Source organism: Sphingomonas sp. ID1715 (assembly GCF_013044515.1).
Lineage (GTDB): Bacteria > Pseudomonadota > Alphaproteobacteria > Sphingomonadales > Sphingomonadaceae > Sphingomonas_B.
Genome location: NZ_JABEPR010000002.1, coordinates 722,784 through 779,810, shown reverse-complemented (window position 1 = coordinate 779,810; position 57,027 = coordinate 722,784). Strand labels below are relative to the sequence as shown.

General features: G+C 66.4%; 51 protein-coding genes (1 of these 51 cut by a window edge). 24 read left to right on the top strand and 27 right to left on the bottom strand.

Annotated elements, in window-relative coordinates:
- Positions 1 to 26 precede the first annotated feature (26 nt).
- From HJG53_RS08775 to HJG53_RS08760, 4 genes are all read right to left on the bottom strand, one after another.
- Entirely contained in the window at positions 27 to 1,775 is a 1,749-nt protein-coding gene (locus HJG53_RS08775) for a DUF885 family protein (protein WP_171129729.1), read from the bottom strand.
- A gap of 62 nt (positions 1,776 to 1,837) precedes the next feature.
- A complete protein-coding gene (locus HJG53_RS08770; RefSeq protein ID WP_171129550.1) occupies positions 1,838 to 2,749 on the bottom strand; it encodes an NAD(P)-dependent oxidoreductase in 912 nt (303 codons plus the stop codon).
- Positions 2,750 to 2,752: 3 nt separating this feature from the next.
- Positions 2,753 to 3,856, bottom strand: a complete 1,104-nt coding sequence (gene proB / locus HJG53_RS08765; protein WP_171129549.1) for a glutamate 5-kinase — start codon at positions 3,854 to 3,856, stop codon at positions 2,753 to 2,755.
- Positions 3,857 to 3,891: 35 nt separating this feature from the next.
- The gene (locus HJG53_RS08760) at positions 3,892 to 4,671 is read right to left on the bottom strand and encodes an SDR family oxidoreductase (RefSeq protein WP_171129547.1); all 780 of its coding nucleotides are present in this window, start codon (positions 4,669 to 4,671) and stop codon (positions 3,892 to 3,894) included.
- A 74-nt stretch (positions 4,672 to 4,745) separates the two neighbouring features.
- Here HJG53_RS08760 and HJG53_RS08755 point away from each other — a divergent pair, with 74 nt between their 5' ends.
- The 6 genes from HJG53_RS08755 (at position 4,746) to rpoC (ending at position 19,950) form a co-directional block, all read left to right on the top strand.
- The gene (locus HJG53_RS08755) at positions 4,746 to 5,024 is read left to right on the top strand and encodes a hypothetical protein (RefSeq protein WP_171129544.1); all 279 of its coding nucleotides are present in this window, start codon (positions 4,746 to 4,748) and stop codon (positions 5,022 to 5,024) included.
- Between the two features lie 53 nt (positions 5,025 to 5,077).
- Positions 5,078 to 5,947 (top strand): glycine--tRNA ligase subunit alpha, encoded by an 870-nt coding sequence (locus tag HJG53_RS08750; RefSeq protein ID WP_368039541.1) that lies wholly within the window; start codon positions 5,078 to 5,080, stop codon positions 5,945 to 5,947.
- A gap of 87 nt (positions 5,948 to 6,034) precedes the next feature.
- A complete protein-coding gene (gene glyS / locus HJG53_RS08745; RefSeq protein ID WP_171129542.1) occupies positions 6,035 to 8,470 on the top strand; it encodes a glycine--tRNA ligase subunit beta in 2,436 nt (811 codons plus the stop codon).
- Positions 8,471 to 8,526: 56 nt separating this feature from the next.
- Positions 8,527 to 11,187, top strand: coding sequence for a pyruvate, phosphate dikinase (ppdK, locus tag HJG53_RS08740; protein WP_171129540.1), 2,661 nt, complete (start codon positions 8,527 to 8,529; stop codon positions 11,185 to 11,187).
- A 197-nt stretch (positions 11,188 to 11,384) separates the two neighbouring features.
- On the top strand, positions 11,385 to 15,548 hold the full coding sequence (gene rpoB, locus HJG53_RS08735) for a DNA-directed RNA polymerase subunit beta (RefSeq protein ID WP_171129538.1): 4,164 nt from the start codon (positions 11,385 to 11,387) through the stop codon (positions 15,546 to 15,548).
- A gap of 133 nt (positions 15,549 to 15,681) precedes the next feature.
- Positions 15,682 to 19,950 carry a DNA-directed RNA polymerase subunit beta' gene (rpoC, locus tag HJG53_RS08730; protein WP_171129536.1) on the top strand — a complete coding sequence of 1,423 codons (4,269 nt, stop codon included), beginning with the start codon at positions 15,682 to 15,684 and terminating at the stop codon, positions 19,948 to 19,950.
- An 81-nt stretch (positions 19,951 to 20,031) separates the two neighbouring features.
- Here rpoC and HJG53_RS08725 read toward each other — a convergent pair whose 3' ends face one another.
- The 3 genes from HJG53_RS08725 to HJG53_RS08715 all read right to left on the bottom strand — a co-directional run bounded on the left by HJG53_RS08725 (position 20,032) and on the right by HJG53_RS08715 (position 22,560).
- On the bottom strand, positions 20,032 to 20,706 hold the full coding sequence (locus HJG53_RS08725) for a type I restriction enzyme HsdR N-terminal domain-containing protein (protein ID WP_171129534.1): 675 nt from the start codon (positions 20,704 to 20,706) through the stop codon (positions 20,032 to 20,034).
- 170 nt (positions 20,707 to 20,876) lie between these two features.
- The gene (locus HJG53_RS08720; protein WP_171129532.1) at positions 20,877 to 22,199 is read right to left on the bottom strand and encodes a DUF418 domain-containing protein; all 1,323 of its coding nucleotides are present in this window, start codon (positions 22,197 to 22,199) and stop codon (positions 20,877 to 20,879) included.
- An 82-nt stretch (positions 22,200 to 22,281) separates the two neighbouring features.
- Complete coding sequence (locus HJG53_RS08715; protein WP_217352692.1) at positions 22,282 to 22,560, bottom strand: hypothetical protein; 279 nt, start codon at positions 22,558 to 22,560, stop codon at positions 22,282 to 22,284.
- 124 nt (positions 22,561 to 22,684) lie between these two features.
- Between HJG53_RS08715 and HJG53_RS08710 the strand changes: the two genes are divergently transcribed.
- The gene (locus HJG53_RS08710; RefSeq protein ID WP_171129527.1) at positions 22,685 to 22,924 is read left to right on the top strand and encodes a hypothetical protein; all 240 of its coding nucleotides are present in this window, start codon (positions 22,685 to 22,687) and stop codon (positions 22,922 to 22,924) included.
- Here HJG53_RS08710 and HJG53_RS08705 read toward each other — a convergent pair.
- Positions 22,921 to 23,856 (bottom strand): ribose-phosphate pyrophosphokinase, encoded by a 936-nt coding sequence (locus HJG53_RS08705; RefSeq protein WP_171129525.1) that lies wholly within the window; start codon positions 23,854 to 23,856, stop codon positions 22,921 to 22,923. The genes HJG53_RS08710 and HJG53_RS08705 overlap by 4 nt on opposite strands.
- A gap of 98 nt (positions 23,857 to 23,954) precedes the next feature.
- Here HJG53_RS08705 and HJG53_RS08700 point away from each other — a divergent pair, with 98 nt between their 5' ends.
- From HJG53_RS08700 to typA, 5 genes are all read left to right on the top strand, one after another.
- A complete protein-coding gene (locus HJG53_RS08700) occupies positions 23,955 to 25,610 on the top strand; it encodes an NAD+ synthase (protein WP_171129523.1) in 1,656 nt (551 codons plus the stop codon).
- Entirely contained in the window at positions 25,610 to 26,944 is a 1,335-nt protein-coding gene (gltX, locus tag HJG53_RS08695) for a glutamate--tRNA ligase (protein WP_171129521.1), read from the top strand. Before HJG53_RS08700 ends, gltX begins: the two co-directional genes overlap by 1 nt.
- Positions 26,937 to 27,533 carry a thymidine kinase gene (locus tag HJG53_RS08690; protein ID WP_171129519.1) on the top strand — a complete coding sequence of 199 codons (597 nt, stop codon included), beginning with the start codon at positions 26,937 to 26,939 and terminating at the stop codon, positions 27,531 to 27,533. Before gltX ends, HJG53_RS08690 begins: the two co-directional genes overlap by 8 nt.
- Before the next feature lie 90 nt (positions 27,534 to 27,623).
- Complete coding sequence (locus HJG53_RS08685; protein ID WP_217352691.1) at positions 27,624 to 28,181, top strand: hypothetical protein; 558 nt, start codon at positions 27,624 to 27,626, stop codon at positions 28,179 to 28,181.
- Positions 28,182 to 28,264: 83 nt separating this feature from the next.
- Entirely contained in the window at positions 28,265 to 30,082 is a 1,818-nt protein-coding gene (gene typA, locus HJG53_RS08680; RefSeq protein WP_171129515.1) for a translational GTPase TypA, read from the top strand.
- A 38-nt stretch (positions 30,083 to 30,120) separates the two neighbouring features.
- On the opposite strand, the gene HJG53_RS08675 is transcribed toward typA, so the two are convergent.
- The 5 genes from HJG53_RS08675 to ykgO all read right to left on the bottom strand — a co-directional run bounded on the left by HJG53_RS08675 (position 30,121) and on the right by ykgO (position 33,672).
- Positions 30,121 to 30,744, bottom strand: a complete 624-nt coding sequence (locus HJG53_RS08675; protein ID WP_171129514.1) for a hypothetical protein — start codon at positions 30,742 to 30,744, stop codon at positions 30,121 to 30,123.
- A 311-nt stretch (positions 30,745 to 31,055) separates the two neighbouring features.
- On the bottom strand, positions 31,056 to 31,466 hold the full coding sequence (locus HJG53_RS08670) for an EVE domain-containing protein (RefSeq protein WP_171129512.1): 411 nt from the start codon (positions 31,464 to 31,466) through the stop codon (positions 31,056 to 31,058).
- Between the two features lie 2 nt (positions 31,467 to 31,468).
- Positions 31,469 to 32,833 (bottom strand): serine hydrolase, encoded by a 1,365-nt coding sequence (locus HJG53_RS08665; protein WP_171129510.1) that lies wholly within the window; start codon positions 32,831 to 32,833, stop codon positions 31,469 to 31,471.
- A gap of 101 nt (positions 32,834 to 32,934) precedes the next feature.
- A complete protein-coding gene (locus HJG53_RS08660) occupies positions 32,935 to 33,540 on the bottom strand; it encodes an HAD family phosphatase (protein ID WP_171129508.1) in 606 nt (201 codons plus the stop codon).
- Between the two features lie 6 nt (positions 33,541 to 33,546).
- Positions 33,547 to 33,672 carry a type B 50S ribosomal protein L36 gene (gene ykgO, locus HJG53_RS08655; RefSeq protein WP_055755695.1) on the bottom strand — a complete coding sequence of 42 codons (126 nt, stop codon included), beginning with the start codon at positions 33,670 to 33,672 and terminating at the stop codon, positions 33,547 to 33,549.
- Positions 33,673 to 33,797: 125 nt separating this feature from the next.
- Here ykgO and HJG53_RS08650 point away from each other — a divergent pair, with 125 nt between their 5' ends.
- Genes HJG53_RS08650 through gpmA form a run of 3 tightly spaced genes read left to right on the top strand, consistent with a single transcriptional unit; the run spans position 33,798 to position 36,206 of the window.
- A complete protein-coding gene (locus tag HJG53_RS08650) occupies positions 33,798 to 34,376 on the top strand; it encodes a DUF4136 domain-containing protein (RefSeq protein WP_171129506.1) in 579 nt (192 codons plus the stop codon).
- A complete protein-coding gene (locus HJG53_RS08645) occupies positions 34,373 to 35,491 on the top strand; it encodes a carboxypeptidase family protein (protein ID WP_171129504.1) in 1,119 nt (372 codons plus the stop codon). The genes HJG53_RS08650 and HJG53_RS08645 overlap by 4 nt, the downstream gene beginning before the upstream one ends.
- 22 nt (positions 35,492 to 35,513) lie before the next feature.
- Positions 35,514 to 36,206, top strand: a complete 693-nt coding sequence (gene gpmA, locus HJG53_RS08640; RefSeq protein WP_171129502.1) for a 2,3-diphosphoglycerate-dependent phosphoglycerate mutase — start codon at positions 35,514 to 35,516, stop codon at positions 36,204 to 36,206.
- Here gpmA and HJG53_RS08635 read toward each other — a convergent pair.
- The 4 genes from HJG53_RS08635 to HJG53_RS08620 are packed head-to-tail and all read right to left on the bottom strand — an operon-like array spanning position 36,203 to position 40,107.
- Positions 36,203 to 36,592, bottom strand: coding sequence for a thioesterase family protein (locus HJG53_RS08635; RefSeq protein WP_171129500.1), 390 nt, complete (start codon positions 36,590 to 36,592; stop codon positions 36,203 to 36,205). The genes gpmA and HJG53_RS08635 overlap by 4 nt on opposite strands.
- A 28-nt stretch (positions 36,593 to 36,620) precedes the next feature.
- Positions 36,621 to 38,675 carry a S9 family peptidase gene (locus HJG53_RS08630; RefSeq protein WP_171129498.1) on the bottom strand — a complete coding sequence of 685 codons (2,055 nt, stop codon included), beginning with the start codon at positions 38,673 to 38,675 and terminating at the stop codon, positions 36,621 to 36,623.
- Positions 38,676 to 38,725: 50 nt separating this feature from the next.
- Positions 38,726 to 39,517, bottom strand: coding sequence for an SDR family oxidoreductase (locus HJG53_RS08625; protein ID WP_368039540.1), 792 nt, complete (start codon positions 39,515 to 39,517; stop codon positions 38,726 to 38,728).
- Positions 39,475 to 40,107, bottom strand: coding sequence for a glutathione S-transferase family protein (locus HJG53_RS08620; protein ID WP_171129496.1), 633 nt, complete (start codon positions 40,105 to 40,107; stop codon positions 39,475 to 39,477). Before HJG53_RS08620 ends, HJG53_RS08625 begins: the two co-directional genes overlap by 43 nt.
- Positions 40,108 to 40,204: 97 nt before the next feature.
- On the opposite strand from HJG53_RS08620, the gene HJG53_RS08615 reads away from it, so the two are divergent.
- Genes HJG53_RS08615 through HJG53_RS08600 form a run of 4 tightly spaced genes read left to right on the top strand, consistent with a single transcriptional unit; the run spans position 40,205 to position 43,145 of the window.
- A complete protein-coding gene (locus tag HJG53_RS08615) occupies positions 40,205 to 40,741 on the top strand; it encodes a GNAT family N-acetyltransferase (protein WP_254447603.1) in 537 nt (178 codons plus the stop codon).
- Positions 40,742 to 40,793: 52 nt separating this feature from the next.
- Positions 40,794 to 41,357 (top strand): DUF1285 domain-containing protein, encoded by a 564-nt coding sequence (locus tag HJG53_RS08610; protein WP_171129494.1) that lies wholly within the window; start codon positions 40,794 to 40,796, stop codon positions 41,355 to 41,357.
- 53 nt (positions 41,358 to 41,410) lie between these two features.
- A complete protein-coding gene (locus HJG53_RS08605) occupies positions 41,411 to 41,950 on the top strand; it encodes a CoA pyrophosphatase (protein WP_368039547.1) in 540 nt (179 codons plus the stop codon).
- Positions 41,943 to 43,145 (top strand): CCA tRNA nucleotidyltransferase, encoded by a 1,203-nt coding sequence (locus tag HJG53_RS08600; RefSeq protein ID WP_171129493.1) that lies wholly within the window; start codon positions 41,943 to 41,945, stop codon positions 43,143 to 43,145. Before HJG53_RS08605 ends, HJG53_RS08600 begins: the two co-directional genes overlap by 8 nt.
- Here the strand turns inward: HJG53_RS08600 and HJG53_RS08595 are convergent.
- The 9 genes from HJG53_RS08595 to HJG53_RS08555 form a co-directional block, all read right to left on the bottom strand.
- The gene (locus HJG53_RS08595; protein ID WP_171129491.1) at positions 43,103 to 44,827 is read right to left on the bottom strand and encodes a bifunctional diguanylate cyclase/phosphodiesterase; all 1,725 of its coding nucleotides are present in this window, start codon (positions 44,825 to 44,827) and stop codon (positions 43,103 to 43,105) included. The two genes, HJG53_RS08600 and HJG53_RS08595, sit on opposite strands and share 43 nt — an antisense overlap.
- 56 nt (positions 44,828 to 44,883) lie before the next feature.
- On the bottom strand, positions 44,884 to 47,127 hold the full coding sequence (parC, locus tag HJG53_RS08590; RefSeq protein WP_171129489.1) for a DNA topoisomerase IV subunit A: 2,244 nt from the start codon (positions 47,125 to 47,127) through the stop codon (positions 44,884 to 44,886).
- A 63-nt stretch (positions 47,128 to 47,190) separates the two neighbouring features.
- Positions 47,191 to 47,871, bottom strand: coding sequence for an ATP12 family protein (locus tag HJG53_RS08585; RefSeq protein ID WP_171129487.1), 681 nt, complete (start codon positions 47,869 to 47,871; stop codon positions 47,191 to 47,193).
- A complete protein-coding gene (locus HJG53_RS18685; protein WP_171129485.1) occupies positions 47,868 to 48,074 on the bottom strand; it encodes a hypothetical protein in 207 nt (68 codons plus the stop codon). Before HJG53_RS18685 ends, HJG53_RS08585 begins: the two co-directional genes overlap by 4 nt.
- Entirely contained in the window at positions 48,067 to 48,747 is a 681-nt protein-coding gene (locus HJG53_RS08575; RefSeq protein WP_171129484.1) for an HAD-IA family hydrolase, read from the bottom strand. The genes HJG53_RS18685 and HJG53_RS08575 overlap by 8 nt, the downstream gene beginning before the upstream one ends.
- Complete coding sequence (locus HJG53_RS08570; RefSeq protein WP_171129482.1) at positions 48,744 to 49,340, bottom strand: FMN-binding negative transcriptional regulator; 597 nt, start codon at positions 49,338 to 49,340, stop codon at positions 48,744 to 48,746. The genes HJG53_RS08575 and HJG53_RS08570 overlap by 4 nt, the downstream gene beginning before the upstream one ends.
- A complete protein-coding gene (locus tag HJG53_RS08565) occupies positions 49,340 to 50,425 on the bottom strand; it encodes an RluA family pseudouridine synthase (protein ID WP_171129480.1) in 1,086 nt (361 codons plus the stop codon). The genes HJG53_RS08570 and HJG53_RS08565 overlap by 1 nt, the downstream gene beginning before the upstream one ends.
- Positions 50,422 to 50,772 (bottom strand): CrcB family protein, encoded by a 351-nt coding sequence (locus HJG53_RS08560; protein ID WP_171129478.1) that lies wholly within the window; start codon positions 50,770 to 50,772, stop codon positions 50,422 to 50,424. Before HJG53_RS08560 ends, HJG53_RS08565 begins: the two co-directional genes overlap by 4 nt.
- 136 nt (positions 50,773 to 50,908) lie before the next feature.
- The gene (locus tag HJG53_RS08555; RefSeq protein ID WP_171129476.1) at positions 50,909 to 51,361 is read right to left on the bottom strand and encodes a peptidylprolyl isomerase; all 453 of its coding nucleotides are present in this window, start codon (positions 51,359 to 51,361) and stop codon (positions 50,909 to 50,911) included.
- Between the two features lie 117 nt (positions 51,362 to 51,478).
- Between HJG53_RS08555 and mgtE the strand changes: the two genes are divergently transcribed.
- Both mgtE and HJG53_RS08545 read left to right on the top strand, forming a co-directional pair.
- Positions 51,479 to 52,882: a magnesium transporter gene (gene mgtE, locus HJG53_RS08550; protein WP_171129474.1), complete on the top strand. Its 1,404-nt coding sequence runs from the start codon at positions 51,479 to 51,481 to the stop codon at positions 52,880 to 52,882.
- Between the two features lie 19 nt (positions 52,883 to 52,901).
- Positions 52,902 to 53,288 carry a DUF1489 family protein gene (locus HJG53_RS08545; RefSeq protein WP_368039539.1) on the top strand — a complete coding sequence of 129 codons (387 nt, stop codon included), beginning with the start codon at positions 52,902 to 52,904 and terminating at the stop codon, positions 53,286 to 53,288.
- Between the two features lie 11 nt (positions 53,289 to 53,299).
- Here HJG53_RS08545 and HJG53_RS08540 read toward each other — a convergent pair whose 3' ends face one another.
- Positions 53,300 to 53,476 carry a hypothetical protein gene (locus HJG53_RS08540; protein WP_171129470.1) on the bottom strand — a complete coding sequence of 59 codons (177 nt, stop codon included), beginning with the start codon at positions 53,474 to 53,476 and terminating at the stop codon, positions 53,300 to 53,302.
- 76 nt (positions 53,477 to 53,552) lie between these two features.
- Between HJG53_RS08540 and glnE the strand changes: the two genes are divergently transcribed.
- The 3 genes in view from glnE to HJG53_RS08525 are tightly spaced (each overlapping or abutting the next) and all read left to right on the top strand, a layout consistent with a single transcriptional unit that may run on beyond the window.
- Entirely contained in the window at positions 53,553 to 56,234 is a 2,682-nt protein-coding gene (gene glnE / locus HJG53_RS08535) for a bifunctional [glutamate--ammonia ligase]-adenylyl-L-tyrosine phosphorylase/[glutamate--ammonia-ligase] adenylyltransferase (RefSeq protein ID WP_171129468.1), read from the top strand.
- Positions 56,234 to 56,695, top strand: a complete 462-nt coding sequence (locus HJG53_RS08530) for a peroxiredoxin (protein ID WP_171129466.1) — start codon at positions 56,234 to 56,236, stop codon at positions 56,693 to 56,695. Before glnE ends, HJG53_RS08530 begins: the two co-directional genes overlap by 1 nt.
- Positions 56,695 to 57,027: the 5' portion of a ferritin-like domain-containing protein gene (locus HJG53_RS08525; protein WP_171129464.1), read on the top strand. Its footprint extends 456 nt past the window's final position; only the first 333 of its 789 coding nucleotides appear in the window; it begins with the start codon at positions 56,695 to 56,697; its stop codon lies beyond the right edge, outside the window. The genes HJG53_RS08530 and HJG53_RS08525 overlap by 1 nt, the downstream gene beginning before the upstream one ends.

The window sequence follows — 57,027 nt, the reverse complement described above, 5'->3', positions numbered from 1 at the left end:
CCTCCCCTGAAGGGGAGGGGCTTGCATCAACCCCGCGCCTTCTCCCCCGCAATCCACGCGTCGATCTGCGCCTCCAGCACATCGAGCGGGACCGCGCCCTTGGCGAGCACCGCGTCGTGGAACCGCCTGAGGTCGAACTTCGGGCCCAGCGCCGCTTCCGCCCGCGTGCGTAGCTCGCGGATCTTGAGCTCGCCCATCTTGTAGCCGAGCGCCTGGCCCGGCCACGAGATGTAGCGGTTGACCTCGGCGTCGATATTGGCGGCGGACAGCGCGGTGTTGTCGGTCATGAAGGCGACCGCCTGCGCCTTGGTCCAGCCCTTGGCATGGATGCCCGTATCGACGACCAGCCGGCTCGCCCGCCACATTTCGTAGCTCAGGCGGCCCATCTGCTTCTCGGGCGTGTCGTACAGCCCCATCTCGATGCCGAGCCGCTCGGTATAGAGCGCCCAGCCTTCGACATAGGCGGTGAACCCGGCCTGGTGCTTGCGGAAGTTCGGCAGGTCCAGTTCCTGCTGCAGCCCCAGCTGGAACAGATGCCCTGGCGCCGCTTCGTGCGGGGTCAGCGCCGCCAGCTCCCAGAGCGGGCGCTGGTCGAGCTTCGACGTGTTCACATAATATTGGCTGGCGATACCCGAGATCAGCGAGCCGGGCGAGGCATAGGCGGTGGTCGTGCCTTCCGCCGTCTCGGCCGGGATCGCCTTCACGCCATAGGGCAGCCGCGGCAGCCGGCCGAAATATTGTGGCAGCATGCCGTCGATGCGCTTCGCCTGGAGGGCGGCGGCGGCGAGCAGTTCTTCCGGGCTCTTCGCATAATATTTCGGGTTGGTGCGCAGCTCCTGGATGAACGCCTCGCGCGAGGAAAAGCCGGCCTGCTTGGCGACCGTCTCCATCTCGGCGCGAATCCGCGCCACTTCCTTCAGGCCCAGCTGATGGATCTGCTCGGGTGTCAGGTCGGTCGTCGTGTTGATCCGCGCCTGCAGCGCATACCACTCCGCGCCCTTCGGCATGGCCGACGCGCCGACCGTCTTGCGGCACTTGGGCGCATAGTCCTTCACATAATAATCGTGGAATCGCCGATATTCGGGATTGAGCGTGCCGGTAATCAGCGTCTTGGCGCGGGTCTGCAGCTCGGCCCATTCGGCATCGCTCGCGTCCGCCGGCTTTGCGCCCAAAAACGGCGCATAGAAGCGCGACTTGGCCGGATCCTCGGCGACTACGCCGATGATGGTCTTCTCAAACCCCTTCATCGCATCGCAGGGCTGGACGAACCCCTGCGCCACGGCCTGCCGGGTGATCCTGATCGCTTCCTGGTTATAGGCGGGATACTGGGCCAGCCGCTTCAAATAATTGTCGTAATCCGCCTTGGTGCGGAAGGGCAGGTTCTCGCCCATGCCGGCAAAGCCCTGGTGCCAGCCATAATAGGTGGTGAAGAGCATTTGCCGCTCGCCATAGCGATTGCCCTCGACCTGCTCGGACAGCAGCCGGCTCAGGATCGCCTTGTTGGTGCGCTCTTCGGCTGAAAGCTGTGCGTCGGGAAGGGCCTTCAACCGGTCGACGAACGCCTGCGCCTGCTGCGCCTGGCGATCCGCCTCGGCAAGGCTGATATCGCCGATCCGGTCGTCATAATCATGGGTGCCGAGCGTGGTTGCGTAGGTCGGGTTGGTGCGCAGGAACCAGGCCCATTGCTCGTCCATGACGCGCTTCAGATCGTCGGAGGCGCTGGCGAGCGCAGGCGCCGACGTGGCGAGCAACAGGGCGGCGGCAAGCTTCTTCAGCATCATCTTCTCCGGTCAGGTGCGAGCACTTGTCCGCAGCCGCACGGAAAAGTCGAGAGTGCTCAGAGCCAGCCGGCCGCGCGATAGGCGACCGCCGTCGCCTTCAATCCGGCATTGGTCTCGATATGCGGACGCCACAGCTCCGCCGGCGGGCGGCGCTTCGCCACCCAGTCGGGGTGGCTGAAATAGCTCGCGCGGTCGAGCGTCAGCTTGGCGCCTTTGCCGCGGAACAGCCGGTCGATCCGCGCGCCCAGCCGCATCATGGGCCGCGGCACGCTTAAAGCGGTGACCCGCTTGCGCCCGACCGCGACCCCGATCGACTCGGCGAACTGGCGGTGCGTCCAACCCTTCTCATAGCCGTCATCCGGCTCATAGGTTTCGCTGTAGGTCTCTTCATGGCCGATCAGCGTCAGCAGGAAGCGCGACAGGTCGCTCACTTCGATGACGGAGATGCGGCCGGCGGGCGGCAGGAAAACGAGGCCGCGCCTGGCCATCTTGAACAGCTCGAGCGTTTCGCGGTCGCCTGGACCATAGACCGCGGGCGGACGCACGATCGTCCAGTCGAGACCGCTCGCCCCGACCACCTGCTCGGACCGCGCCTTGGACCAGCCATAGTCGGAGAGTTCCGGCTCGCGCGCCGCCATCGAGCTGACATGGATGAAGCGCTTCACGCCGGCCGCCTTGGCCGCCTCCACCATGTTCAGCGTGCCGAACACGTTCGCGTCCTGAAAGCCGGCGCGGTCGGGAGCGTTGATCGCCCCGGCGACATGGATGACGGCATCGGCGCCGACCGCGAGCCGCACCAGCGCCTCGGGCCGGTCGAGCGCGCCTTCGACCCACTCGATCTTGCTGTTCGACGGCTGCGGACGCCGGGTGAGCGCGCGCACCTTATGGCCGCGCATCGCCGCGTGACGGACGAGCGTCGCACCGACAAAGCCGGTGCCTCCAGTAATGGCGAGAGTGGGTTGGGTCATGGATCAGATCAGGACGAGATGGTCGCGGTGGACGAGGGCGGAGCGGGGCGCATAGCCGAGGATTTCGGCCTGCGCATCGCTCTTGGTGCGGAGAATGCGCGCTGCATCGGCGGAGTCATATTCGGATAGCCCCCGTGCGACGGGCTGCCCTTCATGCAGGATATCCACCACGTCACCGCGCTCGAAGCGTCCGTCGATCGCCACCGCGCCCGCGGCGAGCAGGCTGGATCCGGCCTTGAGGGCGCGGGCGGCGCCGGCATCGACCGCGATCCGCCCGCGTGCCGTCAACCGTCCGGCCAGCCACGCCTTGCGCGGCGAAGCTCCGGGTCGCGCAACGAACAAGGTGCCGCGATCCGAACCAAGCGGCCGTTCGGTGCGGCCATTGGCGATCGTGAGGGCAATGCCGGCGGAGGTCGCGATCCGCGCCGCCTCCAGCTTCGACCGCATCCCTCCCGATCCCATGCCTGAGCCCGAACCCGAGCCGGCGAATGACAGGATATGATCGTCGATCGCCTCGACCCGCTCGATCAGCCTGGCGTCGGGCCGGCTGTTCGGGTCGGCGTCGAAAAGCCCGTCCACGTCCGACAGCAGCAGCACTCCGGCCGCGCCCGCAGCCTGGCCGACCCGTGCGGCCAGCCGGTCATTGTCGCCGAAGCGGATTTCGGCCGTGGCGACGCTGTCATTCTCGTTGATCACCGGCACCACGCCCAGGCTCAGCAGCCGGTCGAGCGTCGCCGATGCATTGAGATAGCGCCTTCGGTCTTCCAGATCGTCCAGCGTCACCAGCATCTGCGCCGCGGTCAGCCCCTGCGCGCCGAGCACGTCGGCCCAGACCTGGCTCAACGCGATCTGCCCCGTCGCTGCCGCCGCCTGCGCATCCTCCAATGAAGCGCGGCCGCCCTTTGCCAGCCCCAGCCGCCGCGCGCCCAGGGCAATCGCGCCGGAAGACACCACCGCCACCTGCTGTCCGGCCCGGCACCGCTCCGCGATGTCCGCCGCGATCCCCGCCAGCCACGCGCGCCGCACACCGCCATCGGACGCGACCAGCAGCGCCGATCCGATCTTGACGATCAGGCGCGGGCAGTTGGAGGACGGGAAATGCGGCATCGCGGCTTCGCGTTAACGAACGCCGGCGCGCGTGCCTAGCTTTGCCGCGTCTTCTGCAAGCCGCCGGCGATCCGCCGGGCGAGCAGCCGCGGCGTGAAGCGAATGGATTCGGCCATGATGGCGTTCATCACGCCCGAGACCTTCACCGCCGCATTGCTCTCCAGCGCGGCGAGGCCGTCGCGCACCACCGCGTCCGACGAACTGGCGAAGCGCTTGAACAGCTCGCTATCGCCCATGCCGGCGACATCGGCGAATTCGGTGCGCGTCGGGCCGGGGCAGAGCGCCGCCACCTTGATGCCGGCTCCGCGCACTTCCTCATGCAGCGCCTCGGAGAAGCTCAGCACAAACGCCTTGGTGGCATAATAAACGGCCATCCACGGCCCGGGCTGGAAGGAAGCGGTGGAGGCCACGTTCAGGATGCCGCCCCGTTTCCGCTCGATCATGCCGGGCAGCACGCGGTGGCACAGCTCCATCAGCGCGGTGCAGTTGAGTGCGATCATGCGCTTCTGCTCGTCGAGCCCGATCTCGGCAAAGGCGCCCCGGGCGCCGAAGCCGGCATTGTTGATCAGCTGGTCGATGACGAGGCCACGCTCGCCCGCCTCCCGCATCAGCGTCATGCCGGCATCATCGGCTGCAAGATCGAGCGCCAGCGTCTCGACCGCCACGCCATGCCGCTCAGCCAGCTCGATCGCGAGGGCAGCGAGCCGGTCCTCGCGGCGTGCGACCAGCAGCAGGTTGCGCTTCTGCGCCGCCAATGCCCGCGCAAAGCCTTCGCCCAGTCCCGCCGAAGCGCCGGTGATCACCGTCACGTCCATGCCACCCCTCCCGTTCATGGACTGTGAAGGTGGACCCGCCTAGCGTGCTCGGCAAATCATTTCAGGGGTCGTCCGTGCGTGCTTTGCTTCTTCTCCTGCCGCTGACGCTCGGCGGCTGCCTCGCCAAGACGGCGCTCGACGTCGCCACCATGCCGGTCAAGGCGGTCGGCTGGACGGCCGACAAGCTCACCACCAGCCAGTCCGAAGCCGATGAAAAGCGCGGCCGCGAAATCCGCCGCCAGGAAGAGCAACTCGCCAAGGAAGAACGCGCCCGGCAAAAGGCCGAGGAACGCCGCCGCAAGGAAGTCGAACGCCAACGCCGCGCCATGCAGCGCGAAAGCTGGGATTATTAACCTCACAGGGAAGTGTTGACCGGCCCTGCGCCATATTGCACGTGCGAAGCCCCGTGCCCGAGACCGCCCCCAGCTTCCAGGACCTGATCCTCGCGCTCCACCGCTATTGGGCGGATCAGGGCTGCGTGATCCTGCAGCCCTATGACATGGAAATGGGCGCCGGCACCTTCCACACCGCGACGACCCTGCGCGCGCTCGGGCCGGAGCCGTGGAACGCCGCCTTCGTCCAGCCCTGCCGTAGGCCGACCGACGGCCGCTATGGCGAGAACCCGAACCGGCTGCAGCATTATTACCAATATCAGGTGATCCTGAAGCCGAGCCCGCCCGACTTGCAGGATCTCTATCTTGGCAGCCTGAAGGCGATCGGCCTCGATCTGCTCAAGCACGATATCCGCTTCGTCGAGGATGACTGGGAATCGCCGACGCTCGGCGCCTGGGGCCTGGGCTGGGAAGTCTGGTGCGACGGCATGGAGGTGACCCAGTTCACCTATTTCCAGCAGATGGGCGGCTTCGACTGCAAGCCCGTGGCCGGCGAGCTCACCTACGGGCTCGAACGGCTCGCCATGTACATCCAGAATGTCGACCGGGTGTACGACCTCGATTTCAACGGCCGCGGCACGACCTATGGCGACGTGTTCCTCGAGAACGAAAAGCAGATGTCGACCTGGAATTTCGAGGTCGCGAACACCGACAGCCTGTTCGACGGCTTCCGGAAGGCCGCCGCCGAGTGCGAGAACTGCCTCGACAAGAAGCTGCCCATCCCGGCCTATGAACAGGCGATCAAGGCAAGCCATATCTTCAACCTGCTCCAGGCCCGCGGCGTGATCTCGGTCGCCGAGCGGCAAGCCTATATCGGCCGCGTCCGCGACCTCGCCAAAGGCGCCTGCGCCGCCTGGATGGAAAAGAACGGGTGGGCGGCGTGAGGCGGGCAATGGACTGTGCCCCTGCAACAGCAGGGGCCCAGGAGTCCTCTGCTCAGGGCTGGACCCCTGCTTTCGCAGGGGAACGAAGTGACTGATTTCCTCCTCGAACTCCTGTCGGAAGAAATCCCCGCTCGCATGCAGGCTCGCGCGCGCGACGATCTGGCGCGGCTGTTCGCAGCCGAGATCGCCAAGGCCGGTCTCAAGGCAGCGGCAATCGAGACCTTCTCGACCCCCCGCCGGCTCGCTCTGATCGCCCGCGACCTGCCCGCCGAGACCGAAGCCGTACGCGAGGAGCTGAAAGGCCCGCGCACCTCCGCGCCCCCGCAGGCGCTCGAAGGCTTCCTCCGCAAGACTGGCCTCACCCAGGACCAGCTCACCGATCGCGACGGCGTGTACTTCGCCGTGATCGATAAGCCCGGCCGCGCCACGGCCGCGGTGCTGGCCGAGGCCATTCCGGCCATCGTCCGCGCCTTTCCCTGGCCCAAGTCGATGCGCTGGGGCGCGGCCTCGCAATCGACCGAGAGCCTGCGCTGGGTCCGCCCGCTGCAGGGCATCATCGCCCTCCTGGGTGAAGAGATCGTGCCGTTCGAGATCGACGGCATCGCCTCCGGCGCCGCGACCGTCGGCCACCGCTTCCACCACCCCGGCCGCATCACCATCGGCTCGGCCGAGGATTACGCCGCCAAGCTGCGCGCCTGCCACGTCATCGTCGATCACGAGGAGCGCGAGAGCATTATCGCGGAAGGCGCGACCACCGTCGCCGCCCAGGCCGGCCTCACCCTCGTCCGCGACGAGGCGCTGCTCGCCGAAAATGCCGGGCTGACCGAATGGCCGGTGCCCTTGCTCGGCAGCTTCGACGCCAGCTTCCTGGAGGTCCCGCCCGAGGTGATCCAGCTCACCATGGCGACCAACCAGAAATATTTCGCCTGCCTGGATGCTGGCGGCAAGCTCGTTCCCAACTTCATCTGCACCGCGAATGTGGAGCCGCGCGACCGCGGCGTCGCCATTGTTGCCGGCAACCAGAAGGTGCTCGCCGCCCGCCTGTCGGACGCCAAATTCTTCTGGGAACAGGACCTGAAGGTCCCGCTCCAGGACCAGCTGCCCAAGCTCGAAAAGATCGTCTTCCACGAAAAGCTCGGCACTGTCGCCGACAAGGTCGAGCGCGTCGCCAAGCTCGCCCGCTGGCTGGTGGAAGAGGGGATCGTCAAATCCTCCCCTGAGCAACGCTCAGGGGAGGGGGACCATGCGCAGCATGGTGGAGGGGCCCGAAGCGAAGCGGAGGGTGCGGCTTCCGCCCGCTCCGCGGCCGGCCCCTCCACCGGCTCCGCCGGTCCCCCTCCCCTGCGTGTCGCAGGGGAGGATCAAGAACTCGCAGACCTCGCCGAACAGGCCGCCCGCCTCTGCAAGGCCGACCTCGTCACCGGCATGGTCGGCGAGTTCCCCGAGCTGCAAGGCGTGATGGGCGGCTATTACGCCCGCGCCCAGGGCCTGCCGCCGCAAGTCGCGGACGCCATCCGCGATCACTACAAACCTGTCGGCCAAGGCGACGAAGTGCCGACCGCGCCGGTGACCGTCGCGGTGAGTTTGGCGGACAAGCTGGATACTATCATTGGCTTCTTTGGGATCAAGGAGCGGCCTACCGGGTCGCGTGATCCGTTCGCACTGCGTCGAGCTGCCTTGAGTTCTATTCAGCTTATTTTGGATAATCGCGTTAGGGTGAGCTTGGAGCGGCTCGTTGCAAGCGCATTGAGAGGTTTCGTCCGCGAACGCTTCCACTACGACATGCCAGATGTTGAATATGAGGAAGCATCGACATGGTTGAAGAACCTGGATGTCGGCGAACTCATCGTGGACGCTATTCCCGACTTCTTCGCGGACCGCCTCAAGGTCCAGCAGCGCGAAGCGGGCGTCCGCCACGACCTGATCGACGCGGTGTTCGCGCTCGGCGGGGAGGACGACCTCGTCCGCCTGCTCGCGCGGGTGAAGGCGCTGCAATCCTTCATCGAGACGGCGGAGGGCCGCGACCTGCTCGCCGGCTACAAGCGCGCGGCGAACATCCTGAAGAAGGAGGCGTGGCCGCCCAGTTCCCCTGCGCAAGCAGGGGCCCAGGGAGAAGCGGTACGGGGCAACCCTGGGCTCCTGCTTTCGCAGGAGAACGGCGGAGGAGATGTACAAGGCATCCCCCAGACCGGCGAGGAAGACCCCTTCGTCATGGCCGAGGATCTGCGCGACGCGATCTCGGCGCATGAGAAAATCCTGTCCTACACCCCCGAGCCTGAGGAAAGCTCGCTGATCGCCGCGCTCGATTCGGCCGAGCCGCGCGCGCGGGCGGCGGTCGCGGCGGAGGATTTCGAGGGGGCGATGGCGGCGCTGGCGAGCTTGCGCGCTCCGGTGGACGCGTTCTTTGACAAGGTGACGGTGAACGACGCCGATCCCGCCAGGCGCGCGGCGCGGCTGAACCTGCTCGCGCGCATGCGCGACGCGGTGCACCAGGTCGCCGATTTCTCCAGGATCGAGGGCTGAGCCGCCCATGGCCACCGCGACCTTTTGTGAACATTCGCCACGCTGAAGGGGAATCGATGACGCAGTACGTGTACCGCTTCGGCGGTGGAGTGTCGGACGGGCGGGGGCTCGGCAAGGAACTGCTCGGCGGCAAGGGGGCGAACCTCGATGGCATGGCGTCGATCGGCCTGCCGGTGCCGCCGGGCTTCACGATCAGCACCGAAATGTGCACCCGCTATTATGCCGAGGGCCAGACGTTCCCCGACAGCGTGAAGGCGGAAGTCGCGCAGGGCCTCGCCCATATCGAGGGCGTCACCGGCAAAAGCTTCGGCAACCCCGCCGACCCGCTGCTCGTCTCGGTCCGCTCCGGCGCGCGCGTGTCGATGCCGGGCATGATGGACACGGTGCTGAACCTCGGCCTCAATGACGAGACGGTGCAGGGCCTGGCCGCTACCAGCGGCGACGAGCGCTTTGCCTGGGACAGCTATCGCCGCTTCATCCAGATGTATGCGGACGTCGTGCTCGGCCTGGATCACGGCGCGTTCGAGGAAGCGCTGGAGATCGCCAAGGAAGACCAGGGTCACTTCCTCGATACCGACATGTCGGCCGAGGATTGGCGCAAGCTCGTCGGCGAGTACAAGCGGCTGGTCCAGGAGCAATGGGGCAAGCCCTTCCCGCAGGACGTGCACGACCAGCTCTGGGGCGCGATCGGCGCGGTGTTCGGGTCGTGGGAATCGGACCGCGCCAAGGTCTATCGCCGGCTGAACGACATTCCCGGCGACTGGGGTACGGCCGTCAACGTCCAGGCGATGGTGTTCGGCAATATGGGCGAGACGAGCGCCACCGGCGTCGCCTTTACCCGCAACCCGTCGACCGGCGAGCGCGCTTATTATGGCGAGTTCCTGATCAACGCGCAGGGTGAAGACGTGGTCGCCGGCATCCGCACGCCGCAATATCTCACCCGCACCGCGCGCGAGCAGGCCGGCGCCAAGCCGCTCAGCATGGAAGAGGCGATGCCGGAGACCTATGCCGAGCTCGCCCGGGTCTTCGACCTACTCGAGACTCACTATCGCGACATGCAGGACATCGAGTTCACCGTCGAACGCGGCAAGCTGTGGATGCTGCAGACGCGGAGCGGCAAGCGCACCGCCAAGGCGGCGCTAAAGATTGCCGTCGACATGGCCGAGGAAGGGTTGATCACGAAGAGCGAGGCGGTCGGTCGCGTCGACCCACAGGCGCTCGACCAATTGCTCCACCCGACGCTCGACCCCGAGGCCGAGCGCGACGTGCTGACCAAGGGCCTGCCCGCTTCTCCGGGCGCCGCGTCGGGCGAAGTGGTGTTCGACGCCGACACGGCCGAAACGCGCGCGCAGCTCGGCGCGGCCGTCATTCTCGTCCGCATCGAGACCAGCCCGGAAGACATTCACGGCATGCACGCGGCCAAGGGCATCCTGACCGCGCGCGGCGGCATGACCAGCCACGCGGCCGTGGTGGCGCGCGGCATGGGCCGCCCTTGCGTCTCCGGCGCCGGCACGCTCGCGATCGACGCCAAGGCGAAGCTGTTCCGCATCGGCGACCGCACGATCAAGGAAGGCGATGTCATCACCATCGACGGCGCGACGGGCGAAGTGATGGCGGGTGCCGTGCCGACGGTGCAGCCGGAACTGGCCGGCGATTTCGGCACGTTGATGGAATGGGCCGATGGCGTGCGGCGGCTGAAGGTTCGCACCAATGCCGAAACCCCGCTCGACTGCCGCACCGCGCGCGGCTTCGGCGCGGAGGGCATTGGCCTGTGTCGCACCGAGCACATGTTCTTCGATGCGGCGCGGATTACCGCCGTCCGCCAGATGATTCTGGCCGACAGCGAAAAGGGCCGCCGCGCCGCACTTGCCAAATTGCTCCCCGAACAGCGCAGCGACTTTGCCGAGATTTTCGAGATCATGGCCGGCTTGCCGGTCACCATCCGCCTGCTCGACCCGCCGCTGCACGAATTCCTACCCCACGAGGAAGAAGAGTTCGCCGAAGTCGCCGAAGCCGCAGGCATCGGCGTCGAGGCGCTCAAACGCCGCGCGGCGGAACTGCACGAGTTCAACCCGATGCTCGGTCATCGCGGCTGCCGGCTGGGCGTCACCTATCCCGAAATCTACGAAATGCAGGCGCGCGCGATCTTCGAGGCAGCGGTCGAGGTGGCGGAGAAATCCGGTGCCGCGCCTATTCCCGAAGTGATGGTGCCGCTCGTCGCGACGAAGCGCGAGCTCGAGCTGATGAAGGAGGTGATCGACCGCACCGCCGAGGCGGTGTTCGCCGAGAAGGGGCGGCGCATCGAATATCTGGTCGGCACAATGATCGAACTGCCGCGCGCGGCCTTGAAGGCGGGCGAGATCGCCGAGGTCGGCCAGTTCTTCAGCTTCGGCACCAACGACCTGACCCAGACCACCTTGGGCGTCAGCCGCGACGATGCCGGGCGCTTCCTGACGACTTATGTCGACAAGGGCATTTTCGCCCGCGATCCGTTCGTCAGCCTCGATATCGAAGGCGTCGGCGAGCTGATCTCGCTCGCCGCCGAACGCGGCCGCCAGACGCGTTCCGACATCAAGCTCGGCATCTGCGGCGAACATGGTGGCGATCCCGCCTCCATCGCCTTTTGCGAAAGCGTCGGCCTCGATTACGTCAGCGCTTCTCCCTACCGCGTGCCCATCGCCCGGCTTGCGGCGGCGCAAGCCGCGTTGAGGGCCTAGACAGGGGCGGGCGCGAGTCCTATATCGCCCCTCTCACCACAGTTTTCGGGACATGGCACGCAGGTGGCGCGGCGGGCCGAACGAATGGAAGACTGGTGGTTGCCCGAACGCCTGGAGCTGCGGTTCTCTCCTTGAGAACACGCGGCTTTTTGCGTCGGGTCTGCGTCCGGATTTCAACGGCGAGGCACTAAACCCCCATGGCGACTCAGGCAGTTCCGGCTTCGGCTGGCCGCGCGTCCAAGCGTATCCGCAAGGTTTTCGGCAACATCCACGAAGTGGTGCAGATGCCGAACCTGATTGAGGTCCAGCGCGAAAGCTACGAACAGTTCCTGCGCTCCGATCCGGCGACCGGCTATGTGTCGGGCCTGGAAAAGACGCTGCGCAGCGTGTTCCCGATCCGCGACTTTGCCGGCACCGCCGAGCTCGACTTCGTCCATTACGAACTCGAGCCGCCGAAATATGACGTCGAGGAATGCCGTCAGCGCGGCATCACCTATGCGGCGCCGATGCGCGTTACGCTGCGCCTGATCGTGTTCGAGGTGGACGCCGACACCGAAAGCCGCTCCGTGCTCGATATCAAGGAGCAGGACGTCTACATGGGCGACATGCCGCTCATGACCGAGAACGGCACCTTCTTCATCAACGGCACCGAGCGCGTCATCGTCTCGCAGATGCACCGCTCGCCGGGCGTGCTGTTCGACCATGACCGCGGCAAGACGCACGCCTCGGGCAAGTATCTCTTCGCCGCGCGGGTCATCCCGTATCGCGGTTCGTGGCTCGACTTCGAGTTCGATGCCAAGGACATCGTCAACGTCCGCATCGACCGCAAGCGCAAGCTGCCGGTCACTTCGCTGCTGCTCGCCCTCGGCCTGAACGGCGAGGAGATCTTGCATCACTTCTACAACACCGTGACGTGGGAACGCGGCACGGGCGGCTGGAAGGTGCCGTTCGTCGTCGAGAATTGGCGCGGCCAGAAGCCGCAGTTCGACGTCGTCAATGGCGAGACCGGCGAAGTCGTGTTCGCGGCCGGCCAGAAGGTCACGCCGCGCGCCGCGAACAAGGCGGCCAAGGACGGCCTCACCACGCTGCTGATCCCGACCGAAGAGATTTTCGGCCGCTATTCGGCGCTCGACCTGATCAACGAGGCGACCGGCGAGATCTATATCGAAGCCGGCGACGAGGTCTCGCCCGAGAATCTGGAAAAGCTCGACAAGGCCGGGCTGGACCGGGTCGAACTGCTCGACATCGATCACGTCAACACCGGTCCCTGGATCCGCAACACGCTCAAGGTCGACAAGGCCGAGGACCGCGACCAGGCGCTTTCCGACATCTACCGCGTCATGCGTCCCGGCGAGCCGCCGACGAAGGAAACCGCCGAAGCGCTGTTCGCCGGCCTGTTCTTCGATCCGGAGCGCTACGACCTGTCGGCCGTCGGCCGCGTCAAGCTCAACATGCGCCTGGGCCTTGATGCCGAGGACACCATCACGACGCTGCGCACCGAGGACATCCTCGCCGTCGTCAAGGAGCTGGTGAACCTGAAGGACGGCAAGGGCGAGATCGACGATATCGACAATCTCGGCAACCGCCGCGTCCGTTCGGTCGGCGAGCTGCTCGAGAACCAGTATCGCGTCGGCCTGCTCCGCATGGAGCGCGCGGTGAAGGAGCGCATGTCGTCGGTCGACGTGTCGACCGTCATGCCGAACGACCTGATCAACGCGAAGCCCGCGGTCGCCGCGGTGCGCGAGTTCTTCGGCTCGTCGCAGCTGTCGCAGTTCATGGACCAGACCAATCCGCTCTCCGAAGTCACGCACAAGCGTCGCGTCTCGGCGCTCGGGCCGGGTGGTCTCACGCGTGAGCGCGCGGGCTTCGAAGTCCGCGACGTCCACCCGACGCACTATGGCCGCATCTGCCCGATCGAGACGCCGGAAGGCCCGAACATCGGCCTGATCAACTCGCTGGCGTCGTTCAGCCGGGTCAACAAATATGGCTTCATCGAGACGCCGTACCGCCGCATCGTCGACGGCAAGGTTACGAACGACGTCGTCTATCTGTCGGCGATGGAAGAGGCCAAGCACACCATCGCGCAGGCGAACGCCGAGTTGGACGCTGAAGGCCGCTTCACCGAGGAACTGGTCTCGGCGCGTCAGGCCGGCGAGTTCCTGATGGCGTTGCCCGAGCAGATCACCCTGATGGACGTGAGCCCCAAGCAGCTCGTGTCGGTTGCCGCCTCGCTCATTCCGTTCCTCGAGAATGACGACGCCAACCGCGCGCTGATGGGCTCGAACATGCAGCGCCAGGCGGTGCCGCTGGTTCGTGCCGAAGCGCCGTTCGTCGGCACCGGCATGGAAGAGACGGTGGCGCGCGACTCCGGTGCGGCGATTGCTGCCAAGCGCGCCGGCATCGTCGACCAGGTCGACGCGACCCGCATCGTCGTCCGTGCGACCGGCGAGGTCGAGGCCGGCAAGTCGGGCGTCGACATCTACCGCCTGATGAAGTTCGAGCGTTCGAACCAGTCGACCTGCATCAACCAGCGTCCGCTGGTGAAGGTGGGCGACGTGGTCAGCGCCGGCGACATCATCGCCGACGGCCCTTCGACCGAGTTCGGTGAGCTGGCGCTGGGCCGCAACGCCCTCGTCGCGTTCATGCCCTGGAACGGCTACAATTACGAAGACTCGATCCTGATCTCCGAGCGCATCGTGAAGGACGACGTGTTCACGTCGATCCACATCGACGAGTTCGAGGTCATGGCCCGCGACACCAAGCTCGGGCCGGAGGACATCACCCGCGACATCCCGAACGTCGGCGAGGAAGCGCTGCGCAACCTCGACGAGGCGGGCATCGTCTATATTGGCGCCGAGGTCGAGCCGGGCGACATCCTGGTCGGCAAGATCACGCCGAAGGGCGAAAGTCCGATGACGCCGGAGGAAAAGCTGCTCCGTGCCATCTTCGGTGAAAAGGCGTCGGACGTGCGCGACACGTCGCTGCGCCTGCCGCCCGGCGTCACCGGCACGGTGGTCGACGTGCGCGTCTTCAACCGCCACGGCATCGACAAGGACGAACGTGCTTTGGCGATCGAGCGCGAGGAAATCGAGCGGCTCCGCAAGGACGCCGACGACGAACGCGCGATCCTCAACCGCGCCACCTGGTCGCGCCTGCGCGAAATGCTGCTCGGCCAGGTCGCGACCGCGGCGCCGAAGGGCGTCAAGAAGGGCTCCAGCATCGACGACGCGCTCCTCAATGAGGTCGAGCGTCACGAATGGTGGAAGTTCGCGGTGCAGGACGACCGCGTCCAGGCCGATATCGAAGCGGTCAAGGCGCAGTATGACGAGGCCGTGAAGTCGATCAACGAAAAGTTCGAGGATCGGCGCGAGAAGCTGGAGCGGGGCGACGAGCTGCCGCCGGGCGTCTTGAAGATGGTCAAGGTCTTCGTCGCGGTGAAGCGCAAGCTGCAGCCAGGCGACAAGATGGCCGGCCGTCACGGCAACAAGGGCGTGATCAGCCGCATCCTGCCGATCGAGGACATGCCGTTCCTGGAAGACGGGACGCATGTGGACATCGTGCTGAACCCGCTGGGCGTGCCGAGCCGCATGAACGTCGGCCAGATCTTCGAGACGCATCTGGGCTGGGCCGCGCGCGGTCTCGGCCGCCAGATCACCGAGGCACTGGAAGGCTGGCGTGAGGCCAATCCCGACGCGCAGGGCGGGGCTGCCCCGCAGGCGGTCCGGGACCGACTGAAGACGGTCTATGGCGACGATTATGCCGCCGAGATCGACGGCCGTCCCGACGAGGATATCGTCGAGATGGCGGGCCTGCTGAAGAATGGCGTGCCGATGGCGACGCCGGTGTTCGACGGCGCGCGCGAGGCGGACGTGTCGCGGATGCTGGAGCTGGCCGGTCTCGACACGTCGGGCCAGTCGACGCTCTATGACGGCCGCACCGGCGAGGCGTTCGACCGTAAGGTGACCGTGGGCTACATCTACATGCTGAAGCTCCACCACCTGGTCGACGACAAGATCCACGCGCGTTCGATCGGGCCGTACAGCCTGGTCACCCAGCAGCCGCTGGGCGGCAAGGCGCAGTTCGGCGGCCAGCGCTTCGGCGAAATGGAGGTCTGGGCCTTGCAGGCTTACGGCGCCGCCTACACCTTGCAGGAAATGCTGACGGTGAAGTCCGACGACGTGGTCGGCCGCACCAAGGTCTATGAAGCGATCGTCAAGGGCGACGACACCTTCGAGGCCGGCATTCCCGAGAGCTTCAACGTGCTCGTCAAGGAAATGCGCTCGCTGGGCCTGAACGTCGAGCTGAACACGATGGATGCGATCGACGAGGACGGCGACGAACTCGCCCAGGCCGCGGAGTAAAAGCCGAAAAGCCCCTCTCCTTCAGGGGAGGGGTTGGGGTGGGGAAGTCTGAGCCAGGCTCTTCACTCCGAAAACAAGTTACTGCCCCACCCCAACCCCTCCCCTGAAGGGGAGGGGCTAGTGAGGACCGAAAATGAACGAGATGACCCCCTTCGCCAATCCGCTGACCAAGCCGGAGACGTTCGACCAGATCCAGATCGGCATCGCGTCGCCGGAGCGGATCCGTTCCTGGTCGTTCGGCGAGATCAAGAAGCCGGAGACGATCAACTACCGCACGTTCAAGCCCGAGCGTGACGGCTTGTTCTGCGCGCGTATCTTCGGCCCGATCAAGGACTACGAATGCTTGTGCGGCAAGTACAAGCGCATGAAGTACAAGGGAATCGTCTGCGAAAAGTGCGGCGTCGAGGTCACCGTCTCGAAGGTCCGGCGCGAGCGGATGGGCCATATCGAGCTGGCCGCCCCGGTCGCGCACATCTGGTTCCTGAAGTCGCTGCCCAGCCGCATCGGCCTGCTGCTCGACATGCAGCTGAAGCAGCTTGAGCGGATCCTCTATTTCGAAGCCTATGTGGTGATCGAGCCGGGCCTGACCCCGCTTGAGCGCTATCAGCTGCTGACCGAGGACGAACTGCTCTCGGCGCAGGACGAATATGGCGAGGACGCCTTCTCCGCCGGCATCGGCGCGGAAGCGGTCCGCATCATGCTCGAAAGCCTCGATCTCGAAGGTGAGCGCACCCAGCTGCTCGAAGAGCTCGCGACCACCAAGTCGGAGCTGAAGCCCAAGAAGATCATCAAGCGGCTGAAGGTCGTCGAAAGCTTCATCGACTCCGGGAATCGCCCGGAATGGATGATCCTGAACGTCGTGCCGGTCATCCCGCCCGAGCTGCGCCCGCTGGTGCCGCTCGACGGCGGCCGCTTCGCGACGTCGGACCTGAACGACCTTTATCGCCGCGTGATCAACCGCAACAACCGCCTGAAGCGGCTGATGGAGCTGCGCGCGCCGGACATCATCGTCCGCAACGAAAAGCGCATGCTGCAGGAAGCGGTGGACGCGCTGTTCGACAATGGCCGCCGCGGCCGCACCATCACCGGTGCGAACAAGCGTCCGCTGAAGTCGCTCAGCGACATGCTGAAGGGCAAGCAGGGCCGGTTCCGGCAGAACCTGCTCGGCAAACGCGTCGACTATTCGGGTCGCTCGGTCATCGTGACCGGTCCGGAGCTGAAGCTGCACCAGTGCGGCCTGCCGAAGAAGATGGCCTTGGAGCTGTTCAAGCCGTTCATCTACGCCCGGCTCGACGCCAAGGGTCTGTCCATGACGCTCAAGCAGGCCAAGAAGTGGGTCGAGAAGGAGCGCAAGGAAGTCTGGGACATCCTGGACGAAGTGATCCGCGAGCACCCCGTGCTGCTGAACCGCGCGCCGACGCTCCACCGCCTCGGCATCCAGGCGTTCGAGCCGGTGCTTATCGAGGGCAAGGCGATCCAGCTTCATCCGCTGGTCTGCTCGGCCTTCAACGCCGACTTCGACGGCGACCAGATGGCCGTGCACGTGCCGCTGAGCCTCGAGGCACAGCTGGAAGCGCGCGTGCTGATGATGTCGACCAACAACATCCTCAGCCCCGCGAACGGCAAGCCGATCATCGTGCCGTCGCAGGACATGGTGCTGGGCCTCTATTACCTCTCTATGGAGCGCGAAGGCGAGCCGGGCGAGGGCATGATGATTTCCGACATGTCGGAAGTGCACCAGGCGCTCGATGCGAAGGCGGTGACGCTCCACACCAAGATCGTCAGCCGCGTTCCGCAGACCGACGAGAACGGCGTCACCTATATGAAGCGGGTCGAGACGACGCCGGGCCGCATGCTGCTCGGCGAGACCCTGCCCAAGTCGCACAAGGTGCCGTTCGAGACCGTCAACCGCCTGCTGACCAAGAAGGAGATCGGCGACGTCATCGACACCGTCTATCGCCACACCGGTCAGAAGGAGACGGTGCTGTTCGCCGACGCGATCATGGCGCTGGGCTTCCGTCATGCGTTCAAGGCGGGCATCTCGTTCGGCAAGGACGACATGATCATTCCGGCTTCGAAGGAAGCGACCGTCGAAGAGACCCGCGCGCTCGTGAAGGATTACGAGCAGCAGTATCAGGACGGCCTGATCACCCAGCAGGAAAAGTACAACAAGGTGATCGACGCCTGGAGCCGCTGCGGCGACCAGGTGGCGAATGCGATGATGGAAGAGATCAAGGCGACGCCGAAGCTGGCCGATGGCCGGCTCGCCCCGATCAACTCCATCTATATGATGGCGCACTCCGGCGCCCGTGGTTCGCAGGCGCAGATGAAGCAGCTTGCCGGCATGCGCGGCCTCATGGCCAAGCCGTCGGGCGAGATCATCGAAACGCCGATCATCTCGAACTTCAAGGAAGGCCTGACCGTCCTTGAGTACTTCAACTCCACCCACGGCGCCCGCAAGGGCCTCGCGGACACGGCGCTCAAGACGGCGAACTCGGGTTACCTGACCCGCCGTCTCGTCGACGTGTCGCAGGACTGCGTCGTTGTCGAAGAGGATTGCGGCACCGAACGGGCGCTGGAGATGAAGGCGATCGTCCAGGGCGGCGCCACCATCGCTTCGCTCGGCGAGCGTGTGCTGGGCCGCACCACGGCCGAGGACATCGTGGATTCCAAGACCGGCGAGACGCTGGTTTCGGAAGGCACGCTTCTCGACGAGGCCATGGTCGCTCGCCTTGAAGAGATGAGCATCCAGTCGGTGCGCATCCGTTCGCCGCTGATCTGCGAGTCGAAGGGCGGCGTCTGCGGCGCCTGCTATGGTCGCGACCTCGCGCGCGGCACGCCGGTGAATATCGGCGAAGCCGTCGGCGTCATCGCGGCGCAGTCGATCGGCGAGCCGGGTACCCAGCTGACGATGCGGACCTTCCACATCGGTGGTGCGGCGCAGCTCAATGAGCAGTCGAACCTCGAAGCGGTCAGCGACGGCCGGATCGAGTTCCGCGACCTGCCGACGATTACGGACAGCCGCGGCCGGCGCATTGCGCTTGCCCGCAACGGCGAGATCGCGATCCTCGACATGGACGGCCGTGAGCGGGCGACCCATCGTCTGCCCTATGGTGCGCACCTGCTCGTGAACGACGGCCACATCGTCCAGAAGGGCGAGCGGATCGCCGAATGGGATCCGTTCACCATGCCGATCATCACCGAAAAGGCCGGTGTGGTGAAGTTCCAGGACCTGATCGAGGGCAAGACGCTCGTCGAGCAGACGGACGAAGCCACCGGCATCGCGCAGCGTGTCGTGATCGAATATCGTGCGACCACCAAGTCGAAGGAGGATCTGCGTCCGCGCATCACCCTGCTCGACGAGACGTCGGGCGAAGCGGGTCGCTACATGCTGGCGCCGGGGGCGATGCTCTCGGTCGAGGACGGCCAGACCGTCCAGGCCGGCGACGTGCTCGCCCGTGTCTCGCGCGAAGCGGCCAAGACTCGCGACATCACCGGCGGTCTGCCGCGGGTGGCCGAGCTGTTCGAGGCGCGCAAGCCGAAGGAAAATGCGATCATCGCCAAGGTCTCGGGCCGGGTCGTGTTCGGCAAGGACTATAAGGCGAAGCGCAAGATCGGCATCCAGCCGGATGATGGCGGCGAGGTCGTCGAATATCTGGTGCCGAAGTCGAAGGTGATCGACGTCCAGGAAGGCGACTATGTCAAGCGTGGCGACAACCTGATCGGCGGCAGCCCGGATCCGCACGATATTCTCGAAGTGCTCGGCATCGAGCCCTTGGCCGAATATCTCGTGTCGGAAATCCAGGAAGTCTATCGACTGCAGGGCGTGAAGATCAACGACAAGCACATCGAGACGATCGTTCGTCAGATGCTGCAGAAGGTCGAGATCACCGAGTCGGGCGACACCACTCTCCTGGTCGGCGAACAGCTCGACCGGGAGGAAATGGACGAGGTCAATGCCAAGCTGAACCCGGGCCAGCGCCCGGCGGAAGGCAAGCCGGTCCTCTTGGGCATCACCAAGGCGTCGCTCCAGACCCGCAGCTTCATCTCGGCCGCCTCCTTCCAGGAAACGACCCGGGTGCTCACCGAAGCGGCGGTCCAGGGCAAGAAGGACACGCTGATGGGCCTGAAGGAGAACGTCATCGTCGGCCGGCTGATCCCGGCGGGCACGGGCGCCGGCATGAACCGGCTCCGGGTGGCGGCGTCCTCGCGCGACGCGGCTCTCCGCGCTGCGCAGCGCAACTGGCAGGCTTCGCTCGTGGCGCCGAACAGCGCCGCGGAAGAGCACGCCGCCGAGCTGCGCCGCCCGGTCGAGGACGATAGCGGCGACGATCCGCTGGCAGTCGCCGTGGTCAGCGGCGACGGCTCGGACGAAGCCGCCGGCGACTATCTGCAGGATTGATCCTCGGGACGCGAAAGAAAGGGCCTCGGCGGAACCGCCGGGGCCTTTTTTCATGTGATCTGAGCGGCGCGGGGTGCCGAGCTACTCGGCGGCAACCGGTAGCGGAGAGGCCGCCTTTGCTGCTTTCTTGGCCAACGCGTTGGTTGCCTTCTTCACGGCCGACTTCGCCTGCTTGGCAGGATCGCCGTCCTGGGTCTCACGCTTGATCACTTCGGTGGTCAGAAGCAGGCGCAATTCCTCGTCGGTGCTCTTGAGATCGAAGAGGCGGCGCATCTCCTTGCGAAGCGCGCTCACCAGCGCATCCGATTGCAGGATCTCCGCGAGCACATAGCGATTCATGATCTGCGCTTGCCGATGATATTCCTGCAAGGCGTCTGAACTGATGCTCTCGCGGCACAGCATGAACAGCTTTCCGAGATCGTCGGCGGATCGGGACGAGATCGTTCCCATGTCGAAGCAGTAGACTTCATCCCAATCGAGCGGCTGGCCGAACTTGATCCGATAGACCTTCCAGACGATCGCGTTGGTCAGCAAGACCCACTCGATGCCCTCGTGAGCGCCGTAGTTAACTGCCTGCCTGAGATGGTTCTGATTGAGCGACGTTCCCGCCGACTTGATCTCGGCGAGGTAGTGGACCTTGCCCTCGATCTTCACAGCAAGGTCGCAGAACGTGCCGCGAATCTGCTGTTCGCTCGTCAGTTCCGTATATTTGTCATAACCGAATATGTCCGTGAGCATGTCCTTGCAGACCGTCACCGTGTCGGCTTCGGAGATGTCCCGCTCCGCGAGCTTCCGGACAATCGGCTGGTACCTGCGCAGCCCGGCGATCAGTCGATCCTGAACCTTCTTCGGGATTTTCACATTGGTCATTGCGCCCCCCCTCTCGACCGAAAGGAGCGCGTGAACTGCCGTTCGTCAAGCGCAACCTACTCCGCTGGAACAGCCGCGCCCGCGACCGGCACCTCGCGCCGGAATGGCGGCGCCTTGCCATAGGTGAGGGCGCGCCAGAGCCATTCGACGGGTCCGAAGCGGAAGTGGCGGAGCCAGATCGGGCTCAGGATCAGCTGGAACGCCCAGATCGAGAAGACGACATAATAGAGCTCGTGGCGGGCCAAGTGGCCGAACTGCTTGAGGAACACGAACAGGATCAGCGCGACGAGCGAGTGGGTCAGATAGTTGGTCAGCGCCATCCGTCCGACTGCCGCCATCGACCGCCGCAGCCAGCCGAACGCGCCCGACCGGCAGAAGAGCAGCATCGCACCCAGGTGACCCACCGCGACGGCAAGCCGTCCGAGATCGTAGCTGATCAGCGCTTCCGAAAAGGCGACCGGTGTGAAGCCGTGATCGATGATCCAGCGGGTTTCGAGGATATTGGTGGTGAAGCCGACGGCATAACCGCCGAGCATCATCGTCCAATAAAGCCGCGACGGCGCCTGCAGCGTCAGCACGCCGCTCTTCAGGAGCGCCACGCCGATGATCATCATCGAGAAGATGTCGAAGAAGAGCCGATAAAGCAGCCAGCTCTGGAAGAAGACGACGATCTTGGACACGCGCGCCCAGGCGCTCGCATAGCCGCCGCGCATCGCCGCATTGCTCTTTGCGACTTCTTGCGGAGAGGCGACAAAGCGCGAGCTCATGCCCTGCCATGCGGCCACCGCTTCCTTCTGTTCGCCGTTCAGCTTGCCCCCAGCCTTCTCTACGGCGATCGCCTGTGCGGCGACCGGTTGCACGGCACGCATTGCCCGAAGTTCGACAATCCCGATCGCGGCGTTGAACAGAAAGCCGGCAATGCCGATCGCCAGTAGCGCCCGCACCGACAGCTTTCTAAAGGCGACAACGAACAGCCCGGTGATGCCGTAGAAATAGAGGATGTCGCCCTCCCACAGCAGCACCCAGGCATTCACCATGCCGAAGGCGATCAGCCAGAGCGTGCGGCGCAGGAACAGGTCCACGGCGTCCGGCCGTCCCGCCTGCTCCGCGCGGGAGGTGAAGAGTAGTACGCCGGCGCCGAACAGCATCGAGAAGATCGCCCGCTGGGTGCCCTCGAAGCCTACTTCGGTGACAATCCAGGTCCAGAGGTCCGCAGGACCTTCGAACCCGGCGTTCATCGGGTTGGTATAGGCGTCGGCCAGGCCCATCGACGTGATGTTCATCAGCAATATGCCGAACAGCACGCAGCCGCGAATGAAGTCGAGCGTCTCGATTCGATCGCTATTCGGCCCTGCGGCCGGCACAACTCCCTCGCTCATCCGAGCCCCCTTTGCTGGAGTCGGAGTAGAGGATTCACCGCTTTTCGCGCCACGGCAAGCATGGTCCGTTAAGTGGTTGATCTCACCCGAGCAGATCAATCAGGCCGAGGCTTGCCGGAATCGCCAGCACGACGCCGAGCGCCAGGTCGAACGCTCGCGCCGGCCGCGCGTGCCGGCTGCGGCGGATGGTCAGCAGGTCGGAAACCGTCACCGCGAGAATGACCAGGCCGCTGAGCGCGGTGAGCGTCAGCGCCACGGCGAAGGGCCAGCGCAGCCAGCTCTGGCGGATCGAGAAGATGGGCCAGAGCACGCAGGCCGCGAGGGCGGCACTGAGGCCAACGCGGGTCGCATGCCGCTTCACTGTCTCCCCGATCCGCATCCGCCCCTCTGATCCACTGAACGCGCCGTGCCGCTCAGGCTGGCGCTATCCGAGGAACCAGCACGGGCCGCAACAGTTTAGCGAGCGCCTAACCTAGGAGGCAAACATGCGTAAGTTGCTTGGTTCAGTTCTCGTATCCGCCAGCCTTGTCTCGGCGCCCGTAATGGCCGCACCTTCGGCTTCGGCCCTGTCGCTTTCGCACGCCCGCGCGGGTGCCGCGACCAGCGGCGATAGTGAACTCGCGGAAGGCAGCGGCGGGATCATTGCGATCGCATTGGTCGCCGGCATCGTCGCCATCGGCGTGCTCGCCGCGACGACGGACGACGATAACTCCATCAGCGCCTAGTCGAACAGGCTGGAGACCGAGCTTTCGTCGGCGATCCGCTTGATCGCTTCGGCGAGGAGCGGCGCGATGGTGAGCGTGCGAATACGCTTGCTGTCGCGCACCGCTTCCGTCGGAGCGATCGAGTCGGTGATGACCAGCTCGGTCAGCGCTGAGCCGTCAACCCGCGCGACCGCGCCGCCCGACAGGACGCCGTGCGTCACATAGGCGACGACGTCTTCCGCGCCCGCTTCGCGCAGCGCCGCGGCCGCGTTGCACAGCGTGCCCGCTGAATCGACGATATCGTCAACCAGCACGCAGAAGCGCCCGTCCACATCGCCGATGATGTTCATGACCTCAGACTCGCCGGGCCGCTCACGCCTTTTGTCGACGATCGCCAGCGGTGCGTTGTTCAGGCGCTTAGCCAACGCGCGGGCGCGGACGACGCCGCCCACGTCGGGTGAGACCACCGTTAGCCTGTCGGCCGAGAAGCGCGCGAGAATGTCGCCCGACATCACCGGTGCGGCGTAGAGATTGTCGGTCGGAATATCGAAAAAGCCCTGGATCTGGCCGGCGTGCAGGTCGACCGACAGGACCCGGTTGGCGCCCGCGACGGTGATCAGGTTGGCGACCAGCTTGGCCGAGATCGGCGTGCGCGGGCCGGGCTTCCGGTCCTGCCGCGCATAGCCGAAATAGGGCACCACCGCCGTGATACGCTTGGCCGATGCGCGCTTCAGCGCATCGACGCAGATCAGCAGCTCCATCAGATTGTCATTGGCCGGAAAGCCGGTCGGCTGAATGACGAACACGTCTTCGCCGCGGACATTCTCGTTGATCTCGACGAACACTTCCTCGTCGGCGAAGCGCCGCACGCTCGCTTCGGTGAGCGGCAGTTCGAGATATTGGGCGATCGCCTGCGCGAGCGGCAGGTTCGCATTGCCGGAAAGTAGCTTCATCGATTGCGTCCCGCCGCTGTCACGATTCTGTCGCGGTCATTAGAGCCGCAGGCGGAGCGCGCCTAGACCCGTCGCGACGCGGGGCCTAGATGGCCCGAATGACCGAACGGCTCCGCATCGCCCTCGCCCAGATCAGCCAGCGCGTCGGCGACATCGCCGGCAATGCCGACGCGATGCTGAGCTGGCGTGCAAAGGCGGCGGATGCGGACCTCATCGTCTTTCCCGAGCTGCAGCTGGTCGGCTATCCGCCCGAAGATCTGGTGCTGAAGCCGGCCCTTCACCGTCGCGTCGCCCAGCAGCTGCAGCGGCTGGTGGAAGCCAGCGCCGATGGCGGACCGGCGATGATCGTGGGTGCCGTGCTGGTTGAGAACGAACGACTCTTCAATGTCCTGCACCTCATCGATCGGGGCGCGATCGTCGCCACGACGCGCAAGCATGAGCTGCCCAATTACGGCACGTTCGACGAGAAGCGCTGGTTCACGCCCGGTCCCTTGCCGCAGCCGATCGAGTGGCGCGGCATCAGGCTCGGCCTGCCGATCTGCGAGGATATCTGGTTTCCGGCGGTGTGCGGGCAGCTGAAGGCGCAGGGCGCCGAGCTGTTCATCTCCCCGCACGGCAGCCCCTACGAGATCGAGAAGGACGATCTGCGCACCGGTCAGATCGGCGCAAAGCGCGTCGCCGAGACGGGCGTGCCGCTCATATTCCTCAACCGCGTCGGCGGGCAGGACGAAGTGGTGTTCGACGGCGCGAGCTTCGTGCTGAACGGGGACGGCACGCTCGCGCACCAGCTCCCGGACTGGGAAGAAGCGCTGGTGATGACGGAATGGGAGCGCGGCGCCGGCGGCTGGCGCTGTGCCGAAGGCGAAATCCACCCGCTCGATCCGTATCCGGCCGACGTCTACCATGCGATGATCGTCGGCCTGCGCGACTATGTGAACGCCAACCGCTTTCCGGGTGTGGTGCTCGGCCTCTCCGGCGGCATCGACAGCGCACTGTCGGCGGCGGTGGCGGTCGATGCGCTCGGGCCCGAGCGGGTGTGGTGCGTCATGCTGCCGTCGCGCTTCACCAGCCAGGAGTCGCTCGACGACGCGGCGGAATGCGCGCGCCTGCTCGGCACCCGGCTCGACACCATCCCGATCGCGCCCGCCGTGGATGCGTTCGAAACCATGCTGGCGCCCGCCTTTGCCGATCGTCAGCCGGACCTCACCGAAGAGAATATCCAGTCGCGCATCCGCGGCGTGACGCTGATGGCGCTCTCCAACAAATTCGGGCCGATGCTGCTGACCACGGGAAACAAGAGCGAGATGTCGGTCGGCTATGCGACCATCTATGGCGACATGGCAGGCGGCTATTCGGTGTTGAAGGACGCATACAAGACGACCGTCTTCGAGCTCTGCCGCTGGCGCAACGCCAACAAGCCGGCGCTGGCACTGGGCGGCGACGGGCCAGTCATGCCGCAGCGGGTGATCGACAAGCCACCCTCGGCGGAGCTGCGCGCGGATCAGAAGGATTCGGACTCACTGCCCGAATATGACGTGCTCGATCCGATCCTGCAGGGGCTGGTCGAAGAGGAGCTGTCCGTGGCCGAGCTGGTGCAACGGGGCTTCGACCACGACACGGTCGCCCGCATCGAACGCCTGCTCCACGTGGCAGAGTATAAGCGCCGTCAGGCCCCGCCGGGCGTCAAGCTCGGCAAACGCAACTTCGGCCGCGACCGCCGCTACCCGATCACGCACTCATTCCGGACGGCGTGATGAGCGTCACCACCCGCTTCGCGCCCTCGCCGACCGGACGCATTCATGTCGGCAACATTCGCACGGCGCTGCACAATTGGCTGTTCGCGCGGCAGCAGGGTGGGCGCTTCCTGCTGCGGATCGACGATACCGACCGCGAGCGATCGGAAGAGCGGTTCGTCGAGGCCATTCGTAACGACCTCACTTGGCTGGGGCTCGACTGGGACGGCGAGGAGCGGCAGTCGGCGCGCTTCGCTGCCTATGAGGCGCGCTTCGACGCTCTCAGACAGTCGGGCCGGCTCTATCCCTGCTACGAGACGCCGCAGGAACTGGACCTGAAGCGCAAGATCCAGCTCGGTCGTGGACTGCCGCCGGTCTATGATCGTTCGGCGCTCCAGCTCACCGACGCCGAGCGCGCGCGGCTCGAGAGCGAAGGCGTCCGCCCGCACTGGCGCTTCAGGCTCGATCACGATGCGCCGATCGCCTGGCATGACCTGATCCGCGGCGATCAGCGCTTCGACCCGAAACTGATGAGCGATCCCGTCGTGCGCCGGGCGGACGGCTCCTGGCTTTACCTGCTGCCGTCGGTGATCGACGACATCGATCTCGGCATCACCCATGTCGTGCGCGGCGAGGACCATGTGTCCAACACCGCCGCGCAGGTGCAGATGTTCGAGGCGCTGGGCGCAACGCCTCCCGGTTTCGCGCATGAGGCGCTGTTGACCGGCGCCGAGGGCAAGCTCTCCAAACGGCTCGGCGCAACCGATGTCGATCATTGGCGCGAGACCGGAATCGAGCCGCTGGCGCTGGCGGCGAAGCTGGCGCGGATCGGCACCAGCCTCGCAGTCGAGCCGGTCGCGGCGATGGAGAAGCTGATCGACAGCTTCGACTTCGCCACCTTCGGCCGCGCCCCAGCTCGCTTCGACGAGGCGGAGCTCGCCAGGCTGAACGCCCAGACGGTGCATCTGCTCCGGTTCGACCAGGTGCGGGACCGGCTCCCCGCCGGCATGAACGCGCGCGCCTGGGAAGCGGTGCGACCCAATCTCGAGAGGGTCGCGGATGCGGCCGATTGGTGGGCGGTCGTGGAAGGTCCGGTGTCGGCAACGATCGACGATCAGGACCGCGGCTATCTCCAGCAAGCCGCGGATGCTGCCGGCGAGATCGACTGGGGCGGCGATCCCTGGCACGCGCTCACCGGGCTGCTGAAGGAGCGCACGGGCCGCAAGGGCAAGCCGCTCTTCCTGCCGCTTCGCCGCGCGCTCACCGGCCGGGATCACGGACCCGACATGGCTGCGCTGCTGCCCTTGATCGGCAGGGAACGGGCGCTGGAGCGCCTGGCCGCCGCCCATGGCTAAGCTTTATTTCTATTATGCATCGATGAACGCGGGCAAATCGACGACGCTGCTGCAGGCGGACTTCAATTATCGCGAGCGCGGCATGCACACGATGCTGTTCACCGCCGCGATCGACGATCGCTATGACGCCGGCGTGATCACTTCCCGGATCGGAATCGACGCGCCGGCGAACAGCTTCGATCCGCAGACGGACATGCACGCTGCGATCGCCGCGGAACACGCGGCGCGACCGCTCGCCTGCGTGCTGATCGACGAAGCCCAGTTTCTGACCCGCGATCAGGTGCTGCAGCTTGCCAGCGTCGCTGACGAGATCGGCATCCCGGTCCTCGCCTATGGCTTGCGCACCGATTTCCGTGCCGAGCTGTTCGAGGGGAGCAAATGCCTGTTGGCGCTCGCCGACGTGCTGGTCGAGCTGAAGGCCGTGTGCGGGTGCGGGCGCAAGGCGACGATGAACCTGCGGGTCGATGCCGAAGGCCGCGCCGTGCGCCATGGCGAACAGACCGAGATAGGCGGCAACGACCGCTATGTTGCCCTCTGCCGCAAGCACTTCATGGAGCAGTGGCGGGGCCAGGAAGCACCGGGCGGCTGAAGCCTTTCCTGCGGTCTGCGCGTAGTTGCATGAGATCGCGTGGAGGAGTTGGACCGGTTGCGTGGGAGTTCGGCCTTATTCGTCGCCTACTTGAGCCTCGGCTTCGCCCCGCCGGCGGTCGCCGAGCCGCTCGTCTTCGGCGACATCGACGGCCGTGCCGATCTGAGCGGGCGCGCCGAGATCGCGGACTGTTCGGCGGACGGCAAATGCGCTCTTGATCGTCCAAGCTTCGGCGGCGCGTCCATCGATGGTGCGACCATCGCCCTGAACCCCGCCGGCCGGGCAAAACGGCTCGAGATCATGCTCGACCCGCGCGATTATTCGCGTGCCCTGGCGTTGCTGATCGGCCGTTATGGACAGCCCGACCAGGCCGGACAGGCGCGCTGGAGCCGCTTCGATCAGGCGGCGTCCATCACCCTGTCCCGCGCATCCCACCATGCAATCGTCGCCTTCGACTATCCTGCCAATGCCGTCGCAAGCGACCGATCTGCGACCCAGCGCGCATCGTGGCTGGCCTTGTTCGTCATTGCTGGATTAGGCAGCGGACTCCTGGTCTGGCGTCGGCGTCAGACTCGACATCGTTCGGCACCGGTGTCGATGCGGGCGACGCTGGAGCGGCGGCTCCGCGACGGCGACCTGCAGCTTTGAGCGAGGCGGGGAGAAGCCATCTTTCCGCAGCGCAGCATTTGCGCTAAGGGGCGGCCAACTCCCGCTCAAATCCAGGATTATCAATGAGCCTCCGCAACGTGGCCATCATCGCGCACGTCGATCATGGCAAGACCACGCTGGTCGACCAGCTGTTCCGCCAGTCCGGCACCTTCCGCGACAACCAGCGCGTCGAGGAACGCGCGATGGACTCGAACGATCTCGAGAAGGAGCGGGGCATCACCATCCTCGCCAAGTGCACGTCCGTCGATTGGGAGGGCACGCGGATCAACATCGTCGACACGCCCGGCCACGCCGATTTCGGCGGCGAGGTGGAGCGCATCCTGTCGATGGTCGACGGCGTTATCCTGCTCGTTGATTCGTCCGAAGGCGCGATGCCGCAGACCAAGTTCGTGACCGGCAAGGCGCTGGCGCTGGGCCTTCGCCCGATCGTGGTCGTCAACAAGATCGACCGTTCGGACGCCCGTGTGCAGGAAGTGCTCGACGAAGTGTTCGACCTGTTCGTGAGCCTTGAGGCCAATGACGAACAGCTCGACTTCCCGGTGCTCTTCGCGTCCGGCCGCAACGGCTATGCGTCGGAGGACGCAGAGGCGCGCGAGGGCACGCTGGCGCCGCTGTTCAACAAGATCGTCGAGCATGTGCCGGCGCCCTCCGCCGATCCGAACGGTCCTTTCAAATTCCTCGTGACTTTGCTCGACCGCGACAATTTCCTCGGCCGGATCCTGACCGGCCTGGTCTTCTCCGGATCGGTCAAGACCAACATGCCCATCCACGCGCTCGACAGCGACGGCAATGTCGTCGAGACCGGCCGCGCCTCCAAGATCATGTCGTTCCGCGGGCTGGAGCGCGTGCCTGTCGAGGAGGCGAATGCGGGCGACATTATTTCGATCGCTGGCCTGACCGTCGCCACCGTCGCCAACACGATCGCCGATCCGTCGGTGACCGAGCCGCTGCACGCGCAGCCGATCGATCCGCCCACGCTCAGCATGCGCTTTGCGGTCAACGACAGCCCGATGGCCGGCCGCGAAGGCACTAAGGTGACCAGCCGCATGATCCGCGACCGGCTGTTCCGCGAGGCGGAGTCGAACGTGGCGATCAAGGTGACCGAAAGCGAGGATAAGGACTCGTTCGAGGTCGCTGGCCGCGGCGAGCTTCAGCTCGGCGTGCTGATCGAGACCATGCGCCGCGAAGGGTTCGAGCTTGGCATCAGCCGCCCGCGCGTGCTGTTCCGCGACGGCCCGAACGGCCGCGAAGAGCCCTATGAAACGGTCGTGATCGACGTCGACGAGGAGCATTCTGGCACCGTCGTCGAGAAGATGTCGATCCGCAAAGCCGAGATGACCGACATGCGCCCCTCTGGCGGCGGCAAGACCCGCATCACCTTCTCGGCGCCTTCGCGCGGCCTGATCGGCTATCATGGCGAGTTCCTGTCGGACACGCGCGGCACCGGCATCATGAACCGGCTGTTCGAGAAATACGGGCCGTACAAGGGTTCGATCGAAGGCCGGAAGAACGGCGTGCTGATCTCAAATGGTTCGGGCGAGGCGAACGCCTATGCACTGAACGCGCTGGAAGAGCGCGGCATCCTGATGGTGGCGCCGGGCGATCCGCTCTACGAAGGCATCATCATCGGCGAGAATGCCAAGCCGGATGACCTCGAGGTCAATCCGATGAAGTCCAAGCAGCTGACCAACTTCCGTGCGTCCGGCGGCAAGGATGATGCGATCCGCCTTACCCCGCCGCGCCGCCTGACGCTTGAACAGGCGATCGCCTATATCGACGACGACGAACTGGTCGAGGTCACGCCCAAGAGCATCCGGCTGCGCAAACGCCATCTCGATCCTCACGAGCGGAAAAGGGCGAGCCGCGCCAAGGCAGCGTAACGAGTAAGCCGGGCGAGGAGCCGCCCGGTCGTTCTTGCTCAGCTCGTGGTCGGCGAGAAGGTCGCTGCGCCGTCCAAGAAATAGACCTTGGTGCTGCCCGCAAAGGCGGAATCCAGGCCGATGACGAGCCAGGCCTGGCCGTTCGCGTTCGAGGTGACTCGCGGTGGGGCGCCGCTCGTCGACAGCGTCTTCTCGGCGAAGAGAGGCGCGGCACAAGTTCCTGCCGCGGCTGTTTGTGCAAAGCTGCCCAGCACGGCTGCGTTGGCGCCGCCGCTACCCTGATTACCCTTGTCGAAGTTGACGCTCACCTGGCCGCCTTGTGTGACATTGGCCGGGGCGATAGCGACGGCTCCCGCCTTCAATGTGACATTCTCGCCGGGCGAACCGGGGCAGTTCGGCGGCGCATTGGTCGCGAAGTGCACGCTGACCGTGACGTTGTAGCTGGTGTTGGGCGTCAGGCCGGACACGAGCTTCCAGATGTAGAAGAACACATCGTTGGAAGGGTTGGCGGCCGACACGGCATAGCCCGAGAGAGCAGCGAGCGGGCTCGGCAAGCGCTCGGGAGCCGCCGCCAGTGCGACGGCAGCCTCCTGCCCCGTGGCATAGTCGGCAGCGCTCGCCTGGAAGCCGTTGCTGTCGTTTGCAAATGAGAATTCGGCCACGATCGACGGCTGACCACCCGGTGAAGGAGTCGGCGTCGGCGTCGGTGTCGGAGTTGGTGAGGGAGTGGGGCTGGGCTTTGGACCTGGCGGATTGACGACGATAGCGTCCTCGCCGGAAGAGCCGCCGCCACACGCGCTCAGAAATACGAAACTTGTGATCCCGATCAGCCAAGGAAAGCGCGACATATCCGTCTCCCGCCCCCCGACAGCTCGAAGCTAGGCAATTTCCAGGACGAGGTAAATCGGGTCCTTCATGACCACGCCTGCGGGGGTGCGCGGGGTAAGATGCCGCGTCCAAAAGAACCGGTCCTTCAACCCGGCGGGAGTTCGCTCATCTCTATGATTACCTTCCACTCTTCCTCCCGGACCGGCGTGACCGACAGGCGGGACTGGCGGATCATCTCGAGCTTGGCGAGGCGCGGTTCGGCCTTGATTTCTGCGAGGGTGACCGGGCGCGGCAGCTTCTTGACCGGCTTCACCGCGACCGAGGCCCATTCGTCCTTCTCGCCATCCGGGCGCCAGGTGCGGGTGATTTCCATGATGCCGACGGCCGCCTTCTCCTTGTTGGAATGATAGAAGAAGGCGCGGTCGCCGACGGCCATTTCCTTCAGGAAGTTGCGGGCGGTGTAGTTGCGGATGCCGTCCCATTCGGTGGTGCCGTCGCGCACCAGATCATCCCAGCCATAGACGTCGGGTTCTGAGCGCAGGATCCAGTAGCGCATCGTCACTCCGCCTCCGGGTAGATCAGGAACTCCTCGACCTTGCCGCCGTTCGGCTCGGCGCGCATGCTGATCAGCAGTTTGCGGTTCGGATAGCGCACCTCGAACACTTCGGACGTAAAGCCACCGCGCAGCCGCGCCGGGCGCAACCGGACGAAGCTTTGCGGCTCGCCGAGAGGCATCAGGCTATCGCGCTGATCGGCAATGACCTGCGGTGTCAGGTATGCGTTGAAGTTGGCGGTGTAGCGGGACTGGTCGGGCTGACCACGACGCAATTGGTCGAACAGTGCGCGGGCGGCGGCCGTGTCGGGGTCCTGGCCCAGGATGATGCCTTCGATGCGATCCGCGATGGCGGTATGCGCATCGCCGAATTCCGCATTGACGAACACGATCACCGCGGCGCGATCATCGGGATAGACCCGGTCCTCGGACAAATAGCCGACGGCGGCGCCGCCATGATGGACGCGCTTGTGGCCGCGCACCTCGTCGGTGAACACGCCGAGTCCATAGCCGGAGCCCTTGCCGGTGGTGAGGATGATCTCCTGCTCCTGTTCGGCCCAACTGGCGGGCTTCAGCAGCGTGCGGTTGATGCGTGCCAGGCTCCACTTCGCCCACTCGCCGGGCGTGGTCGCGAGCTGGCCCGCCGCATAGAGCCAGCCGGGCTTCACGGGCTTGGCTGGCCTGACCGGCCCCAAGGCATAGCGCGTGAAGGGCTGCGCATCGCGCGGCGTGAGGTCGAGATCGGCGTCACCGACCTTCATGCTCAATGGCTGGAAGATGCGGCGCTGGACGAAGCGCATGAACGGCTCGCCCGAGACCTTCTCGACGATCTGGCCGGCGGCCACGAAGCCGGTGTTCGAATATTGCCACTGGCTGCCGGGCGCGAAGTCGAGCGGCTGCTTCGCCCAGCGATCCAGGATCCCTTGCGGCTGGACCGGGGTGAACATGGCCGAGAATGCGTAATTTTGCGGCCAGTAGTCGCGGTATCCGGAGGTGTGGCTAAGCAGCTGTCGGATCGTGATCTGGTCGGCGTCGGTGAGGTCGGGGAGGTATTTCGACACGAGGTCGTCGAGCGACAGCTTGCCGTCCTCGGCAAGCAGCAGGATCGCGGCCGCCGTGATCTGCTTCGACATGGACGCGATCGGATAGGCCGCGGCGGTGCTCGCGGGCGCGGAGTCGCTGCGCTGGCGGCCATAGGCCTTGGCGAATTGGAGTTTGCCGTCGGTGACGACCGCGACGGAGGCGGATGGTACGCCCGTCTGCTTCAGCGCGTCCGCCGCAATGCGGTCGATCTGCGCGAGCTGGGCAGGGGTGAGGGGGGCAGCCACGGCAGGGCTGGCGACAAGGGCCAGAGCGAGAAGAAAGCGCATGCAACGACCCTATCCGCTCGTCCCGAGCGAAGTCGAGGGGCGGTGGTCCCAACTCTGCGATGCGCCCCTCGACTTCGCTCGGGACGAGCGGACTCGGCAGCCTAAAGAAGCTTGAGCTTGCGCAGTTCCGCTCTGAGCGTCGCCGCGTCGCGGAACAGGTGCCCGCGCATGCCGACGGCCTCGGCACCCGCGACATTCTCCGCACGATCGTCGATGAAGATCAACTCGTCGGCCGGCATGCCGAACCGGCGGAGCGCCAGTTCGTAGATCTCGCGGTGCGGCTTCACCAGGCGTTCGGTCCCCGAGACGACGATGTCGCGGAATCGGTCGAACACCGGCTGGGTGTCGCGGAACGGCGCCCAGAACTCGTCGCTGAAATTGGTGATCGCGAACAGCGGCACGGCGGCGGCGTCGAGCTCTTCCACCAGCGCGATCATGCCGGCGACGGCCGGGCCCAGGCTCTCGTTGAAGCGCGGACCCCAGAGTTCGATGAGCTCGCGATGCTGCGGATGCGCGGCGACGAGTTCCGCGCTGGTCTCGGCGAAGGGCCGGCCGGCATCGTGCTGAAAATGCCACTCATGGGTGACGACCTCGCGCAGAAACGCATCGAGCGCCCGATCGTCGTCGATCAGGCGCTCGTAAAGGAACCGCGGGTCCCAGGTGAAGAGGACGTTGCCGACGTCGAAGACGACGCCGCGCACAGCCACCGGAGCTTAGCCCTGGCGGGCCTTGAAGCGGCGGTTGGTCTTGTTGATCACATAGATGCGGCCGCGACGACGAATCACGCGATTGTCGCGATGACGATCCTTGAGCGACTTCAGGGAATTGACGATCTTCATTGTTCTTGCTCGAATCTGGGCTGGAAATCGGACGCGCCCGCCTAGTCGAGCGGGTCCCGCGCGTCAACCATGCAGCTAATTACGCTGACGAATCGTTATCTAGGTGTCTGAAAGGGATCAACAAGATGACTGGACGCCGTTTCGCCCCGCTGCTCCTGCCGCTCATCGCGCTCGGCGCCTGCACCACGCCCATGTCTCCGGTCGAGGTCACGCGCTTCCATCTCGGCCAGGTCAATGAGCGCGGCACGGTGGCGGTCGAGCCGGCGCCCGGCGCCCCGAGCGGCATGGAGTTCAACAGCTATGCCAGCGCCGTCGCGAACCAGCTGCGGCGGCTCGGCTATGCGGAAGTGGATGGCGTGGGCCAGAGCCTCTACGTCGCCGTGCTCGACATCCGTTCCGGCACCCGCGAGCGGGTGGGCGGCGGCTCCCCCGTGTCGATCGGCATCGGCGGCGGCACCGGTGGCTGGAGCAGCGGCGTGGGTGGCGGCATCAGCTTCGGCCTGGGCGGCGACCGGGGCGGCCTCGTGGTCGGGACGCAGATTTCGGTGCAGCTGAAGCGCCGATCGGATCAGACTGTGGTGTGGGAAGGTCGCGCGCGCGGCGAAGCGTCGGAGCGGGATTCCGCCGTGCTTGCCGAAAGGCTGGCCGCGGCGTTGTTCAGGGACTTTCCGGGAGAGTCGGGGCGCACTATCAGCATCCGATGAGCTTCAGCATCACGAGCGCTTTCGACAGCGGTAACATTCGCGTCCTGTCCATTTCCGGCACCGAAGCCGATCTCGAGATCGAGACCGACCACCGGTCCGACTTCTACCAATGGTTCCACTTCCGCGTCGGCAATGCGGCCGGACGCGAGTTGACGCTGCGCATCACCAATACTGCCGGCTCCGCCTATCCGCTCGGCTGGCCCGGCTACCGCGCGCGCGTCTCGGAGGATCGGGAGACCTGGCGCCAGGCGGACACCAGCTACCAGGATCGCGTGCTCACCATCACCGTCCGTCCGCAGACGAACGCGCTCTGGGTCGCCTATTTCGCCCCTTATTCGATGGAGCGGCATTATGATCTGGTGGCGCGCATCGCCGCGCGTCCCGGCGTCACCCAGCGGGAGTTGACCAGGACGCTCGACGGCCGCCCGCTCGATTGCCTGACGCTCGGCACGGGCGCGAAGCAGGTCTGGCTCTATGCGCGCCAGCATCCGGGCGAGAGCATGGCCGAATGGTGGATGGAAGGTGCGCTTGAAAAGCTCACCGATCCCGCCGACGCGACCAGCCGCGCGCTGCTCGCCGCCGCCACCTTCAACATCGTGCCGAACATGAACCCGGATGGCAGCTTCCGCGGCCATCTGCGCACCAACGCTGCCGGCGTGAACCTCAACCGCGAATGGCACGCGCCCTCGGCCGAGCGCAGCCCGGAAGTGCTGGCGGTGCGCGACGCAATGGATGCGACCGGCGTCGACTTTGCGATGGACGTGCATGGCGACGAGGCGATCCCGGCCAATTTTATCGCCGGCTTCGAGGGTATTCCGTCGTTCGATCCGGCCAAGGGCGCGCTGTTCACGCGCTTCCGCGACACGCTGGCGGAGCGTTCGCCCGATTTCCAGATCGCCAAGGGCTATGAAGTGGCGCCGCCGGGCAAGGCCAATATGTCGATGTCGACGACACAACTGGCCGAGCGCTATGGCGCGGTGTCGATGACGCTCGAAATGCCGTTCAAGGATCATGACGACAATTCCGATCCGGAGTTCGGCTGGTCGCCCGAACGCTGCAAGCGGCTGGCGCACGACTGCCTCGACAATCTCGCGGCGATGATCGACGCGCTCTGACCAACCCCGACGAAGGAAGATCATGCCGACGCTCGTTCTGATCCGCCATGGCCAGTCGGCCTGGAACCTGGAAAACCGCTTCACCGGCTGGTGGGACGTCGACCTGACCGAGCAGGGCGTGCGCGAAGCGCGCGAGGCCGGCGCGCTGATGAAGGCGCGCGGCCTGGATTTCGACCTGTGCTTCACCAGCTTCCAGACCCGCGCGATCAAGACCTTGCACCTGGCGCTGGAGGCCATGGGGCGCTTGTGGCTGCCGGAGGAGAAGGACTGGCGGCTCAACGAGCGGCATTATGGCGGCCTGACCGGGCTCAACAAGGCCGAGACGGCAGCCAAGCATGGCGACGATCAGGTGAAGCTGTGGCGGCGCAGCTTCGACGTGCCGCCGCCGCTGCCGGAAGAAGGCAGTCCTTGGGATCTCGCGAAGGATGAACGCTACAAAGGCGTGCCGATCCCGCAGACCGAGAGTCTCAAGGACACGATCGCGCGCGTGCTGCCCTATTGGGAGAGCCGCATCGCGCCGGAGCTCATGGCCGGCAAGCGCGTGCTGATCTCGGCGCATGGCAATTCGCTCCGCGCGCTGGTCAAGCATCTCTCCGGTATTTCGGACGCGGAGATCACCAGCCTCGAAATCCCGACCGGGCAGCCGATCGTCTATGAGCTGGACGCGGCGCTGAACGCGACGGACCGCTATTATTTGAGCGAACGCGCCGCCTAGGCGGGAAGGAAGCGCTCCGCGACCTCGCGCGGCACGCGGACGATCCGGCCCGCCGCCTTGTCGACGATCGCCCAGGTGGTCTTCGCCCGCACGCGGACGCGGCCATCAGGTCCGGTGAACTCGACATGACGGTCGAAGCGGGCACCGCGCGGCGCCTCGCCGACCCAGGTGCGGGCGGTCACGGTCTCGCCGGGCCCGACATTGCCGAGATAGTCGATCTCGTGGCGCACCACGACCCAGATATAGGCCTCGACATGCGCCGGATCGGCAGCGGACAGCCAATGCGCGGTCGCGACGTCCTGCACCCAGCGCACCCACACCGCATTGTTCACATGGCCGAGCTCATCGATATCGGCAGGCGCGGGGGCGATTTGAAGTTCGAACATCTAGATCCTCCCCGTGCCGGGGAGGATCTCATGAGTCCAGACCCAGCTGCCAAAGGATGAAGGCGAATTCCTCGGCGGTTTCGCGGAGGCTTTCGAACCGGCCCGACTTGCCGCCATGGCCGGCGCCCATATTGGTCTTGAGCAGCAGGATGTTCTGGTCGGTCTTGGTCGCGCGCAGCTTCGCCACCCATTTGGCCGGCTCCCAATAGGTCACACGCGGGTCGTTGAGGCCGGCGGTGACCAGCAGGGGCGGATAGGCCTGGGCGCCCACATTGTCATAGGGCGAGTAGCTGCGGATCAGCTCGAATGCGTCCCGGTCCTCGATCGGATTGCCCCATTCCGGCCATTCGCCCGGCGTCAGCGGTAACGTCGGGTCAAGCATGGTGTTGAGCACGTCGACGAACGGCACATGAGCGGCCACTGCTCCCCAGAGTTCGGGCGCTTCGTTGATGACCGCGCCCATCAGCTCGCCCCCGGCCGAGCCGCCGGCAATCGCGATGCGGCCAGCCTCGGTCCAACCCTGCGCCACCAGCCCGCGCGCGACATCGATGAAGTCGTGAAAAGTGTTGGTCCGCTTCTGGAGCTTGCCGTCGAGATACCATTGCTGGCCGAGATCGTCGCCGCCGCGGATATGGGCGATGGCAAACGCCATGCCGCGATCGAGCAGGCTCAGCCGCGAGGTTGAAAAGCCCGGCTCGATCGCGAGACCATAGGCGCCATAGCCGTAGAGATAGAGCGGGCCCGGCCGTTCGAAGCCGCGCTTGTACACGATCGAGACCGGCACCTTGGTGCCGTCCCGCACCGTGATCTCCAGCCGCTCGGTCGCGTAGAGCGAAGGGTCGTAGCCGGACGGGATTTCCTGCACCTTCAGGATCGTGCGCTCGTCCGTGGCGAGATCGAGGTCCAGCACCGTGCCCGGCGTCACCATCGATTCGTAGGAGAGCCGCAGCTTGGTGACCTGGTATTCCGGATTGTCGTCGAGGCCGGCTGAATAGCTCGCTTCCGGAAAGTCGATCTGCTTGCCGGGGCCGCCCGCGTAATCGTGCAGATAGATGCGGTCGAGGCCATGCTCGCGTCCTTCGACGACGAAGAAGTCGGCGAAGGTGGTGACGTCGGTCAGATAGAAATCGGCCGAGGGAGCGATCCGCTCCGTCCACTCGCCCGGACGTTCCACCGCCGCCGTAACCAGGCGGAAGTTGGTGTGCGTATCGTTGGTGCGGATGAAGAGCGTTCCGTCATGCTCCTCGACCTCATATTCGCGGCCGGGCTGGCGCGGCGAAACCATGATCGGGGTGGCGAGCGGATCTTCGAAGGGGACCAGCCGGATCTCGCTGGTGACGTGATCGCCGGTGCTGATCGTGATCCAGCGCCGCGACTGGGTGAGGCCGAGCCCGACCTGAAACCCTTCATCGGACTCGCGGTAGAGCTCGACATCCTGATCGACCGGCGTGCCGAGCCGGTGCAGCTTGGCGACGTCGATCCGCCAATGCTCGTTGACCAGGCCGTAGAGCAGCGATTGGCCTTCGCCGGCGAACAGGAACCCGCCGAGCGTGCCTTCGATCACGTCGGGCAGCAGTTCGCCCGTTTCCAGATTCTTGATCCGGATCGTGAAGCGCTCGGAGCCGTCATCGTCGATCGCAAAGGCGAGCAGGCGATCGTCGGGGCTCACATCCATGCCGCCCAACCGGAAATACTCCTTGCCCTCGGCGAGCAGGGGTTCGTCGAGGATCAGCTGCTGCTCGCCGCCGGCCACCGGCGCGCGCCACCATTTGCGATATTGCGCGCCTTCATCGAAGGAGCGCCAGTAGAGCCAGTCACCGTCCTTTTGCGGCACCGACGCGTCTGCCTCCTTGATCCGCCCGCGCATCTCCTTGAACAGCGTCTCGACGAGCGGCTGGTGCGGCGCCATCGCCGCTTCGAAATAGGCGTTCTCGGCGTTCAGATAGGCGAGCACCGCCGGGTCGTTCACGTCCGGGTAGTTGGGATCGCGCAGCCAGGCATAGGGATCTTCGATCGTGATGCCGTGGTGGGTGAAGCTGTGTGGGTGGCGCTCCGCGACCGGCGCGGCGGGAAGGTTGGTCATCGGCTGCCGGTTAACGCTTGCACTCGCTGAGGCAAGCGGCTCGGCGCGGGTCAGAGAAACTGGACGTCCCGCTGGAGGCCGAGGAAGCGCTGTCCGGCGTCGAGCGTGATCGTCTGGCCGGTGATCGTCGGCGTCGTGACGATGAAGCGCAAAGCGTCGACAATCTGTTCGACAGTCACGCCGCGGCCGAGCGCGTTCAGGCGATGGACCTCGTCGAAATTATCGCGCGTCTGCGGACCGGAGACGAGGGTCACCGATGGTGCGATCGCACACACGCGGACGTTGCGGGCGGCGAGCACGCGCGCGCTGAGTTCGCTCACGGCAGCGAAGGCGGCCTTGGCGACCGTGTAGGTGAAGAAGTCCGGGTTGGGCTGGGCCAGCTTGGCGTCGAGCAGGTTGACGACCAAGGCATTGTGCCCGTCCGGCACTGCCTTGGCGAAGGCCTGGGTGAGCAGGGCCGGCGCGCGAGCGTTCACGGCCATGTGCCGGTCCCATTGCTCGGCCGTGAAATCGTCGAACAGGTCGAGATCGAAGCCGGCGGCGCTGTTCACTAGCAGGGCGGGGGGCGGCAGGCCGCCCAAGGCCGCAATAATCCGATCCGCGGCGTCCGCCCTGGCGAGGTCGGCCTGGACGATCGTGGCGCCGAGCTCTTCGGCAAGACCCAAGGCCTCGGCTGCCGAGCTATGGTAGTGGATCAGCACATGCCAGCCATCGGCCGCCAGCGCACGGCTAATCGCGCACCCGATGCGGCGTGCGCCGCCGGTGACGATCGCCGTGCGTGGCGAGCCGAACTCCGGCGTCATGCCGTCGCGCTCGGCCGCGCCGACGCGCGGGCGTGCCACGCGGCGATTGCGGGCGGGAAGTCGCCGTCAGCCAGGCGCGTCGCCTTGGCGAAGTCGACCGTCATGAGGCCGGTCAGGTCGGCAAAGCTGTAATTGTCCGTCGCGATCCACTCCCGGCCTTCAAGCCGTTCCTCCAGCGTCTCAAGGAACCAGGCCCACATATTCTGCCCGCGCATTACCAGTTCCGGCAGCTGCGGCACCGGCGGCCAGCGACCCGAAAGAGCGCGGTCGGTCATGTGCTTGTTGCGGTTGCGGAAGGCGTAGACGACGCCGGCATAGCCCTCCGCCTCGATCTTGCGGGTCCAAGCTTCGACTTGTGCGATCTCGAGCGGATCGCGGCCGAACAGCGGCGGATCAGGGTGCAGGGCCTCGAGATAACGACAGATCGCGACCGAATCGGCGATCACTTCGCCGCTGTCGAGCTGCAGCACCGGCACGGTACCGCGCGGATTGAGTCCGATGAACGGATCGCGCAGGTTCTCGCCATTGGCCAGGTCGACCATGCGCCGATCCACCTCCAGTCCCTTTTCGGCGAGATACATGCGCACCCGGCGCGGATTGGGCGCCCAGACGGCGTCGTAAAGCTTCAACCGGAACCTCCGTCGGCGAAACCGCTTCCATTGCGGCGGCGCGACGCTAAAGCGCGCCGCTCCGGGCGTCCATGCCCGGTCACGAGGACCTGACGATTTGAACCTGACGCTCACGCCGTTGACCGAAGCCGATCCTGCTGCCGTCGAAGCGCTGCTGGATGCCGCGTTCGGCGCGGATCGACGCGGGCGCACGGCCTATCGGCTGCGCGAGGGCGCCACGGCGATCCCCACGCTGAGCTTTGCTGCCTGGCAGGACGCGCGGCTGGTCGGCACGCTGCAGAGCTGGCCGGTGGCGCTGCAGACCGGCGCTGACACCGACAAGCTGGTTATGGTCGGGCCGGTCGCGGTAGTGCCCGATGTGCAGGGGGCCGGTGTCGGCAAGGCGCTGATGGACCGGTTGATCGCTGCCGCCGACGCGCAACGGGCGGGTGCGCTGGTGATGATCGGCGACCCGGAATATTATGAGCGCTGGGGCTTCACCGCAGATGGTGCGAGCGGGTGGCGGATCGACGGGCCCTATGAGCAGCGGCGGCTGCTGGCGCGGCTGCGGCGGAAGACCGCGGCGTCCGGCGAACTTGTCGCACTCGGTCCTTCCCGCGCGGGCGGGAACCTGGCGGAAATCGCTGCGCTCTAGACTCTCGTGGATCCCGCTTTCGCGGGGATGACGAGGAGGCTATTGCCGCGCCATGCCGATGCCCGACCAAGTTGCGGACCTGTCCGGCCTGTCGCTCGCCGAGATCGCGAGACTGGCCGATGAGGCGAAGCTGCCGCCGGTCGCGAGCTGGAACCCCACTCACTGCGGGGACAGCGAGATGCGGATTGCGCGCGACGGCACCTGGTTTCATCAGGGCTCGCCGATCGGGCGGCCGGCGATGGTCAAGCTCTTCTCGACCATTTTGCGGCGCGAGCCGGACGGCGGCTATGTGCTGGTCACCCCGGTCGAAAAGCTGGACATCGTGGTCGAGGATGCTCCGTTTGTCGCGGTCGAGCTGAAGAGCGAAGGCGAGGGAGGGACGCGGCGGCTGGCCTTTCGCTTAAATACGGGTGATCTGATCGTTGCCGGGGCCGACCACCCGCTGCGCTTCGATGCGCGGGAAGATGGGCCGCATCCCTATCTGCTGGTTCGGGACGGGCTGGAGGCGCTGGTCGCGCGTTCGGTCTATTACGAACTCGCCAACGCCGCCATCGACGAGGGCGCTGATCCGCCCGGCCTGTGGAGCGATGGCGTGTTCTTTTCGATTACGGCGTGACGCTCGCCGAACGTCTGGCGCGCGCGCTGGAGCGGGGCGCCCGCCGAGGGCCAGTGCCGTTGTCCGGCGACATGCGCGACGCCGTGCTGCAGCCGCCTGACGAGCCGACTCCCGCGGCGGTATTGGTTGCGGTGACCGACCGAGCCGAGCCGGGAGTGATACTTACCCAGCGCACTGAGACGCTGCGGCGCCATGCCGGCCAAGTGGCCTTTCCCGGGGGGCGGATCGACCCGGGCGAAGACGCCGTTACGGCGGCGCTGCGCGAAGCGGAGGAGGAAATCGCCTTGCCCCGCCAGCAGGTGCACCTGGTCGGGCCGGTCGACACCTATGTGACCGTGACCGGGTTTCAGGTTACGCCGGTGATCGGCGTGGTCCCTCCCGATCTGCCGCTGATTCCGGCTGCGGCTGAAGTCGCCGACTGGTTCGAAGCGCCGCTTGCCTTTCTGCTCGATCCGGCGAACCAGCTGGAGCGGGAGGTCGATTGGCAGGGCAGCCGTCGCCACTATTACGAGATATTGTGGGAAGGGCGGCGCATCTGGGGAGCAACCGCGGCGATGATCGTCAATCTGAGCCACCGGCTGCGGGATGACTGATCGCGTGGCCGTACCGCCCGCCGGTTGGGATGCCGACGCGCTCGATCGGCTCGGCCAGGCGATCGGCTTCGGTGAAGGCCGCAGCCGCTATATTGGCGGGTGGGTGCGCGATACGCTGGCGCGGGTCGCCCCCGGAGACCTCGACATCGGCACTCAGCTATTGCCGCAGGAAGTCAAGGAACGGGCGGATGCGGCGGGGCTGACGGTCTGGTCCAGCCCCTCCGGCCTTGCGCACGGGACGGTCGGCGTCGTGGTCGGCGGCAAGCCCGTCGAAGTGACGACGCTGCGCCGCGACGTCAGCACCGATGGCCGTCGGGCGACCGTGGCGTTCACCGAGGATTGGCGGGACGACGCGGCGCGGCGCGATTTCACGATCAATGCGCTGTCGGCCGATCCGGTCAGCGGCGCGGTATTCGACTATTTCGGTGGGCGCGAGGACCTGGCGGCAGGGGTAGTCCGCTTCATCGGCGACCCGCTGCAGCGCATCGCCGAGGATCATCTGCGCATCCTCCGCTTCTTTCGCTTCCACGCGCGCTTCGGCCGCGGCGCGCCTGAAGCTGCCGCCTATGACGCCTGCGCCGCCCGCGCCAACGACCTCATGGCGCTCAGCCGCGAACGCATCGCCGACGAGTTGCTGAAATTGCTCGGCTGCACGCAGCCGTCCGGCGCATTCGACGCCATGCTGGCGCGCGGCATATTGAAGCCGGTGCTGCCCGAGATTGACCAGGGCGGGCTGGCGCGGCTCGCCGCGATGATCGGAGCCGAGGAGTCGGCGGGCGTGGCCGGCGACACGATGCGGCGACTGATCGCGCTGCTGCCTCAGCACGCGGCGACGGCCGAGGTGATTGCGGCGCGGCTGAAGCTGTCCAACGCGCAACGCAAGCGGATTGCCACGGCGCTCACGGCGCCCGCCGCGCCGCCGCAGGAGCTCGCCTATCGCATCGGCGTGGAGGGCGCGGTCGATCGGCTGTTGCTGGACGGCGATCCGTCCTCAGCCGCGGCGATCGCGGCCTGGAGCCCCCCGCGCCTGCCGATTTCCGGTGGTGCGCTCGTCGCTCGCGGTCTGGGCGCCGGCCCCATCGTGGCGCGGGCGCTGAAGCTGCTTGAGGAACAATGGGTGGCGGAGGGCTTTCCGCCCCAGCCGCGGGTCGATCAGCTGGCCGACGAAGTCGCCGCCAGACTGCGCGACCAATAGGCGAAGGCTGCGTCGCCCTCGAGCGGAGCTGCATAGAAATAGCCCTGGGCGCCGGTGCAGCCCAGCGCCGCCAGCGTCTCCGCCAACTCGCGCGTCTCGACGCCTTCGGCGGTCGTCTTGAGCCCCAGCGCCCTGGCCAGCGACAGGATCGCGCGAACGATCGCCAATTTGTCGCGATCCCCCAGCATGCCGGTGATGAAGCTCTGGTCGATCTTCAGGACGTCGAGCGGCAGCCGCTGGAGATTGGCGAGGTTAGAATAGCCGGTGCCGAAATCGTCGAGGGCGAGGGTCGCGCCCGTCTCCCGAATGCGGTCGAGCGTGCGGGCGGCGCGCACGGGGTCGGCGATCAGCGCGCTTTCCGTGATTTCCAGCGTCAGCCGCGCCGGATCGATGGCTTGGGCGGACAGTGACTCCGCGACCAGCGCGGGCACGTCATCCCGGGCAATTTGCAGGCTCGACAGGTTGACGTTCATGCGCGCCTCCGTCCGATGCCCCGCCATGGCGTCCCAGTCGCGTAAGGTCCGTACCGCTGCGTGCAGGGCCCAGCGGCCGAGGGGAACGATCAGCCCTGAGTCTTCCGCCACGGGGATGAAAGTCCCTGGCGGCACATCCTGGCCATCCTCGCGCCAGCGGGCGAGCGCCTCGAAGCCTGCGACCTGCCCCGAGTCGAGCTCGATGATGGGTTGAAAGGCGAGCGTCAGCCGATCCGCTTCGATCGCGCGGCGGAGCTGGGTTTCGAGGGAGAAATGGCGCCGCGCGAGATCGAACGCACGAGGCTGGTAGACTTGCGGCTCGCCGGTGACCTTGGCGCGCTTGACGGCGAATTGGGCGCGGCGGATCAGTTCGTCGCCGTCGCAGCCCGGCTCCAGCACGGCACAACCGACGACGCCCTCGACGCGAATCTCGAGATCGGAGAGACGGCAGGGCGCCGCCAGCACCGAACCGATTCGGCGGGCGATGGCCAAAGCTTCTTCCGGACCCTTTGAAAGCGCCACGTACAGCGCGAACTCATTGCCGCCCATGCGGGCGAGAATGTCGCCGCCGCGCAGGGCGGACAGCAGCCGGCGCGCGACCGTGATCAGCAGTTCGTCGCCTGCCAATGGGCCGATCGATTCGTTGATGCGGCTGAACCTCGCCAGATCGACGACCAGTACCGCGTGGCCGCCGGGTGCGGCGTCGGCGAGCGATGTTTCCAGGGCGTCGCCGAAGCCGGCTCGGTTGAGCAGCCCGGTGAGGCTGTCGCTGAACATCTCGCGCCGCAGCGTTTGTTCGGACGCGCGCTCGGCAGTCCGGTCGACAAGCGTCAGCAACACACGCGGCGCGACGCCATCGATCCGCGCGAGCCGCGCCGCACGCACTGCATAGCAGCGGCCGGAAATGGCGTCGCCATCGATCCATTCGAGGTCGACCACCGCGTCGGAGCTCCCGAAAAAGGACCTTAGCCGGTCGCTGAAGCTGCAGCGGATAAACAGATCGGTGCCGGCGATCGTCTCGAACGCGACGTTCGCATCGACCACCTTCAGTGGCGCGCCGGGGCAGGCTTCGACGATAGCAGCGGCGATCGGCAAGGCCTCGAGAAAGGGCCGGCGAAGCTGATCGGCAACGCGCGCCAGCGACACGCCCTCGGGCAATGCCAGAGGTCGCGGTGCGGGAGCGCTTGCGAGTTTGCGGGCCAGAGCCATTCCCGCTCCGCACTAGGCGGGAATGGTTAAGGCCTTCTTCTCCTTGTCTGCGGCGATCAGCCGAAGCGGTTGTCGCGAGGAAATCCGATCGGCGCCATGCGGCCGGCGGCGCCGCGCGCGCTGCGCCACGGCGCCAGGTCCGCCTCGCTGCGCGTCCGGCCGCTGCCGCCGCCCATCGACCAGCTGAGGCCGTCGGCGAACTTGAGCGCGATGGCGTCGGACAGCCCGCCGTCCCGATAGCGCTGCAGGGTTACGCCCTGGCCCCGACCCATTTCCGGCAGCTCGGTCAGCGGAAACAGCACCAGCTTGCGGTTGTCGCCGACCACCGCGACATAATCCGCATCCTCGGCGATGCGGCGGACGATGCGGAGCTTGGAGCCCGGCCGAACATTCACCACCTGCTTGCCCTTGCGGGTTTCGGCAACGACATCCTCAACCTTCGCGATAAAGCCGCGACCGTCCGACGAGGCAAGAAGCAGGCGACCGGCGCCGGCGGTGAAGCAGGCGGCGACGCCGACCGATCCGTCAAGATCGATCATCAGCCCGATCGGCTCACCGAAGCCGCGGCCGCCGGGCAGCTTGTCGCCGGGAAGCGTGAAGAAGCGGCCATTTTCCGCCGCGATCAGGATCTTGTCGGTGGTCTGGGCGTGGAAGGCGAAGGCCGGGCCATCGCCTTCCTTGAACTTCATCGTCTCGGCCGATGCGAGATCGGCATGGCCCTTCAGCGCCCTGATCCAGCCGCGCTGCGACAGCACGACCGTGATCGGTTCCTTGTCGATCATCGCCTCACGGCTATATTCGCGGGCCGGACCAGCCTCCTCGATCGTGGTGCGACGGGCGCCGAGGGGCGTTTCCAAACCGTAGCGGTCGCGCAGCGCGGTCAGGTCGCGCTTCATGCGCGTCCGCTGGCGCGCGGGGGAGGCGAGCAGCGCCTGCAGTCCCGACCGTTCGTCCTCCAGCTTGCTGCGCTCGCCCTTGATCTCCATCTCCTCGAGCCGCCGCAGCGAGCGCAGCCGCATGTTGAGGATCGCTTCGGCCTGGCGGTCGGTGAGGCCGAACTCGGCCATCATCACCGGTTTGGGCTCGTCCTCGGTGCGGATGATCTCGATGACGCGATCGAGGTTCAGATAGGCGACCAGATAGCCGTCGAGCAGCTCGATGCGGTCGTCGATCTTGGCAAGGCGATGCTCCGAACGGCGGCGCAGCACTTCGAACTGGTGGGTGAGCCAGCCCTGCAGCACCGCCTTCAGCCCCAGCACGCGCGGCGTGTGATGGGCGTCGAGCACGTTCATGTTCAAAGGCACCCGCACTTCCAGGTCGCTCAACCGGAACAGGCTGTCCATCAGCATGTCGGGATCGACGGTGCGGCTGCGCGGCTCGAGCACGATCCGGATTTCGGCATCGGACTCGTCGCGTATGTCCTCCAGGATCGGCAGCTTCTTGTCGTTGATGAGAGCGGCGATCTCCTCGATCAATTTGCCCTTCTGCACGCCATAGGGGATCTCGGTGACGACCGCCGCCCAGGTGCCGCGGCCGGTATCCTCCCGCGTCCAGCGCGCGCGCACCCGGAACGCCCCGCGGCCGGTCGCATAGGCTTCCGTGATCGCCGATGGCCCGTCGATGATCACGCCGCCGGTGGGGAAGTCCGGGCCTTTGACATGCTCGAGCAGGCGAGCGGCTTCGGCTTCCGGCTCGTCGATCAGCAGCATGGCGGCGTCGAGCACTTCGGCGGCGTTATGCGGCGGAATGCTCGTCGCCATGCCGACCGCGATCCCGCTCGCGCCATTGGCGAGCAGGTTCGGGAAGAGGCCCGGCATGATCTCCGGCTCTTCCTCCTCGCCATTATAGGTGGGGCGGAAATCGACCGTTCCTTCGTCGAGCCCGGCCATCAGGTCGATCGCTACCTGGGTCAGCCGCGCTTCGGTGTAGCGATAGGCGGCCGCGTTATCGCCGTCGATATTGCCGAAATTGCCCTGCCCGTCGACCAGAGGGTAGCGGAGTGCGAAGGTCTGGGCGAGGCGGACCATCGCGTCATAGACTGACTGGTCGCCATGCGGATGGTATTTGCCGATCACGTCACCCACGACGCGCGCGCATTTCTTGTAGCCGGCGGCGGGATCGAGCCGCAGCAGCCGCATCGCCCAGAGCAGCCGTCGGTGGACCGGCTTCAGCCCGTCGCGCAGGTCCGGCAGCGAGCGGGCGGTGATCGTCGACAGCGCATAGACGAGATAGCGCTGCGACAGCGCGCTATCGAACGGCGCGTCGGCAATGGCGTCGAACGGATCGGCAAGATCGGTCATGATGGCCGATTAGCAGGCCCGCGCGCCCGCTCAAATCGCCCATCGCGACGAAGCTGTGGATGATCAGGTGAGCAGATCGAGGAGGCGGACGGCCGCCTCCCAGTCGCGCCGACGCGCTGCGCGCCCTTCGATGGCGAGCGCGTCCTCGCCCCACAGTTCTTCCTGCCACAGCTCGTCCAGATTGACGGCTGACCAGAGTTGGTCGGATTCGAATGCTCGCTCGACCAGAGCCAGCCCGACGATCAGCGAACCACCGATGGTGACGATCGGGGATAGGGCGGCGAGTTCGAAGGCCGTGCGGGCGAGCACCGCCTCGCGCAGCCGTGCGATCGTCGCGTCCGGCTGCGGCCGATGCATGATGCCGCCGACCACTTCGACATGCACGTCATAGCGGGAACGGACCCAATCGAGCAGCGGATCCCATTGCTGCGCCTGCCGGGCGATCAGTTCGTCCGGGGAGGTCGCACGATAGGCGAGCAGGTCGGTCTCGGCATAGCGGGCGAGCGTGTCGGCAAAGCCCGCATGATCGGCCGCGACGATGTCGATGGCGGCGTTGGCGAGGCCGGTGAGCGGCAGCTGGCGCGGGTCCAGCTCTTCACCGACCGCGCTCCACTCGGCGGCGACGGCGTCGGCGAGGGGCGCGGAGGGGATGGCCAGGAGGTTGCGCTTTGGCGTGCGCACCGGACGGTCATCGAGCAGCACCTGCCCGTCTTCGGCGCGCGCTTCCTTCCAGAAGCGCTTCACTGCGGGCTCCGCCACCGGCGGGCGAGCAGCCGCGGCGCGACCGCAAAGCCGAAGACGCCCAGCAATACTACGGCAATACCGGCGGGCGGCGGCACGTCCGGCCAGCGGCCGCTCGAGATTACCAGGCCCAGCACGGTCAGCCCCGCGCCGGCGAGCCGCACGAACGAGATGACGAGAAACCGATTGCGTGCGGGGTCAGTCATCAAGGCGGCATCCGGGTTGGAAAGTCTGGAGGTGTTCGATCAGAGCCGGCGCGCTATCGACCACGTTCTGCGCTCCCGCGGCGCGCAGCTCGTCAGGGCCATGATAGCCCCAGCCGACACCCAGTGCATGGGCGCCGCCGGCCACCGCCATCATCATGTCGAAGCTGGTGTCGCCGATCATCACCGTGGTTTCGGGCGTTGCCCCGGCCTCTGCGATCGCCGCCTGGAGCATGGCGGGGTGAGGCTTGGACGGGTGGCGGTCGGCGGTCTGCAAGGTCACGAAACGGGCGTGCAGCCCGTGATGTTCCAGGCAGAAGCGCAAGCCCCGGTCCGACTTGCCCGTCGCGACGCCGAGCAGCCAGCCCGCGCATTCGAGCGCTTCCAGCGCCTCGGCGATGCCGTCGAACAGCGGCTCTTCGACGAGCCCGGCCTCGCGATGTTGAAAGAAGGCGGCCTTGTAACTGGCGGTCAGCGCGTCGTGCAGCCCCGCCTCGCCCTCGGGCACGAGCACGCGCATGGCCTCGGGCAGGCTCAAGCCGACGATCCGGCGCGTGGCGCTGCGGTCGGGCGGGATGAGGCCATGTTCCTCGAAGCAGGCGTTCATCGCGCGCACGATCGACGCCTGACTGTCGACCAAAGTGCCGTCGCAATCGAACAGGGCGAGGCGGTTCATGCCACGCGCATCGCCTGAGCAAGGCTGAGATTGCCGCTGGCGATCAGCCCGGCGATCACTCCCGCGCGGTCTTGATCGGGCTTGTTCTGGCTGAGTTTGCGTGTGACCCGAACCGAGTCGATTTCGACTTCGAAGCCCGCGATTGCTCTATGCATCGCCTCGAACTTGGCCGGAGCCATCTTCCCGCGCGTCCAAGGCGCGGGAGAGAGGCCGGGCTCGTGCACTTCGGCAAGCCGGTCGAGCTGCTCGATGAGGGCCTCGTCAGGCAATAGCCGTGCCGTGCCGTCCAGCTCGACCGCGATGTAGTTCCAGGTTGGCACCTGATCCGGTGGCTGAGCATACCAGTTGGGGGTGATGTACCCTTGCGCCCCCACAAGGCTCAGCAGCACCGTCGCGCCATCCAGATGCTGCGTCATTCGGTTGCCGCGCGCCAGGTGGAAGCGGAACGCGCGCTTGCTTGCCCTGACGATGGGAGCGTGGACGACCATTGGGCGACCTTCCGGCACGGCGAAAATATGCGCGAATGCCAGCCGCTCGGCGAGCGCGAGGCCCTCTTCGTCGTCTTGACCGTGAAAGGCCCTGTTCGGGTGCATCACCCCCGACTGCGTCCCCGGCGCTCGCCCTTGCGTTCCTTACGGCGGGCCTTGGCGGCGGCACTTTCCGCACGTTTCTTGCCCTCGGGCGTGTCGCTGAACTTGACGTCGTCGAGCGGCAGGTCGCCGGCTTCCAGCTCGAAGCCGAGGAGGTCGAGGCTTTCGGCGAAGTGCGCGGGCAGGTCCGCCATCACGTCAACACGGCCGCCATCGGGATGGTCGATGCGGATGCGGCGGGCGTGGAGGTGCATCTTGCGGCTGATGCCGCCGGTCAGGAAGGCGTCCTGCCCGCCATATTTTCCGTCGCCGACGATCGGGTGGCCGATCGCCGCCATGTGCACGCGCAGCTGGTGCGTCCGGCCGGTGAAGGGCTGGAGCTCGACCCAGGCGGCGCGGTTGCCGGCGCGCTCGATCACTCGGTAACGGGTCTTGGCGGGGCTGCCTTCCTTTTCATCGACGTGCATCTTCTCGCCGCCGGTGCCCGGCTGCTTGGCGATCGGCAGTTCGATGAAGCCGTCCTCGATCGACGGCACGCCGGTGATCAGCGCCCAATAGACCTTGCGCGCGGTGCGGCTGGAGAACGCCTTGGTGAAGAAGGCCGCGGCGCGGCTGGTACGGGCAAGAAGCAGCGCGCCCGACGTGTCCTTGTCGAGCCGGTGGACGAGCTTCGGTCGGCCCTCCGCCTCGAACTGCAACGCGTCGAGCAGGCCATCGACATGCTCGTGCGTCTTGGTGCCGCCCTGGGTGGCGAGGCCGGGCGGCTTGTTGATGACCAGCGCCTGCGCATCCTTGTGGATCAGCAGCTCCTGCGCAAATGCGATCTGGTCGTCGCTGAGCTGCGGCCGCTCGCGCTTCGGCTTTGCCTTTTCGGGTGCAGGCGGCTCGGCGGGGGGCACGCGGATCAACTGACCGACGGCGATGCGGTCACCGGGCGCGGCGCGCTTGCCATCGAGGCGCAGCTGGCCCGTGCGCGCCCATTTCGATACCTGGGTGAAGCTGATCTCCGGCAGATGCCGCTTGAACCAGCGGTCGAGCCGGATGTCGTCGTCGTCCGCGCCGACCTTGAAGGTGCGCACTTCGCTCATGCCGCGCGTCCCAGGGCCAGGCCGAGCCACAGGGCCACGCAGGCGCCGATCACCGAGGCGGCGACATAGGCGAGCGCCAGGGCAGCTGCGCCGCCTTCGAACAGGCGCACCGTTTCCAGGCTGAAGGCGGAGAACGTCGTGAAGCCACCCAGCAGGCCCACCCCGATCAGCAGGCGCGCCCCGTCTCCGGGATCGCGGGCCATCAGCAGGCCCATCAGCAATCCGCCCACGATGTTCACCACCAACGTGCCCCAGGGAAAGGCCGCGCCCCGGCCGAGCGCGCCACCCAGATGGAAGCGCGCCGCAGCGCCGACCGCGCCGCCGATCATGACGAGGAACGTGTTCATGGGGTGGGCTTAACAGCACGGAACGTCATCCTGAACCTGTTTCAGGACAAGGGTGGAGCAGCGTGGATTTCAGCAGAAAACCCGCCCGACTATCCGCTGCCCGAGCCTTGTCCCGAAACAAGTTCGGGATGACGAATCAGTTTACCGTCGCCTTGACGATCTTGCCGGGCGTGCGCGGAGGCTCACCCTTGGGGAGGGCGTCGACATATTCCATGCCGCTCTCGACCACGCCCCAGACCGTATATTGACGATCAAGGAAGGTCGCGTCGTCGAGGCAGATGAAGAACTGGCTGTTGGCGGAGTTCGGCTGATTGGTCCGCGCCATGGAGCAGACGCCGCGGACGTGCGGCTCGCTGTTGAACTCGGCCTTCAGGTCCGGCTTCTTCGAGCCGCCAGTGCCGGTGCCGGTCGGATCGCCGCCCTGCGCCATGAAGCCGTCGATGACGCGGTGGAAGACCACACCATCGTAAAAGCCTTCGTTCGCCAGTTCGGTGATCCGCTCGACATGGCCGGGGGCGAGGTCGGGGCGGAGGCGGATGACGACGTCGCCGCCGGAATCGAGCGTGAGGGTAAGCGTGTCGCCGGCCATGTAGATTACTCCCGTGATTGGATGCGGCCCATATAGAGACGGAGGCGGGCGATGGAAGGTTGCCTTTGCCGCCCGCCCGCGCCTAAGCCGCCGCAAGGCGTGAGGAAGGAGGCGGAGATGAGCGAGATCGAACTCGACCAGGCCGCCGCCGAAGCCGAGACCCAGCTCGACGAGGACGATCGGTTGAAGCCGGAGTTCGTCAGCGCCGTCATCGAACATCTGGAGCAGGGCGACGAGGAAGGCGCGCGCGCGCTGGTCGCGCCGCTGCACCCGGCCGACATCGCCGACCTGTTCGAGCTGGCGCCGTCCGACTGGCGCCAGCCGCTGGCGGTGGCGCTCAAGGACCTGCTCGACGGCGACGTGTTCGCCGAAATGAACGACTGGGTCCGCGAGGACCTGATCGACGAGCTCGAGCCGGCCCAGGTCGCCGACATCGCCGCCGAGCTCGATACCGACGATGCGGTCGCGATCATCGAGGATATGGAGCCGGCCGAGCAGCGGGAAGTGCTGCGCGCGATGGAGCCGGACGACCGCGCGGCGATCGAAGAGGCTTTGTCCTATCCAGAGGAATCCGCCGGCCGCCTGATGCAGCGCGAGCTGATCGCGGTGCCCGAGCATTGGACGGTCGGCGACGTCATCGACTATCTGCGCGGCAATGACGACCTGACGACCGATTTCTGGGAAGTTTTCGTCGTTGATCCGGCGCATCATCCGGTCGGCACCTGCGCGCTCAGCTGGATCCTGCGCACGCCGCGCAAGGTGGCAGTCGCCGACGTGATGAAGCGCGAGCAGACGCTGATCCCGGTCGACATGGACCAGGAGGAAGTGGCGCTCCGCTTCCAGAAATATGCGCTGATTTCCGCCGCCGTGGTGGACGGATCGGGGCGACTGGTCGGCATGATCACCGCCGACGACATCGTTCACATCATCCAGGAAGAGGCGAGCGAGGACGCGCTGCTGCTGTCCGGCGTCGGCGAAGGCGACATCAACGAGCCGGTCACGCAAAGCTATCGCAACCGCGTCCGCTGGCTGATCGCCAATCTCGCCACCGCCTTGCTCGCCTCCTTCGTGATCAGCTGGTTCGAAGGGACGATCGAGCGGATGGTGGCACTTGCGACCTTGATGCCGATCGTCGCGGGGGTCGGAGGCAATGCCGGCACCCAGACCATGGCGGTGACCGTGCGCGCGCTCGCCACCAACCAGCTGACCCAATCGAACACCTGGCGTTCGATCGTGCGCGAGTTGCGGATTGCGCTGCTCAACGGCGGCACGGTCGCGACGGTGATCGGCATCGGCGTCGCGTTGGTATTTGCTAACGGCCAGCTCGGCGCGGTGATCGCCGCGGCGATGATGACCAACATCCTCGTCGCCGGCATGGCGGGCGTGCTGGTGCCGCTGCTGCTCGACCGCCTTAACCAGGACCCGGCGGTCGCATCATCGGTGTTCGTGACGATGATGACGGATTCGATGGGTTTTCTCGCGTTTCTGGGCCTTGCAACGGCGGCGGGACTCGCCAGCTAAGCGCTTGATGGCGCTGCATTTGACCAAAGTTGCGATGGGCTGCACCTCGGCCGAGGCGTTGCGGGCAAGGGTCGCTGCGCGCGCCGAAGGCGGCGTCATGCGGATCGTCACCCGCTATCGCCCCACCCGCCATGCCGAACTGATCGGCGGCTCGCTCTTCTGGATCATTCGCCATCAGCTGGTCGGGCGGCAGGAGATACTGCGCTTTGCCGAAGCCGAGGACCGGCGCTGCGTGATCGAACTCGATGAGCGGCTGGTGCCGATCCTCGGGGCGCCGCGCCGTGCGCACCAGGGCTGGCGCTATCTGGAAGGCGGCGATGCCCCGGCGGACGTGAGCGGGGGAAGCGGGCTTGCCGAACTGCCGCCGCAGATGCTGCAGGAACTCAGTGCGCTGGCGCTGGTCTAGGGCCGTGTCCGCTAAAGCTTGATGCGGTCGAGCTGCTGCAGGCAGCGCTGCATCTCCGACGGGAGCTGAACGCCATCGCGAAATGCCGATTGCAAAGCCTGGCCGACACCTTCCGCCCGCGACGGGCGCGACACGGCGACGAAGTTGCCTTCCATCATCTCCTGCTCCCGTGGCGAACGTTGCTGCATGCCTCTCTAACGTCCTTACATAGGTGAAGTTGCGACCATGTTGCTCGCGGAACGACGAGGCGCCTAAGGCTGTGACATGAACGCCACGCCTTCCGCCGCGCTGAGTGAAGCGCTGGAGCGCGCCGCGCGGCATGCGCCCTTTTTGCGCGGCCAGATCGAGCGGCACTCCGATCTCGCCGATTTGCTCTCAGCTGGCGATCTGACCGACGCATTGGCGGCGTCCGAGGTGCTCGCCGAGGATCTGCCGACAGCCAGGCGTCTGAGACTGGTGCGATCGCGCACTGCGTTGGTGCTGGCGATCGGCGATCTCGCCGGCGCGCTTTCGCTGGAAGACGTGACGCAGAGGCTGAGCGACCTTGCCGATCGCAGCCTGGACATCGCCATCGCCACTGCGGTCGAAGAGCGGGTGCAGGGCGCCGATCCGCGCGGCTTTGCCGTCATTGCGCTCGGCAAGCATGGCGGGCGGGAGCTCAATTACTCGTCCGACATCGATCCGATCTTTCTCTACGATCCCGAAGTCCTACCGCACCGCGGGCGGGAAGAAGCGGCGGAAGCGGCCGTGCGGATCGGGCGGCGGATCATCGAATTGCTGCAGGCCCGAGACGAGGACGGCTATGCATTCCGCGTCGATCTGCGACTGCGGCCGTCGCCCGAAGTCACGCCGATCGCGCTGCCGGTCGATGCCGCCATCGGCTATTATGAATCGAGCGCCGTAGCTTGGGAGCGTGCCGCCTTCGTCCGTGCGCGCGCCGCTGCCGGTGACCGCGAGCTGGGAGAGACGTTCCTCGACGCAATCCGCCCTTTCGTGTGGCGCCGCTCGCTCGATTTCGGCGCAGTCAAGGAGATGCGGGCCATGTCGCACCGCATCCGCGATCGTCACGGCCGGGAGGCGTTCGGTCCAGGCTACGACCTGAAGCGAGGCCGGGGTGGCATTCGCGAAGTCGAGTTCTTCGCGCAAATTCATCAGTTGATTCACGGTGGGCGTGATCGCTCGCTACGGTCGCCGGCCACGGTCCCGGCGCTCACGAGCCTGCGTGCGGCCGGAATCATCGGCGAGGAGGCCGAGCAACTGATCGACGCCTATCGGCTGTTCCGGACGATCGAGCACCGGCTGCAGATGGTGGACGATCGCCAGACGCATCAGTTGCCCGCCGACCGGGCGGCGCTCGACAATGTCGCGGCGCTCCATGGCCTCTGCGGTGGAGCAGAGCTGATCGATCTTCTTCGCCCCCATCTGGCGGCCGTCGGAACGCTCTACGACGGTCTGGATGACGGCTCGGAAGCCGGTGTTCCGGTGGGGGAGGCGCTCATTGGAGCCCTCGGCCGGGCAGGATTTGCCAATCCCGAGCCGGCCCGCGCGGTCATCGAGCGCTGGCGCGGCGGCGGCGTGCGCGCATTGCAGAGCCCGGCCGCCCGCGAGGCACTGGAGGAAGTGCTGCCGCGCCTCGTCGCGGCACTGGGCCAAGCGCCCGACCCGCTCGGCGCGCTGCACCGGCTCGACGACATCGTCGGCAAGCTGCCGAGCGCGATCAACTTTTTCCGCCTGCTCGCCGCCCGGCCGCCGCTTGCCCGGCTGCTTGCCGATATTCTGACGCACGCACCGACGCTGGCCGCGGCGCTGGGGAGTCGGCCGAGCCTGCTCGACGGACTGATCGATGCGACCGCATTCGAGCCTGCTCCGCCCGTGGCCGAGCTGGTCCGCTCCTTCTCGGCCGCGGAGAGCGGCGATTATGAACGCCTGCTCGATCACGTCCGCCATGCGGTGGGCGAACGGCGCTTCGCGCTCGGCACGCAGTTGATCGAGGGAGCGAGCGATCCGCTGGACGTCGCCGCCGGCTATGCGCGGGTAGCGGAGGCGGCGGTCCAGGCGCTGGCGGCCGCGACGGTGGACGATCACCGGCGCCAGCATGGTGACGTGCCGGACAGCGAGTTCGTCGTGCTGGCGCTCGGGCGGCTTGGCGGTGCGGCGCTGACGCACGCTTCGGACCTGGACTTAATCTATCTGTTCACCGGTACGCTCGACCGCAGTTCGGATGGCGCCAAGCCGCTGGAGGCGACGCGCTATTACAACCGCCTTGCGCAGCGGGTGACGGCTGCTCTGACCGTACCGACGGCCGCCGGCGCGCTGTACGAGGTCGACACCCGCTTGCGTCCTTCGGGCGCCAAGGGGCTGCTCGCAGTGACGCTCGACTCCTTCGCCGACTATCAGCGGACGAGCGCCTGGACCTGGGAGCATATGGCGCTCACCCGCGCCCGGCCGATCTTCGGTTCGGAGGAGGCGCGGGCCGCCGTGCAGGCGATCATCGACGACGTGCTGCGTCAGCCCCGCCCGAAGCTGCTTGCGGACGTCGCGGCCATGCGCAGCGACATGGCCCGGCACAAGCCGCCGGCCGGTCCGCTCGATGCCAAGCTGATCGCTGGCGGGCTGGTCGATCTGGAGTTCTGCGTGCACGCGACGCAGCTGGAACAGGGCGCCGGCCTCGATCCGCATCTGCCGACGGCGATTGCACAGTTGGTCGCGGCCGGGCTGCTGCCGGACGGCTTTGCCGAAGCGCACGACGTGCTCACGCGCCTGCTGGTGACCTTGCGCCTCGTCGCGCCCGACGCACAGGAGCCACCCGCACCGACGCGCGCATTGGTGGCGCGTGCGTGCGGATTCGGCGATTGGGACGCGCTGCTTGAAGGCTATGCCCTGGCGCGGCAGAGGGTGAGCGAGCATTGGGCGCGGATCGTCGCGCGAAGCCGGGAGGGGCAGTGATGGCAGGGATTGGAGAGCAGGCGCCGGACGTGACGTTCGAGGGCCCGGATGGGGCGCAGACGACGCTGGCGGCCTGGCGCGGGCAGCCGCTGGTGCTCTATTTCTATCCGAAAGACGACACCTCCGGCTGCACGAAGGAGGCGCAGGACTTCACCGAACTGGCCGACGCATTCGCGGCGGCGGGCGTGGCCTTGCTGGGCGTGTCGAAGGACAGCGCGAAGAAGCACAAGGCGTTCACCGACAAATATGGGCTGAAGGTGCCGCTCGGCACCGACGCGGACGGTGTCTTGCTCGAGGCGTTCGGCGCCTGGGTCGAGAAGAGCATGTACGGTCGCAAATATATGGGGATCGACCGTTCGACCTTCCTGATCGACAAGGACGGCAGGATCGTCCGCGAATGGCGCAAGGTGAAGGTGCCTGGTCACGCCAAGGAAGTGCTCGCCGCCGCCCAGGCGCTCTGATGGATGTGACGGAGGCGGTTCGCGCGGTGCTCACCGCCGGCGAGCCGCACGTCAAGGTCAGGATGGCCAGGGAGGCAGCGCGGGCGTGGCGCCAGGGACGGATCGTCCATCGTTTCGCCGTTGATCTGCCCACACGTCCGGTACGGTCATCGCGGCCCGAACTCCTGCCGCCGAATCGCATGCCCAAGCGGGGGCGGATCGGGTCCGACGCCAATCGGATCGCGATGATCCATGCGCTCGCGCATATCGAGTTCGTCGCGATCGACCTGGCCTTCGATATGGCGGCGCGGTTCGGCGCGCATTTCCCTCCGGCATTCGTTGACGACTGGATG

What these genes read in the sequence shown, in the direction of transcription:
- parC (WP_171129489.1), bottom strand. Translation starts at nt 47,127, where the DNA reads ATGACCGATCTTGCCGATCCGTTCGACGCCATTGCCGACGCGCCGTTC.
- HJG53_RS08575 (WP_171129484.1), bottom strand. Translation starts at nt 48,747, where the DNA reads ATGAACCGCCTCGCCCTGTTCGATTGCGACGGCACTTTGGTCGACAGT.
- ykgO (WP_055755695.1), bottom strand. Translation starts at nt 33,672, where the DNA reads ATGAAGATCGTCAATTCCCTGAAGTCGCTCAAGGATCGTCATCGCGAC.
- HJG53_RS08690 (WP_171129519.1), top strand. Translation starts at nt 26,937, where the DNA reads ATGGCTAAGCTTTATTTCTATTATGCATCGATGAACGCGGGCAAATCG.
- HJG53_RS08710 (WP_171129527.1), top strand. Translation starts at nt 22,685, where the DNA reads ATGCGTAAGTTGCTTGGTTCAGTTCTCGTATCCGCCAGCCTTGTCTCG.
- typA (WP_171129515.1), top strand. Translation starts at nt 28,265, where the DNA reads ATGAGCCTCCGCAACGTGGCCATCATCGCGCACGTCGATCATGGCAAG.
- gltX (WP_171129521.1), top strand. Translation starts at nt 25,610, where the DNA reads ATGAGCGTCACCACCCGCTTCGCGCCCTCGCCGACCGGACGCATTCAT.
- glnE (WP_171129468.1), top strand. Translation starts at nt 53,553, where the DNA reads ATGAACGCCACGCCTTCCGCCGCGCTGAGTGAAGCGCTGGAGCGCGCC.
- HJG53_RS08705 (WP_171129525.1), bottom strand. Translation starts at nt 23,856, where the DNA reads ATGAAGCTACTTTCCGGCAATGCGAACCTGCCGCTCGCGCAGGCGATC.
- HJG53_RS08540 (WP_171129470.1), bottom strand. Translation starts at nt 53,476, where the DNA reads ATGCAGCAACGTTCGCCACGGGAGCAGGAGATGATGGAAGGCAACTTC.
- HJG53_RS18685 (WP_171129485.1), bottom strand. Translation starts at nt 48,074, where the DNA reads ATGACTGACCCCGCACGCAATCGGTTTCTCGTCATCTCGTTCGTGCGG.
- mgtE (WP_171129474.1), top strand. Translation starts at nt 51,479, where the DNA reads ATGAGCGAGATCGAACTCGACCAGGCCGCCGCCGAAGCCGAGACCCAG.
- HJG53_RS08650 (WP_171129506.1), top strand. Translation starts at nt 33,798, where the DNA reads ATGACTGGACGCCGTTTCGCCCCGCTGCTCCTGCCGCTCATCGCGCTC.
- HJG53_RS08720 (WP_171129532.1), bottom strand. Translation starts at nt 22,199, where the DNA reads ATGAGCGAGGGAGTTGTGCCGGCCGCAGGGCCGAATAGCGATCGAATC.
- HJG53_RS08665 (WP_171129510.1), bottom strand. Translation starts at nt 32,833, where the DNA reads ATGCGCTTTCTTCTCGCTCTGGCCCTTGTCGCCAGCCCTGCCGTGGCT.
- HJG53_RS08595 (WP_171129491.1), bottom strand. Translation starts at nt 44,827, where the DNA reads ATGGCTCTGGCCCGCAAACTCGCAAGCGCTCCCGCACCGCGACCTCTG.
- rpoB (WP_171129538.1), top strand. Translation starts at nt 11,385, where the DNA reads ATGGCGACTCAGGCAGTTCCGGCTTCGGCTGGCCGCGCGTCCAAGCGT.
- HJG53_RS08530 (WP_171129466.1), top strand. Translation starts at nt 56,234, where the DNA reads ATGGCAGGGATTGGAGAGCAGGCGCCGGACGTGACGTTCGAGGGCCCG.
- HJG53_RS08770 (WP_171129550.1), bottom strand. Translation starts at nt 2,749, where the DNA reads ATGACCCAACCCACTCTCGCCATTACTGGAGGCACCGGCTTTGTCGGT.
- HJG53_RS08555 (WP_171129476.1), bottom strand. Translation starts at nt 51,361, where the DNA reads ATGGCCGGCGACACGCTTACCCTCACGCTCGATTCCGGCGGCGACGTC.
- ppdK (WP_171129540.1), top strand. Translation starts at nt 8,527, where the DNA reads ATGACGCAGTACGTGTACCGCTTCGGCGGTGGAGTGTCGGACGGGCGG.
- HJG53_RS08560 (WP_171129478.1), bottom strand. Translation starts at nt 50,772, where the DNA reads ATGAACACGTTCCTCGTCATGATCGGCGGCGCGGTCGGCGCTGCGGCG.
- gpmA (WP_171129502.1), top strand. Translation starts at nt 35,514, where the DNA reads ATGCCGACGCTCGTTCTGATCCGCCATGGCCAGTCGGCCTGGAACCTG.
- HJG53_RS08600 (WP_171129493.1), top strand. Translation starts at nt 41,943, where the DNA reads ATGACTGATCGCGTGGCCGTACCGCCCGCCGGTTGGGATGCCGACGCG.
- HJG53_RS08565 (WP_171129480.1), bottom strand. Translation starts at nt 50,425, where the DNA reads ATGAGCGAAGTGCGCACCTTCAAGGTCGGCGCGGACGACGACGACATC.
- HJG53_RS08630 (WP_171129498.1), bottom strand. Translation starts at nt 38,675, where the DNA reads ATGACCAACCTTCCCGCCGCGCCGGTCGCGGAGCGCCACCCACACAGC.
- HJG53_RS08635 (WP_171129500.1), bottom strand. Translation starts at nt 36,592, where the DNA reads ATGTTCGAACTTCAAATCGCCCCCGCGCCTGCCGATATCGATGAGCTC.
- rpoC (WP_171129536.1), top strand. Translation starts at nt 15,682, where the DNA reads ATGAACGAGATGACCCCCTTCGCCAATCCGCTGACCAAGCCGGAGACG.
- HJG53_RS08760 (WP_171129547.1), bottom strand. Translation starts at nt 4,671, where the DNA reads ATGGACGTGACGGTGATCACCGGCGCTTCGGCGGGACTGGGCGAAGGC.
- HJG53_RS08700 (WP_171129523.1), top strand. Translation starts at nt 23,955, where the DNA reads ATGACCGAACGGCTCCGCATCGCCCTCGCCCAGATCAGCCAGCGCGTC.
- HJG53_RS08645 (WP_171129504.1), top strand. Translation starts at nt 34,373, where the DNA reads ATGAGCTTCAGCATCACGAGCGCTTTCGACAGCGGTAACATTCGCGTC.
- proB (WP_171129549.1), bottom strand. Translation starts at nt 3,856, where the DNA reads ATGCCGCATTTCCCGTCCTCCAACTGCCCGCGCCTGATCGTCAAGATC.
- HJG53_RS08570 (WP_171129482.1), bottom strand. Translation starts at nt 49,340, where the DNA reads ATGCACCCGAACAGGGCCTTTCACGGTCAAGACGACGAAGAGGGCCTC.
- HJG53_RS08610 (WP_171129494.1), top strand. Translation starts at nt 40,794, where the DNA reads ATGCCGATGCCCGACCAAGTTGCGGACCTGTCCGGCCTGTCGCTCGCC.
- HJG53_RS08670 (WP_171129512.1), bottom strand. Translation starts at nt 31,466, where the DNA reads ATGCGCTACTGGATCCTGCGCTCAGAACCCGACGTCTATGGCTGGGAT.